31 protein-coding genes and 1 other RNA gene (2 of these 32 only partly in view) are annotated in these 57671 nt (G+C 32.8%); 4 read left to right on the forward strand and 28 right to left on the reverse strand.

Annotated features, from left to right (window positions below; genetic code table 11):
- The 12 genes from CM54_RS04095 to CM54_RS12320 form a co-directional block, all read right to left on the reverse strand.
- Window positions 1–655, reverse strand: partial view of a S41 family peptidase gene (locus CM54_RS04095; RefSeq protein WP_037549115.1) — the beginning only. 824 nt of this gene lie to the left of the window's left edge; only the first 655 of its 1479 coding nucleotides appear in the window; it begins with the start codon at window positions 653–655; the stop codon falls past the left edge of the window.
- 358 nt (window positions 656–1013) lie between these two features.
- Complete coding sequence (locus CM54_RS04100) at window positions 1014–1238, reverse strand: YozE family protein (protein ID WP_037549118.1); 225 nt, start codon at window positions 1236–1238, stop codon at window positions 1014–1016.
- The gene (locus CM54_RS04105; protein WP_037549121.1) at window positions 1238–1738 is read right to left on the reverse strand and encodes a PTS sugar transporter subunit IIA; all 501 of its coding nucleotides are present in this window, start codon (window positions 1736–1738) and stop codon (window positions 1238–1240) included. The genes CM54_RS04100 and CM54_RS04105 overlap by 1 nt, the downstream gene beginning before the upstream one ends.
- A 12-nt stretch (window positions 1739–1750) precedes the next feature.
- Complete coding sequence (gene msrB, locus CM54_RS04110; protein ID WP_002433862.1) at window positions 1751–2179, reverse strand: peptide-methionine (R)-S-oxide reductase MsrB; 429 nt, start codon at window positions 2177–2179, stop codon at window positions 1751–1753.
- Window positions 2172–2699, reverse strand: a complete 528-nt coding sequence (msrA, locus tag CM54_RS04115) for a peptide-methionine (S)-S-oxide reductase MsrA (RefSeq protein WP_023350271.1) — start codon at window positions 2697–2699, stop codon at window positions 2172–2174. The genes msrB and msrA overlap by 8 nt, the downstream gene beginning before the upstream one ends.
- A gap of 105 nt (window positions 2700–2804) precedes the next feature.
- Complete coding sequence (fakB2, locus tag CM54_RS04120) at window positions 2805–3644, reverse strand: fatty acid kinase binding subunit FakB2 (protein ID WP_037549124.1); 840 nt, start codon at window positions 3642–3644, stop codon at window positions 2805–2807.
- A gap of 10 nt (window positions 3645–3654) precedes the next feature.
- The gene (locus CM54_RS04125) at window positions 3655–4140 is read right to left on the reverse strand and encodes a dihydrofolate reductase (RefSeq protein WP_037549127.1); all 486 of its coding nucleotides are present in this window, start codon (window positions 4138–4140) and stop codon (window positions 3655–3657) included.
- 67 nt (window positions 4141–4207) lie between these two features.
- On the reverse strand, window positions 4208–5164 hold the full coding sequence (locus CM54_RS04130) for a thymidylate synthase (RefSeq protein WP_037549130.1): 957 nt from the start codon (window positions 5162–5164) through the stop codon (window positions 4208–4210).
- 187 nt (window positions 5165–5351) lie between these two features.
- Window positions 5352–5789: a bacilliredoxin BrxA gene (brxA, locus tag CM54_RS04135; RefSeq protein ID WP_037549133.1), complete on the reverse strand. Its 438-nt coding sequence runs from the start codon at window positions 5787–5789 to the stop codon at window positions 5352–5354.
- A 52-nt stretch (window positions 5790–5841) separates the two neighbouring features.
- Complete coding sequence (locus tag CM54_RS04140) at window positions 5842–6954, reverse strand: conserved virulence factor C family protein (RefSeq protein ID WP_037549142.1); 1113 nt, start codon at window positions 6952–6954, stop codon at window positions 5842–5844.
- A gap of 33 nt (window positions 6955–6987) precedes the next feature.
- A complete protein-coding gene (locus tag CM54_RS04145) occupies window positions 6988–7242 on the reverse strand; it encodes a NifU N-terminal domain-containing protein (protein WP_002433917.1) in 255 nt (84 codons plus the stop codon).
- A gap of 12 nt (window positions 7243–7254) precedes the next feature.
- Window positions 7255–7449, reverse strand: a complete 195-nt coding sequence (locus CM54_RS12320) for a zinc-finger domain-containing protein (RefSeq protein WP_023350266.1) — start codon at window positions 7447–7449, stop codon at window positions 7255–7257.
- 273 nt (window positions 7450–7722) lie between these two features.
- Between CM54_RS12320 and CM54_RS04150 the strand changes: the two genes are divergently transcribed.
- Together CM54_RS04150 and CM54_RS04155 are read left to right on the forward strand one after the other, a co-directional pair.
- The gene (locus tag CM54_RS04150; RefSeq protein WP_037549145.1) at window positions 7723–8427 is read left to right on the forward strand and encodes a queuosine precursor transporter; all 705 of its coding nucleotides are present in this window, start codon (window positions 7723–7725) and stop codon (window positions 8425–8427) included.
- 236 nt (window positions 8428–8663) lie between these two features.
- Window positions 8664–9056, forward strand: a complete 393-nt coding sequence (locus CM54_RS04155; protein WP_037549148.1) for a ribonuclease HI family protein — start codon at window positions 8664–8666, stop codon at window positions 9054–9056.
- Between the two features lie 63 nt (window positions 9057–9119).
- Here the strand turns inward: CM54_RS04155 and ebh are convergent, their stop codons facing one another.
- From ebh to CM54_RS04195, 9 genes are all read right to left on the reverse strand, one after another.
- Window positions 9120–38534: a hyperosmolarity resistance protein Ebh gene (gene ebh, locus CM54_RS04160; protein WP_037549151.1), complete on the reverse strand. Its 29415-nt coding sequence runs from the start codon at window positions 38532–38534 to the stop codon at window positions 9120–9122.
- Window positions 38535–38909: 375 nt separating this feature from the next.
- A complete protein-coding gene (locus tag CM54_RS04165; protein WP_037549154.1) occupies window positions 38910–39788 on the reverse strand; it encodes a 5'-3' exonuclease in 879 nt (292 codons plus the stop codon).
- Window positions 39789–39808: 20 nt separating this feature from the next.
- Window positions 39809–43249, reverse strand: coding sequence for a dynamin family protein (locus tag CM54_RS04170; protein ID WP_037549156.1), 3441 nt, complete (start codon window positions 43247–43249; stop codon window positions 39809–39811).
- Window positions 43250–43459: 210 nt separating this feature from the next.
- Entirely contained in the window at window positions 43460–44098 is a 639-nt protein-coding gene (locus CM54_RS04175) for an SDR family oxidoreductase (protein WP_002453265.1), read from the reverse strand.
- A 157-nt stretch (window positions 44099–44255) separates the two neighbouring features.
- A complete protein-coding gene (locus CM54_RS04180) occupies window positions 44256–45392 on the reverse strand; it encodes a THUMP domain-containing class I SAM-dependent RNA methyltransferase (RefSeq protein WP_037549159.1) in 1137 nt (378 codons plus the stop codon).
- A 190-nt stretch (window positions 45393–45582) separates the two neighbouring features.
- Window positions 45583–45966, reverse strand: an RNA gene (rnpB, locus tag CM54_RS12325) — RNase P RNA component class B.
- 53 nt (window positions 45967–46019) lie between these two features.
- The gene (gene gpsB, locus CM54_RS04185) at window positions 46020–46358 is read right to left on the reverse strand and encodes a cell division regulator GpsB (RefSeq protein ID WP_023350258.1); all 339 of its coding nucleotides are present in this window, start codon (window positions 46356–46358) and stop codon (window positions 46020–46022) included.
- A 12-nt stretch (window positions 46359–46370) separates the two neighbouring features.
- Window positions 46371–46937 (reverse strand): DUF1273 domain-containing protein, encoded by a 567-nt coding sequence (locus CM54_RS04190; RefSeq protein ID WP_037549160.1) that lies wholly within the window; start codon window positions 46935–46937, stop codon window positions 46371–46373.
- Window positions 46938–46948: 11 nt separating this feature from the next.
- Window positions 46949–47281, reverse strand: a complete 333-nt coding sequence (locus CM54_RS04195) for a DUF1798 family protein (RefSeq protein ID WP_023350256.1) — start codon at window positions 47279–47281, stop codon at window positions 46949–46951.
- Between the two features lie 369 nt (window positions 47282–47650).
- Here CM54_RS04195 and recU point away from each other — a divergent pair, with 369 nt between their 5' ends.
- Both recU and CM54_RS04205 read left to right on the forward strand, forming a co-directional pair.
- Complete coding sequence (gene recU, locus CM54_RS04200; protein ID WP_002433974.1) at window positions 47651–48277, forward strand: Holliday junction resolvase RecU; 627 nt, start codon at window positions 47651–47653, stop codon at window positions 48275–48277.
- Window positions 48274–50511, forward strand: coding sequence for a transglycosylase domain-containing protein (locus CM54_RS04205; RefSeq protein ID WP_037549162.1), 2238 nt, complete (start codon window positions 48274–48276; stop codon window positions 50509–50511). The genes recU and CM54_RS04205 overlap by 4 nt, the downstream gene beginning before the upstream one ends.
- Before the next feature lie 142 nt (window positions 50512–50653).
- Here the strand turns inward: CM54_RS04205 and CM54_RS04210 are convergent, their stop codons facing one another.
- The 7 genes from CM54_RS04210 to CM54_RS04240 all read right to left on the reverse strand — a co-directional run.
- Entirely contained in the window at window positions 50654–50983 is a 330-nt protein-coding gene (locus CM54_RS04210; protein ID WP_037549163.1) for a YpoC family protein, read from the reverse strand.
- Between the two features lie 6 nt (window positions 50984–50989).
- The gene (nth, locus tag CM54_RS04215; protein ID WP_002433690.1) at window positions 50990–51649 is read right to left on the reverse strand and encodes an endonuclease III; all 660 of its coding nucleotides are present in this window, start codon (window positions 51647–51649) and stop codon (window positions 50990–50992) included.
- Window positions 51639–52331 (reverse strand): DnaD domain-containing protein, encoded by a 693-nt coding sequence (locus CM54_RS04220; protein ID WP_002433943.1) that lies wholly within the window; start codon window positions 52329–52331, stop codon window positions 51639–51641. Before CM54_RS04220 ends, nth begins: the two co-directional genes overlap by 11 nt.
- 96 nt (window positions 52332–52427) lie before the next feature.
- On the reverse strand, window positions 52428–53720 hold the full coding sequence (gene asnS, locus CM54_RS04225; protein ID WP_002433789.1) for an asparagine--tRNA ligase: 1293 nt from the start codon (window positions 53718–53720) through the stop codon (window positions 52428–52430).
- A gap of 125 nt (window positions 53721–53845) precedes the next feature.
- Window positions 53846–56548: a helicase C-terminal domain-containing protein gene (locus tag CM54_RS04230; protein WP_037549164.1), complete on the reverse strand. Its 2703-nt coding sequence runs from the start codon at window positions 56546–56548 to the stop codon at window positions 53846–53848.
- Between the two features lie 27 nt (window positions 56549–56575).
- Window positions 56576–57547: a biotin--[acetyl-CoA-carboxylase] ligase gene (locus CM54_RS04235; RefSeq protein WP_037549166.1), complete on the reverse strand. Its 972-nt coding sequence runs from the start codon at window positions 57545–57547 to the stop codon at window positions 56576–56578.
- On the reverse strand, window positions 57534–57671 hold the end of the coding sequence (locus CM54_RS04240) for a CCA tRNA nucleotidyltransferase (RefSeq protein WP_037549168.1). It continues 1065 nt past the right edge of the window; 138 of the gene's 1203 nt are visible here — the last part of the coding sequence; its start codon lies off the right edge, out of view; the stop codon is at window positions 57534–57536. The genes CM54_RS04235 and CM54_RS04240 overlap by 14 nt, the downstream gene beginning before the upstream one ends.

The raw sequence follows: 57671 nt of genomic DNA on the forward strand, positions 1-57671 counted from the left end.
TCTTAACATGAATCGTATCACGTTTAATCTTAATGTCTTTTTCTTGAGAACCTCGTTTGATAGTTAAAGTTACTTTAGTACCTTTTTTACCTCTGACTAGTTTTACGACTTGGTCTAATGGTTTGCCTTCAACAGATTTACCATTAACTTTCGTTACGACATCTTTCGGTTGTATTCCTGCTTTTTCAGCTGGTGAGTCTTTCATTGGACTGGTAATACTAATTTGATCATTTTTCTTCTGCATTTCTGCGCCAATACCAACGAAATCTCCTGACACACCTTCATTGAATTGTTTAGTTTCCTCAGAAGTCATATATTCTGAATATGGATCCATTAATTCTTTAACCATTCCATCAATTGCTGATTGTGTTAATTTATCTGAATCTTGCTTTTTATAATAATCTTTATTTAGCGTCTTATATACATATTCTATCTTTTTTAAATCTGCACGTTGATCTTTATTGAGTCCGCTCATCTTATGACTAATCAATATCGTCGCGGCCACAGTGATTCCTGCTGTTATTAAAATAACTCCAAGAAGAATCAACAGAAACTGCCAAATTTTAAATCTTACTTGTTTGTTTTTATTTTGAGAATTTGATTGACTTTCGTCGTCTTGTTGTTGTGCATCATTACGTTCTGAATCATTACTCACTTTATCACATCCCTTGTACTTGCTAAATTTATATTAATCATTATGTATATGCTCTTAGTTCTCCCTTTTTTATGAAAATGAAGTTAGAAAATATATAAAATAGACAACTTCTCCAACTGTGAAGCAAATTAAGCGAGGACTACTCTTCATTATTATATAACTATGTTTCATATACATGAGTCGTAAGATGTATCTTAAATTAATTTGAAAAATTGAGAATCATGCTAACATATGTAAATGATGGCTTTAATTTATATACAAAATCAAACAAAAATGTGGGAGTGAAATAGTATTCAACTTTAATCGTTTGAACACAAAGTTCACTCCCTTTTTTTATTAGTAAAAACTTTGTTTAATTTTAAAATTTTAACCATTCAGTATACTCTTCGTATAAATCATCAAAGACATACATGGGTACAGTAAACTCACTTTGAGTTTCAATGTACTCTGAAAGGATGTTGAAGTCATCTTCATGTTTAGGAAATGCAAGGTCATCAAAGATTTGCTCAGCTAATTCCCCTTTATCGTCTTTACGACCACGAACAGTCATAACAAATTGATAGAATGAGTAATTTTTAACCATTAGCTTACAGTCACATCAATAACTTGAGTCTCGCCTTTAACAACTGCTTCTACATCTTCTAAATGAATAGACTCAGTTTGGTCAGAATTTGTGATAATAATTGGTGAAATGACTGATTTAGCATTATTTTTAATATATTCTAAATCAAAACGAATAAGTGGGTCGCCTACCTTCACAGTGTCACCACTTTCGACTAATACTTCAAAGCCTTCACCATCAAGTTGAACAGTATCTAGACCAATGTGTACGAGTAGTTCTAATCCATTGTCTGCTTTAAGTCCGACAGCGTGCTTAGTTGGGAAGACATTGTCGACCTTGCCTTCGATTGGTGCAACGACTTCACCTTCTGTAGGATTTATACCAAAACCCTCACCCATCATTTTTTGTGCAAATACAGGGTCAGGAATATCTTCAATTTTCACATATTCACCTGTTAACGGTGCGTATATTTTAATATCTTTATAGATTTCTTTGCCTTTTCCGAATAATTTTTTAAACATTGTTGTTCACTCCTATTTTTCAAAGTGTGGAATTAAATCACCATATCCAAGTTCTTCTAACTTTTCATATGGAATAAATTGAATAGCTGCTGAATTAATACAATAGCGTAGACCACCGGTTTCCTTCGGACCGTCATTGAATACATGTCCTAAATGACTATTAGCATCTTCAGAACGTACTTCAGTTCTTATCATACCAAAAGATTTATCAACGAGTTCAATGATTTCATCATCATTTAATGCTTTGGAGAAACTTGGCCAACCACAGTTAGATTCAAATTTTTCCTCTGATGTGAATAAAGGTTTACCAGATAATTTATCAACATAAATACCCTTATCAAAATGATTCCAATATTCATTTTGGAATGGTGGTTCTGTGCCATTTTCTTGAGTGACAAGATATTCCATTTCATTCAATTCATCTTTATTTTTCTTAATCATTTTGAGACCCCCAATGTGATTCTATAAATGCTTTTCTGCCAGATCCACGTTGGTATTGCTCATAATGCAATGGATTTTTCTCATAATAGTCTTGGTGATAATCTTCAGCAGGGTAGAAGTTTTTATAAGGTTTGATTGGTGTGATGACAGGTTTATTAAATATACCTTGCTCTTCAATTTGTTGTTTTTTCAATTCAGCTGCCTTTTTCTGATTATCATCATGATAAAAGATTACTGGCTGATAACTTTCACCTCTATCGAAGAACTGACCACCATCATCTGTGGGGTCGAATGTTTTAAAGTAAACATCTAATATATTTTCGAAGGAAGTAATTTCAGGATCGTATTCAATTTGTACAGCTTCAACGTGACCAGTTTGATTCGTACAGACTTGTTCATAAGTGGGATTCTCAACGTGACCACCACTATATCCTGAAACGACAGATTTTATTCCTGGGTAAGAAGTAAATGGTTTTACCATACACCAGAAACAACCTCCTGCAAGCGTTGCATATGCCATAGTAGTACCTCCTTAAGTTGTCTCTTTTTTAATAATTTACGCTAAACACCATGTAATTTAAAGTATTTTACTCAACATTAAATAGCTAGAGTTTATCCTAAAGAATTAATCTCTAAGTACAACTAGACCAATAGCACCTTGACCTGTGTGAGTTGAAATAACTGGAGTTGTGACGTTGACATCAAATTGATCAAAATGAAAAGCATCGCTAAATGACTTTTTGAGTTTATCAACAAATTCAATCACATTCGCATGAGCAACACCTATTGATTTAACATTATGATTTTCAATAAATTCAGTTATTTCTTTCTTTAAATATTGAATGCTAGATTTTTGAGTTCTAGCATTATGAACAAGTTCTAATTTTCCCTCATTTAATGTACCTATGGGTTTAATCTTCATAATATTCCCTATTAAACCTTTAGTTTTACTAATACGTCCGCCCTTAATAAGTTGATTCAATTGCCCTATGACTACGAAAAGTTGAATATTATCGCGTAGTTTGTCGACACTTTCAACAATGTCAGTTGTAGGTGTTCCCTTTGCAACTAAATCAACGATGTGCTCAATTTGATAACCTAAGCCATATGAGATTGATTTAGAATCGATAACAGTAATTTTATCGCCTACCATTTGACTAGCTTGAACGGCAGTATTATAAGTACCACTCAGACCTGAAGATAGATGTATGCTAATAATCTCTACATCTTCTTTAATTAACTCTTCATATTTTTCTATAAATTTACCGATGGGCGGTTGACTCGTTTTGACGTCTGCATCTGCCTCGATATATTCAATATATTCTTTAGAAGAAATGTCTTCTTGATCAGTATAAGAATTACCATCAATAGTGATACTTAAAGGAATAACGTGAATATCATGTTTCTTTAAGTATTCATGTGATAAATCAGAGGTGGAATCCGTGACGATAACTTGTTTAGTCATAAATAGCCTCCTATTGGTCATTTCTGCGCACTAAATGTAAAAATGTATGCGGAATAGTATTTTTTTCGTCTAATTGTCCTTCAACAGAACTCTCAACTTCCCAATCTTCAAATGTATAAGGAGGGAAGAATGTATCTCCTTGGAACTTACCGTCGACAACAGTGATATACATGTCATCAACTTTATCTATCATTTCTTCGAAAAGTGTTTGTCCACCAAAAATAAATACTTGTCCAGGAATATCATTAATTTCTTCAATAGAATGAATGACATCGACACCTTCGTGTTTAAATGAAGGATTATTTGTTAATACAACATTTCGTCTATTTGGTAAAGGTTTCCCAATAGATTCGAAAGTTTTTCTACCCATTACCAATGTGTGACCAGTTGATAATTGTTTAACGTGTTTTAAATCATTTGGAAGGTCCCAAGGTAATTGATTTTGATATCCGATAACTCTTTGTTTATCATGTGCGACGAGGATGGATAAAGTCATCGTCTTCCCCCTTTCTTATGGTAAATATGATTAGATTTCTATATTTTTATTTATAAAGTAAGTCAATCTATACCGCTATAGGTGCTTTGATAGCAGGGTGTGATTCATAATCCACAATTTCTAAATCTTCATAGTTGATATCGAAAATGGATTTGTCTGAATTTATCTGTAAAGTCGGTGCTTTGTAACTCTCACGAGAAAGTTGAGTTTCAATAGCTGACATATGGTTTGAATAAATATGTGCATCTCCGAAGGTATGAACAAATTCACCTACTTCAAGTTCACATTCTTTTGCGATGAGATGAGTAAGTAAGGCGTAGCTCGCAATATTGAAAGGTACACCTAAGAAAATGTCAGCACTACGTTGATAAAGTTGGCAACTTAACTTACCATCTTGAACGTAAAATTGGAACATAGTGTGACATGGTGGTAGCGCCATGGTCTCAATCTCTGTAGGATTCCACGCAGACACAATATGACGGCGAGAATTAGGATTTGTTTTAATTTGCTCAATTACTGTTTTTAGCTGATCGAAGTGATTACCATCTTTATCTTCCCAGTCTCTCCACTGTTTACCGTAAACATTACCTAAATCACCATATTGGCGAGCGAATTCATCATCATTTAGAATACGTTCTTTAAATTTTTTCATCTCTTCTTTATATTGCTCATTAAATTTTGGATCTTCTTGAGAACGATGTCCAAAGTTAGTCATGTCAGGTCCTTGATAGTCTTCAGAATTAACGTAATTTTCGAAGGCCCACTCGTTCCATATATTATTATTATATTTAAGTAAATATTGTATGTTTGTATCACCTTTAATAAACCACAACAATTCTGTAGCTACTAATTTAAATGAAACTTTTTTAGTTGTTAATAAAGGGAACCCCTTTGATAAATCAAATCTTAATTGATGACCAAACTTAGAAATTGTACCAGTATGAGTACGATCATCACGTTGATTACCTATTTCTAATACCTCTTCGCATAAGCTATGATACGCTTTGTCGAATGGATTATACATATGTACAGCTCCTTTAAGTAAATCACTTTATTTTAGTTATTATTAATAAATTATATTACTGAATATTATACTAGAAATCATTAACTGTTGATAGGGAGAGCTATTTAAGATGACAAATTTCTTTTTTTGGATAAAAAAACCGAGTTACATTGTGAAATGCTGTAACTCGGGTAGTACAATTAAAAAATTATTGGCAATGGTCATCAAAAGCATCTTTTAAATCCATTGCGATATCGTTAATATCTCTGCCTTCAATATGTTCACGAGGGATAAAGTGAACTAAGTTTTGCCCTTTAAACAAGGCATATGAAGGACTAGAAGGCACTTGTTGGATGTATTCACGCATTGTTTGTGTTGCTTCTTTATCCTGACCTGCAAAAACAGTTACTTTATTTGTGGGTTTCACTTCGTTTTGTTCAGCAACCGCTACAGCAGCTGGTCTAGCTAATCCTGCTGCACAACCACATGTTGAATTAATAACAACGAATGTTGTTTCATCATCTTTTAAGTCATTCATGTAATCCTTCACATCGTCACTAGTTTCTAAACTTTTGAAACCATTTTCAGTAAGTTCAGAACGCATTTGTTGCGCTAATTCTCTCATATAAGACTCATAGCCGTTCATATTAACACTCCTTGATACTTCTTTTGTCATTTATTATTAAACATTAAATAAGTTATCTTTTCCGATTAGCAATTTGTTTCCAAACTGAACCTAAAGCCTCATCTCCATTTTCTATTCTGGAGATAGCCATTTCTATTTGAAGTTTGACTTCATACGCTGAATCATCTGCATGTGCTTTTAGTGATGCCAATTGTTCCTCATTACCCTCATCAAAAATAAACATCGCTGCACGCCATCTTACGATTTTTTGAGGGTCATCAAGTGCTTTTTCCATTTCTGGTAAAGCTTCTTTGAAACCTAAGTCACTAAGGCAATCGCCAGCAGTTCTTCTTACAGCTGGACTTTTGTCGTGAAGACCTTGATAAATATAAGGTAAAATCTTAGGATCTTCAATCATCCCTAGTAGCACAACAGCTTCACGTCTTAGAGGGATTTTCTCTTCATTAAGTGCTGTTTCTAACAACGGGATATCATCAAATGTAGGTGTTGGAAATGCCTTAAGCATTCTGAGACGTGCTTTCCAATCTTGTGCTGAATCATACTCATCCAATGTGACATGTTGATAATGTTGTTCTGGAACTATAATATCAGTTTCAAGTGCTTCTTTAACTAGCGAATCAAGGCGTTCTTCGGGATAAAGTGCGATAACTTCTTCATAAACGCTCTCCATTACTTCTTCCATATTACCATATCGAATGCCGAAATTTTCCCATTTTCTCAAGAATACTACATTATCATTTTCTTTTTGGGCTTCTAGCATTTTATCGATATAAATTTCTGGTAATTGTTTACGTTGTTCATCTTTATTTGTTGTAATCTTAAGTTGATAAGGTATCCCTTTAAACATTAGAACTTCCGCACGAACTTCACCATAATGTTCGTCTGGTTGAGGTTCTTGATTATAGCTTGATTCATTATTAAGTGTTGAAGTGATTTGAGGTAAGACGTCTTCCCAATTGGCCTTTGGTTGTTTGTCTATTGCTAGGAAATCCATCACATAAAAGATGGATTTTACGCCTTCAAGTTTGAGAAGATCGTTAATAAATTGTGGTTGATTTTCTCTTACTTCAGTATAAGTATTGGATTGATTATCTTCTCTTTTTTCAGATAATACAATTTTCATTGTATTAGGACTAGGAGTAGGTTCTACACGAACAATCTCCATTTTTTAGCCCCCCTTTTAAATAAAACGTTTATATTAATGATTAAAAGCTGCTTGAATTTGTGGTAATAAATCATCCCAGTTTGCGTCATCTTCTTTGTCAACTGAGATGAAGTCCATCACATAAAAAATAGATTTGACGCCATCGATATCGAATAATCGATTAATAAATTCTGGTTGCCCTTCTTTAGCAGAAGTATAAGTTGTTGAAGAATTATCTTGACGTGGTTCACTTAAAGAAATTTTCATAGTGTTGTGATTTGGTGTTTCTGAAATTGCTACGATTTCCATATTGGTGTCCTCCTATTGTAGCTCGTTCCCTATTTGTTTGATTTGTTTACCTACTGAACACTCATTAATGCAAAAATGATGCGCTTGTGTTTTTCCTTGCGTTTTTCTGTTGTGCGCTTTTAGTGGGCATTGGTAACAATAAGTGTTCATGAGCTCGTCGATTTTATTAATCGCTTTTTGTTCTGAATAAGTGAGTATAGCCTCCACTTCCTTTAGCTATATACTTTTTTAATGTTACATCTCTTATTTCACATGTTTGTATTATAGCATTGTTAGGGAGGTATTTTGAAATAATCAATTTATATTTAATTATTGGAAGTTTGTTGCAAATGATACTGAGAAAGAATGTTGATTGAGTGGTATGTATTATGTAAATTTTAGTAACGCTATTGCATATTTTTGTTTTTTAAAGTAAACTAATTAGGTTGTTTTTTCGCGGTTTCTAAACACCCGCTTTAACAAAATTTAGGAGGATGTAAGATGTTTAATGAGATTTTTGGTGTAGCTTCGTTTATAGTTACATTTATTTTAATGGTTCTCATGTATCGCTTTTTTGGGAAGCATGGTTTAATTGCATGGGTAGCAATGGGAACAATTATAGCTAATATTCAAGTCATAAAGACAGTTCATATATTTGGCATTTCGGCGACATTAGGGAATGTTATGTTCGCCTCTATCTATCTTGCTACTGACATATTGAATGATATTTACGGCAGAAAAGTAGCAAAACGTGCCGTTTGGTTAGGTTTTTCTTCAACATTAGTAATGATTATTGTAATGCAAATGTCTTTACACTTTATACCTGCACCTGAAGATACTGCTCAAGGTGCGCTTAAAACAATCTTTGATTTAGTGCCTAGAATTGCTTTAGGTTCAATCGTTGCATATATTATCGGGCAACATGTAGATGTGTTTATCTTTTCAGTGATTAAAAAGATTTTTAGCTCAGATAAAACGTTCATTATACGTGCTTATGGTAGTACGATTTTAAGTTCAATTATAGATACAGCATTATTTGTTATCATTGCATTCGCAGGTACTTTACCTAATATGGCTGTGTTCGAAATATTTATAACAACTTACCTACTAAAACTTATTTCAACTATATTCAATGTGCCTTTCGGTTACATTGCTAAATCTTTCTATCGCAAAGGTAAGATTCAAAAACTTGATGAAGGCTATTAATTCTTAGTCGACCTATTAAAGGACTAAGTTAATTGAGACTGTCGATAAAGTCTAAGGACTTTGTTGACAGTTTTTTATGTGCGCGTTTTTTCAGGATCTTGTCTCAATATACAGGTATAAAACAAGTCTTTAAAGGTAATTATTTTCAAGAAAAAGTCAGGAAAGAAATGATTTGACCTGTCTATTTATAAATTTGCTACAATATAGTCAAACTTACAAACGAAGGTGTATATGAGATGGCAAAAATATACTTTGATGCGGCAACTAAAGGTAATCCGGGTAGAAGTGCATGTGCAGTTGTAATTAAAGAAGAATCTGAACGTCACGTGTTTACTCATGATTTAGGAGAGTTAGATAATCATAGTGCGGAATGGGCAGCAATGATTTATGCGTTAGAACATGCAAGAGAGCTGAATGTTAGAAACGCCCTACTTCATACTGATTCAAAATTAATTGAAGATAGTGTTAATAGTGGTCGTGTAAAAAATGCTAAATTTAAACCTTATTATGATAATATGGAAATTCTCGAACAAAGTTTTGATTTAATGTTTGTTAAATGGGTTCCTAGAGATCAAAATAAAGAAGCAAACCAGCATGCGCAACAAGCTTTATATAAATTGATTAAATAAAAAAAGAACAGGCTATAGGATTTCCTATAACCTGTTCTTACTTTAGAAGCGGTTATTTATTTTTTACTTTTTTGAGCGCTTTTTGTTTTTAGTAGTACCCTTTTTTGACTTAGTGTTTGAAGAAGGACGTTGAGTTTTATTTGTTTTTGCTTTTTTCGAAGAACATGTCTCTCTTCCTATCTGTTTGTTCTCCTCTTTTTCTCTTTTATTTTTCACTACAGGAATTGCTTTTTTATTGTCTTCTTCAATAACAGTTTCTTCTTTATCTTTTTTTCGTTTAGCTATAATCAATGGTTCTACTTTTTTAGAATCGGAAATATGAAGATCCTTCTTATCATTCAGTTTTTCTTCTTCCTCTTCTTTTTTACGTCTTTTAGCAAGCGCTAGCCAGAATCCTGAAAGTAAACCAGTTAGTGTGATGAAGCCTACTGCTTTGCCAAAGTCATCGATAACTCGATTGATGAAATTATTATCATGATGTTTAACATGTTTAGGATCATCTTCTTTGTGTTTATTCTTACCTGATTTAATACCTGAGTGACTTAATACTTCTTTGTAAGATTCTGTTTGACCTATATGACTTTTTACATCATTTTCTCTTAGACGGACGTCTTGTTTATAAGCGTTGTTAGCAGCGCGTTGTTGATTGGAAATTGAATCAAATGAACCTTCTAAACCTACTTCCATGATTCTACGAATACCATTCAGTAACGCGTCTTGGACTTCTTTGATTGTTTTAGCACGATGAATTGCATTCATAGTATCTAATTCTATTTGTCTAATACGATTGATTGCTAATTGTCTTTGGTATTGACTTGCTGACATATCATTAATAATTTGTTGAGTTCTATTATTAACAACGTTATTGAGTCTACGTTCAGCTTTATGTTTTTCACCGAGTAAATGAGCTTGTGCAATGATGTGATCGCGTTGCGCTTTGAAATCTTTGAGAATGCGTTTGAGTTCGTCTAGATCTTTTGCATTTTTAATCATGTTATTAACTTTAGATTCAAGATCTTTTAGTTGATGATTGAATTGAGCTTGTTCTTCAGGTGATAAATCAGAAATATGTTTAATTTCTTGTACACCTTCTTGTGTAAGTTTATTAACTTCAGCTTTATTAGCTTCTTTAGCTTTGTCCAATGTAAATTGTCTAGGATCAAAATGATTAATATCATTTAAATCTTTATTTTGATTATTTTCAACATCTTTTACATTAGTTGAATTGTTAATTTTATCAATAGCTTGATCTTTAAGTTTTTGAACTTCAGCTTTAGCTTGTTCTTTTTGCTGTTCGGTTAAAATTTTATCTTTATCAATTTCATCTAACTTTTGTTTAGTAGCTTGATCAATTTGTTGTGATGCTTCATCTTTTGCAACTTGAAGTTCTTTTTCAATAACATCTACAGGGACATCGACAATAACTGATGTATCGTTCGCAAGAGTCACTTCAACTTTCGCAGTTAGGTTATCTGCAACTTTACCTGTGTTAGGTAATGAAATGATTCTAACTTTAAGACCATCAGCTAAAGTCATGGCACTTTCAATTTCACTAAGTGTAATCGTAGCACCTCTATGCACGATGACTTTTCCTGTAACTAACGCATCTTGTAAGCTTAAATCAGGACGATGAAGTATTGATGGCTGTTGATCAGTATCCCATATTACAATTTTCGCAATGTGGTTAAGACTATCATCTTTAACTTTGTTAATTTGATCTACAGAATTAGAGTTCTCTATTTGTTTAATAGCCTCTTTTTCCGCTTTATTGATTTCAGCAAGTGCGTTTGCTTTTTGCTGGTCAGTCAAATCAGGATTGTTATTGATTGCATCTCGCTTACGTTGTGCTAAATCTTTAATTGATTGTTTAGCTTGTTCTTTTGCAGATATGATATCTTGAGTACCTTTCATTAATTGATCTGCTTTAGCTTTTTCATCTGCAACAGCTTGTTTATTAGTAGCACGATCAATCTCGTTTTTAATGTTCTCGATTGCATGATTTAAATCATCTTTGAGTTTCTCTTTTTCTTGATTAGATAAATTAGGGTTTTGATCAATATTATTCAATAAACCTTTTAATTTTTGATCGATATCATTATTAGCATCAATTTTAGCTTTTGGTAATTCATCAGCATGCGTATGTTTAATAGCTGTTGTTCCTTCATTTTCAGCGTTATAAACGCCTGTATTAGAACTTGCATGATCAATATCAGCATTAGCATGTTTAGCTGCATTCTCTACAGATTTAATAGCTTGTGCTTTTGATTCATCTGTAGCATTAGCATGATTGATTTCATCAAGTTGATGTTTAAGTGCATCGTCAATAGCTTTATGTGCAGCTTGTTGAGCATTTTTAAGGCGTTGTTCACCATTAAGTGCGTCTTTAGCATCTTTAATCGCTTGAGTCATACCTTCAATAACAGTGATATCTAAGTTGTCGCCATCTTTTTTGTTTAAAACATTATTAGCTATATTTATCGCATTATCAAATTGTAATTTTAAATCTTCGTCTGCATTTTGATAATTAATACTATCTTTAGTAGATTGGTTTAATTGTGCAACGGTATCTCTAAGGTCTTTCATTGCATCATTTAGACTTGAAGCATTATCTACTATGTTTGTTATATCTTTAATATTATCAGATTTATTAATCTCATTTGTTAAATAATTGTTTTGAGCATTATTAAGAGTATCAAGTTGTTTTATAAATTGTTTAGATTTCTCTTTAGCTTCGGCAAGACGTTGTTCACCATTTAATGCATCTTTAGTGCTATCAATTGCTTGAGATAATCCTTGAATATCTCTTTCGTTGAGGTTGGCGCCTTTAGTTTTACTTAATGCTTCTCTAGCGTCTTTAATTGCTTTATTAAATTGACGTTTTAAATCATAGTCGGCATTAATGTAATTGATGCTTGATTTAACAGGATTAACTGTTTCTTTTAATTTGGCTTTTAATTCTGACATAGAATTATTTAAATCTGATGCAGTAGAAACGATTTGCGATAAATCTTTTAGATTATCAGTATCATTTGCTTGTTTAATTGAGTCTACACGTTGAGCATTATTTAAATCTTTTAATTGATTAATAAATATCTCAGCTTTAAATTTAGCTTTAGCAAGACGTTGATCACCATTTAATGCTTCTTTAGTATCTTTAATAGACTGAATTAAGCCTTGAACTTCTTCAATTGAAGCAGGTTTACCTGTAGCTTTAGACAATGTATTTCTTGCTTGTTGAAGCGCTTGATCAAATTGATTTTGTAAATCCTCGTCTGCATTGATGTAGTTAACACTCGCATGAACAGGTGTTGCATTACTTATTAAAGCATTGTGTAAATCTTCCATAGCTTGATTTAATTCAGTAACTTTCGAGATTGATTCAGCTAGTGAATTAAGATCTTCTGAATTAGTGATACTATTTTCAGCAACTTTACGTTGAGCATTATTTAAATTTGATAATGTTTGAACGTATTCTTGTGCTTTAGCTTTCGCTTTAGCAAGACGTTCTTCCCCGTTGAGAGCATCTTTCGTATCTATAATTGCTTGTTTTAAACCGTCTACTTGATTTTCGTCTAAGTCTTTACCTGTTGATTTGGCTAGGGCTTTTCTAGCGTTATTTAATGCTTCATCAAATTGATTTTTAAGATCGTTATCAGCATTAATATAATTTGAGCTCGCTTGAACAGGTGCAGCATTATTGATTAAGCTATCTTTTAATGCTTTCATAGCGTTGTCTAAGTTCATAGATTTGTTAATTAGACGAGATAATTTAGTTAATGAATCTGTACTTGCTACATCTTTGAGTGCATGAGTTAATTGAGCTTTATTAATGTGATTTAAACCTTCTATAAATTTATCTGCTTTCAGTTTTGCAGCTTTCAAACGTTCAATACCATTTAAAGCGTCTTTAGTTTCTGAAATTGCATCTATAAGTGCGTCAACAGCTTCGAAATCTAGGTTTTGACCTTTAGTTTTATTAAGAACATTTCTAGCATTGTTAATCGCTTGTTTAAAGTTATCTCTTAATTGTGTATCTGCATTAATATAGTTGATGCTCGCCTTAGTTGGTGCATAGTTATCGATAATTGATTGAGCTAACTCGTGCATGATGTCATTTAAGTTTGTTCCATCATCAACGATGTGATTAATTTCAATCAAATCATGAGATTGATTGATCTTATCTACTAAAGCGGTTCTTTGAGCATCATTAATTTTATCTAATGAATTAATGTAAGCTAAAGCTTTAGGTCTAGCCTCCACTAATCTAGCGATACCATTTAAGTCATTTTTAGCGTGGCTAATTTGATGAATTGCTTCTTCTATTTCTTGTTGTGTTGCATTTGTTTTAATTACGTTTTGAGCGTGCTCTAAAGCATCATCATATGCTGTGATTCTATCATCATCTGCTTGACGATAATTATCTCCATGCTCAACAGAATCAGCATCATCGATAAATTGTTTTAATTGTCCCATTGCTTTATTTAGAGCTTGGGCATTTGCTTTAGCAGTTGCTATTTCATCAAGTTTAGTAGCATGTTGAACGTTATCTTTGGCTGTTTGTTGTTGACTCGCATTTAAATATTTAAGTTGATCGATAGTATTATTTGCGTCAGTTTTAGCTTCTTGCACACGTTGATCACCATTAAGGTTTTCAGAAGCTTGATTAAGTTGATTTAGAACTTGCTCTACTTGTTCTTTATTAGCATCTGTACCATTAGTTTTATTAATTATAGCTTCTGCATTATTAAGTGATTGATTAAGTGTTTCTTTTCTATCATCTGAAGACTCAGTATAGTTAGGTGACGCTTTATCTATAATCACTTGTTGGGTTTTATCCTTAAGAGCTTTCATGTCGTTATCAAGATCTTTAGCTTGTTGGAGCAATTGTTTTACTTCTGTTCTTAAAGGCGCATTTTTAATCGCTTTAACAATTGATTGTTTTTGTGCGTCATTAAGGTTTTTCATATCATCAATGTCATATTGTGCTTTAGCTTTATCGTAGGCTAATTTTTCAGCGCCAAGTAGATTGTTCTCAGCAGCCAATACTCTATTTTTTATAATATCAACTTTATTAGGTTCTAATGTTGGATTAGTAGTTTGATTAATCAAATCTTTAGCTTCTGTTACTTTTTGATCATACTGGTCTTGGAATTTAGAATCCTCGTTTAAGTACTTACTACTATTTTTCACATTATTACTTTCAGCTACGACATTTTCTAAAGATTTCATTGCTTGATCAAGTGCTTGCGCGTTATTTAAGTTTTCTGCTACTTCACTACGAGTTTTAGAATTAGTATTTTTGTTGATGATTTGTTCGCGTTGTGCTGTATTAAGATGAGTTAAACCATTAATTGTGTTTGCAGCATCTTGTTTTGCTTGGGCAAGTTTTTGATCACCGTGTAGGTTGCTTTGAGCAGCTTCAAGTCCATGCGTTAAGTTATTTATTACAGTTGGATCCATTTCAGGGTTATCCTGTCTATAAATAACTTTTTCTATGTTTTGAAGTGCTTGTTTATAAGCATCTTGTTCAGGTTGATCTTCATTAATAAATTGGCTACTATTCAAGACATTTGTACTTTGATCGAAGACATTGTTAAGTGCATTCATAGCTTTATTTAATGCTTGCGCTTTATCTAGAGCTTGAGTCACTTCAGCTCTTGTATCTGCGCCATAGATTTGTTTAGCAATGTCGCCACTTTGAGGTGAAGTTAAACTTGATAATTTACGTAATTGTTTAGCAGCTTCGTCTTTGGCAATGTTAAGTTTATTTAAGCCATGAAGGTTATTTTTCGCATTTCGAACATTATCAATGGCACTTTGGATGTCGCTAACAGACATTGTTGGTTGAGTCGTTTGATGCAATATATTCTCTACGTTTGTGACAGCATTATCATACGCCTGTTGTTCGGCAGGGTCTTCATTAATATAATCACTAGAATTTTTAACTTGATCTTTATCTTTGATACTATTTTCCAAAGCTTTCATCATGTTATTTAAAACATCTGCTTGTCCTATGATTTGTTGAACCTCAGCTCTAGTTGGTGCATTGTCAATTTGTTCATTAAATGCTTGTTGTTGAGCTGTGTTTAAATGATTCAATGTAGAAATAGTTTGATGAGCAGTTTGTTTATCTCCGTTTAGTAATTTTACACCATTTAAGGCATCTTTAGCCTGATTAACTTGTTGAGTCAACTGTTCAATTGTGTCTTTATTTAATGTTGGATTGTGCTCATTGATAACACTTTCTGCATCAGTTACTGCATGATTATAAGCTTGTTGTTTATCTTCGTTTTCATTGATGTATCTACTTTCTTGTCTTACAGTCGCTTGATCTTGAATACTGTTTCTTAGTTTACCCATTGCATCATTAAGTTCTTGTGCAATATGCATTTGCTGAGTAACGTTATCTCTGGTTGTAGCTTTATTAATAAGTGCTTTTTCAGCAATTTTCTGAGGAGTGTTTAAATTACTTAAGCTATCGATAACGTTATTGGCATTTTCTTTAGCTACTTGTAATTTATGTTCTCCCTCAAGAGCAGTAACTTTTTGTTTTATTTTATTAATCGTATTTTCGATTTCGTCATTTGACATAGTAGGTTGTGTCGTTTGATCAATGATTGCTTGGCCCTGTGCAATAGCATCGTTATACGCTTGTTGCGCTGTACTATCTTCATTAACATAATTGCTAGTTTTTCTTACGCTATCTTGTTGTCCCACAATGTCTTTAAGTTTTTGCATTTCGGAATCTAAAGCTCTAGCTTTGTTGTAGACATTATTAACATCAGAAACTCTAGTTGCTTGTTGTATTTCATGTGTTAAAGCTTCTTTTTGAGCTTGGTTAAGATTATCTAAATGATTTACTGCATATGTTTGTGTGCGTTTATCATCATTAAGTACACGTTCGCCGTGAAGGTTATTCTTAGTTGTTTGAACATTTGAAGTATCACGCTCTATTACTAAAGGATCCATAGTTGGATTAGAAGTTTGATTAATAATTTGTTGAGCATGATCTACAGCATTGTCATAAGCATTTTGAATACTTGGTACTTCATTGATGTAATTGCTTGTTTGTTTAATATCATTAGCATCAGCAATACTGTCTCTTAATTTTTTCATTGCTGTATCTAATGGTTTAGCTTTATTAACTGTAGCAACGATGTCTGGTCGTGTTTGGGCTTGTTGAATTTCATGATTTAGCTCGTCTTTTTGAGCTTGGTTCAAGCTCTTCATTTGATTAATACGTTCAGTTGCTTGTTGTTTATCTTGTTCTAATTTTTGTTCTCCATGAAGATCATTTTTAGCAGCGTCTAGTTTTTGAGTAACTTCATTAATATTTTCTGGAGACATATTAGGGTTATCTTGTTGATCTACAATTTGTTTAGCTTGGTTTACATAGTTATCATAGTTTCCTTTTTGAGCTGTATCTTCATTAATGTAATTACTAGTTTGTTTTACAGTTTCATTGCCAGCTAATGCGTCTTCTAATTTTTTCATCGCATCGTTAAGTTGGTTGGCTAATTTAGCTACACTTTGAACACCAGGTCTCGTAGTTGCATCACGAATTTCTTCCTCAAGTTCTTGTCTTTGCGCATGGTTTAAATGCGTTAAATGATCTAAAGTATCTTTTGCATTTGTCTTATCAGTCGCAAGTTTTTGATCTCCATGTAAATTGTCTTTAGCTTGAGTAACTTCATTTACAATATTTTGAACATCACTATTGGATAATGTAGGGTCAGGATTGTCGTTGATAATGTTCTTAGCTTTTGTTACCGCTTGATTATAAGCAGCTTGTTGTTCAGGGTCTTCATTAATATATTTGCTACTATGAAGAACTTGTTCATTATCAGCAATTGAATCTCTCAGTGCTTTCATTGTGTTGTTAAGTTGTTTTGCATTTTCCAATACTTGAGCAACTTGAGTTTTAGTCGGTGCATTGAAAATGTCATCAACTAGCTTGCCATGTTGACCGTTAGTCAAATTGTTAAAGTTGTTTAATTGTGATGAGGCCTCTTTTTGGGCTTCAAGCAATTTATCGCTACCATGTAAATTATTAAGTGCTTGATTAACATTTGCTAAAGCTTTATCTATTTCTCCTTTGTCCATAGTAGGAGGTTGAGCATTGATTAAATCTTTAGCAGCTTGAATTGCTTTATCGTAGGCATTTTTTTGAGTAGGATCTTCATTAATATAATCACTACTTTGTTTAACGTTACTAGCGTTGTTGATAGCTTGTTGCAATTGTTTCATTGAGTCATTTAATTGATTAGCGTCATTAATGATGTTATTCACTTGTGCTTTAGTTGACGCTTGATTAATCAATTCACGTTCTTTATTCTTTTGAGCCTCTGTTAGTCCATCTAATTTATCAATAGCTTGATTACCAGTTGTTTTAGCTTCAGTTAACTTAGCTTCCCCATTTAAGTTGTTTTGAGCATTAATGATAGTCTGAGTCGTTTTATTAATTACATCTTTGTTAAGCTCTGGTGGTTGTGACGTTGTAATAATTTGAGTACCTTGGTTGATGGCAGAATCATAGTTAACTTGATTAGTGTGATCAGCATTAATGTATTTACTTTCTGTTTTGACTTGATTTTCTTTATCTACTTCAGCTCTAAGAGATTTCATGGCTTCATTAAGTTCTTTTGCTTTTTGAAGTGCCTCTTGAACACCAGATATAGTTTGAGATTGATTAACTAATGTTTTTTCTGCTAATACTTGTCCAGGATTAAGTGATTCTAATCGATCAATTTGACTATTAGCTTGATCTTTCGATTCTTGTAGTTTTTGTTCACCATGTAAAGCTTCACTTGCACTTTGTAATTGATTTAATGCTTGCTCAATTGTAGTTTTATCTAAAGTTTTATCAGGTACTGCATTAATGATATTCTTCGCTTTTTGTAAAGCATCATTATAAGCATTTTGAGAGGCTGGGTCTTCATTAATATAGTTACTTGATTGTTTAATGCTATTCTCTAGATGAACTTCGTTCTCTAACTGATGCATCGCTTCATTTAATGCTTTAGCGTTATTTAAATCACTTTGAACTTCTGTTCTTGAAGGTGCACTATTAATTTCTTTGTGCTCTGCTTGTCTTTGAGGGTCATTCAAGTTTCTTAATTGATCTATTTCGTTATTAGCATCTTGTTGAGCTTTTTGTAATTTTTGTTCTCCATGAAGATCGCCTTTTGCTAGTTCTATATTTTGAATAGCATTACTAATATCATTTTTACTTAATACATCAGTAGTATTTCCACTGATGATGTCTTGTCCGCTTTGAATAGCTTTATCATATATTCTTTGAATTTCAGGGTCTTCATTCAAATAATTGCTTTGCTTATGAACGCTAGGTTGTTGTTCAACTAATGATTTGAGTTTGCCCATTTCGCTATTAAGTTCATTTGCTTGGTTAACAATTTCTGCTACTTTTTGTTTAGTTGTAGCTTGATTAATTAAATTATTTAGAGCTTGTTTTTGTTTATCATTTAAGTTCGGTAAATGATTTATAGTTTCATTAGATTCATTTTGGCTTTGAGTTAATTTATCTGCACCATGTAATGCATCTTTAGTTTCTTTTACTTTTTGAGCAGCAGCATTAATTTCTCTTGGATCCATCGTTGGATCATTTTGTTGATTTAACAAATGTTCAGCATTACTCAAAGCATTATCATAAGCTATTTTCTTATCTGGATCTTCGTTAATGTAGTTACTAGAGTTAAGCGTATCGTTTTTGTCGGCAATACTTTGTTTCAATTCTTTCATTGCTTGATTTAAAACTTTAGCTTGTTCTAATTGATGTTCCACAGCTGTTCTAGTTTCAGATGCTTGAATATCCTGAACTTCTTTGGCAGTTTGAGCACGATTTAAGTTATTCAAACCATAAACATCATTTATTGCGTTGTTTTTGGCTTGTTGTAATTTTTGTTCTCCATGTAATCCATGTTCAGCGCTATTAATTTGTTGAATAACATTACTAATGTCACTTCCATTCATTGTTGGATCGTTATGTGCATCAATAATTGCTTGTCCTTTTTTAATAGCATTATCATAAGCTTCTTTTTGAGGTGTATCCTCGTTGATATAGTCACTAGTTTGTCTAATATTAGAAGCTTTTGCGACAGCTGCTTTTAATTCTTCCATTTCATTATTAAGGAATTTAGCTTCTTTTAATTTTTTACTTATCTCAGTTCTATGTGTTAACTGATCTATAGCTTTATCTAAGGCGTGTTTTTGAGAATCAGTTAAACCTGTTAAGTTTCCAATTTCTTGTTTAGCATTATTTTTATCGTCTTGAAGTTTTTGAGCTCCATTTAAAGCATGTTTTGCGTTCTCTAATGCTTGAGTAGCTTGATTAACACTTTGAGGATCCATAGTCGCATTAGTTTCAGTAATAATATTGTTGATATTATTAACAGCATCATCATAAGCGTGTTGTTGAGTAGAATCTGCATTTGTATAATCACTACTTTGTCGTACTTGATCTTGATCCTTAATACTAACTCTCATAGCCTTCATAGCGTTATTAAGCTCTTTAGCTTTTTGTAATTCTTGAGATAATCCATCTAATGTCGTTGCATTGTTTAAATTATCTTCAAGTTTTTTACGTTGCGGTTGATTAAGGCTATTTAATGTACCAAGTTCTTTGAGTGCCTCTTTTTGAGCAGCGTCAAATCTTGATTGACCATTTAATGCGTTTTGAGCATCATCAATTTTATTAATCAATTTTTGAAGTTTAAGATGATCTAATGTATCAGGATGATTATCTATTAATTCTTTAGCTTCTTTAATAGCATTATCATAAGCCTGTTTAGTAGCATCGTCAGCATTAACATAATTACCTGATTGGTGTACTATGCTTTGTTTTGCAATTTGATCTTTAATGTCTGACATATCACTATTTAATTGTTTAGCAATATCTAGTTGTTTTTTAACTTCGGCTCTAGTATCAGCGTTATCAATTAATGGTTTAAAGTGAGCTTTTTGTTCATTAGTTAAATCATTTAAATGATTTAATTGATCATTTGCTTCTTGTTTAGCTTGTTCTAATTTTTGCTCGCCGTGTAAATGATTAACAGCATTCTGGATGTTGTGTAGCGCATCATCAATTTTATTTTTATCTAATGTTGGATTAGAAGTTTGATTGATAATATCTTTAGCAGCGTTTATAGCGTTGTTATATGCTTTTTGTTGTTCTGTATCTTCATTCTCAAACTTACTACTAGATGTAATTGCTGGATCTTGATTAACTTGATCTTCAAGTTGTTTCATGGCATTATCCAGTGCTTTCGCTTCTTTAAGTTTTTCTGCTACTTGCTCTCTAGTTGTAGCGCCATCGATAGCTTGTTTTAAAGCATCTTTTTGTGGTTGATTAAGATGCGTCATATGATTAATTGAATTATTAGAAGTGTCTTTTTCATTTTGTAGACGTTGCTCACCATGTAAATTATCTGTTGCTGTTTTAATATTATTTAATGCTTTAATGATATCTTGTGGATTGATATTTGGATTATTAGTATTTTTGATAATGTCTTCAGCATGTTTAATCGCGTCGTCATATGCTTGTTTTTGAGCAGAATCTTCATTGAAATAGTTACTACTTGAATGAACGCTATCCTTAAGGGCAACTTGATTTTTAAGTTGTTCCATTGAGTTGTTAAGTTGCTTAGCTTGTTCAAGTTCTTGTTTGATATCATCTCTACTATCAGAATGGTTAATTAATTCTTTAAGTTTCTCACGTTGGGCATCTGTTAAGTTAGTCAAATTATTTAGCTCTTTTGAAGCAGTAGTTTTATCTTGATTTAATTTTTCTACTCCATGAAGGGCTTGTTCAGCATTTTGTACAGCCTGAGTAGCTTGTTCTATAGTGCCTTTATTGAGTTCTGGATTTTGAGTCGCATTAATAATATCTTCAGCACGTTGAACAGCTTGATTATAATTTGCTTTTACAGTTGGATCTTCATTTAAATATTTGCTTTCGGATTTAACTTGATCTTGGTTAGCGATACTTTGTCTTAAAGCTCCCATAGCACGATCTAAATCTTGAGCAGTTTGCAAGATTTGTTGAACTTGCTCAAGTGTAGGTGATTGATTAACTAATTGTTTCTCAGCAGTTTTTTGAGCGTTATTTAAATTAGTTAAGTTAGTTATGGTTTGATTCGCAGTATTTTGAGCTTCTTCTAATCTATGATCACCATCTAATGCAACTTTGGTATTATTTACTGTTTGTGTTGCTCTTGAAACATCGTCTTTATTAATAGTTGGTTGATTTGTACCATTAATGATGTCTTTAGCATGCTGAACAGCTTGATCATATGCTTGTTTTTTTGTTGGTTCAGCATTAATGTAGTTACCATTTGAAATAATTGTGGCATTATCTTTAATACTCTCTTTTAAAGTACCCATTAAACCATTTAATTCTTGAGCTGCTGTTACATCTTGATTTACATTCGTACGTGTATCTTGACTATCTATTATTGAATCTTCCATGTGTTTCTGAGCATCATTGAGATTTGGTAATTGAGAGATAGCTTGTTTAGCACGATCTTTATCTTGTTGTAACTTAGTATCACCATGCAAATTCGACTCAGCTCGTGTAACGGCGTTAGTTAAATTATTAATAGCGTTTGTATCTAATGTTGCTTGAGTTTCATCGATAACCTGTTGTGCATTGGTAACAGCGTTATCATATGCTTGTTGTTCAGATTGATCTTCGTTTATATACTTACTACTATTTTTAATCTCTGCTTTATCTTTTATGCTTTCTCTTAAACCATGCATAGCAGTATTTAAAGTTTTTGAAGATTCAAGTAATTGATTAACCTCTGTACGAGTTGTTGCAGCTTTAACTTTTGCAATTTCCGCAGTTTTTTGTGGGTCATTAAGACTCGTTAAACCACTTATCTCAGTTTCTGCTGATTGTTGCTCTTTTTTGAGTTTTTGAATACCGTGTAAAGCATTTTCCGTATTACTAACAGTGTGAGTTAATTGTTCTATTTCTGCTTTATCTAAGACTGGATGAGTATTGTTATTAATAGTACTTTCAGCATTATTAACTGCATTATTATAATCACGTTGTTGAGTTGGATCTTCATTGATATAATTACTACCTTGTTTGACTTGGTTTGTATTTTGAATGCTATCTCTTAAAGCTTTCATCGCAGTATTTAATCCATTAGCTTGAGTTAATAGTTCTTGAACTTTAGGTCGAGTTTCTGCATTAGAAATGAGTTTATTTATTTCGCGTTTTTGACCATCGTTAAGACTAGTTAAACCATTTACATCCTGAGTTGCAGATTGTTTAGCTGAAGCTAATTGACTTACACCATCGAGTGCTTGTTGAGTTTGTTGAACACGTGTTAACGCTTGTTGAATTTTATCTTTATTTAATTCAACTTGAGGTGCGGCGTTAATGATGTTTTCAGCATTTTGTAGAGCTTGGTCGTAGGCGGAGATCTTTGTAGGATCAGCATTGATATAAGCACTACTATGTCTTACTTCATCTTTATTGTTAATACCATCTCTTAAGGCTTTCATTGCATCATTTAACGCTTTAGCAGATGCTAAATCTTGTGCAACGTCAGTTCTTGTTGTTGCTTGATTTACTTGATTCTTTTCAGCACTTATTTGTTGAGGATTTAAGCTCGTTAATCCCTCTATCTCCCTATTAGCATTTTGTTGATCAGTGTGTAATTTATTTTCACCATCTAATGCATTTTTAGTTGTGTTGATTTGGTTAGTTGCTTGTTCAATTTCACTTTTATTCATTACTGGATCGTGTGTTTTATTAATAATGTTTTGTCCAGCTCGAATAGCTGCATCGTAATTATTTTTAGGTTGTTGATCTTCATTGAAATAGTTACTTTGTTGATGAACTTGATTTTGTTGATTAACAGCATCTCTTAACAATTTCATAGCATTATTTAATTCTTTATCAGTAGTTAATTGTTGGTTAACATCTGGAATTGTGGTTTGTGCTTGAATATTTTGGATTGCTTTTTGACGTTGTGCATCGTTTAATCCTGAGAGTTTATTAATTTCACTAATAGCATTATTTTTAGCATTGTCAAGAAGACGTGCTCCATGTAATGCATTTTGAGCATTAGTTAAGTTTTGAACTTTTTGTTCAATTACTGTTTTATCTAAAGTAGGCTTACTACTTTCATTAATGATTGATTGTGCTTGTTGAAGCGCTTGATCGTATGCGCTTTTATGTTCAGGAGTCTCATTAATATAATCACTACTTTGTTTTACTCTAGTACTTTCGGCAACTTTATCTCTCAACTGTTTCATTGAGTTATTCAAAGCTTTAGCTTCGTTAAGTTGATTTGCAACGTCAGTTCTAGTAGTTGAACTATTTACAAGAGCCTCTTCTCCAGTTTTTTGAGGATCATTTAAATAACCTAATTGATTGATAGTTTGATTAGCTTCATTTTTAGCTTGTTGTAATTTATTAGCACCATGTAAAGCATTTTTAGCGTTATTGATTTGATTAATAGCTTGGTCAATTGTTGTTTTATTCATAATTGGATTTTGTTGACCGCTAATAATGTCTTCGCCATTATCAATTGCATTATTATAAGCATTTTGTTGAGCTGTATCTTCATTAATATAGTCACTTGAATGGTGAACTTGATCCTTAGCGTTGACCAAATTACGCAAAGTTTTCATAGATTGATCTAATGCTTGAGCTTCACTTAAAGTGCTAGAAACTTGGTCTCTAGTTTTAGCTGAACTTATAGTGTTATTTTCATTGGATTTTTGGGCATTAGTTAAACCATTGAGATTGTTAATTGTTGCTTGAGCATCTTGTTTAGCTTTAGCTAATTTAGTTTCTCCATTTAAGTTATTAATCGCTGAATTAATTTGATTAATAGCTTGTTGAATTGAATTTTTATCTAATTCAGGGTGCTGAGTTTTATCTTTAATTGCTTCAGCATTCGCTATGGCAGAAGTATAAGCGTTTTGTTGAGCTGTATCTTCATTTATATACTTACTACTACTTAAAACATTATTCTTATCATTTATAAGATTATTAAGTTGTTCCATCACTTTATTAAGTTCTTTAGCTTTACTTAATTGTGATGCAACTTCTGGTCTTGTTTGAACTCCATTAATCAATTCTTTTTCTTTAGTTCTCTGAGCATTTGTAAGTTGATTTAATGAATTTATCGTATTATCCGCATCTTCTTTAGCTTTACGAAGCTGAGCTTCACCATCTAAGGCATTTTTGGTAGTTATAATAGCTTGTGCTTTTTGATTAATAATATTTGGATCTAAAGTCGCTTGTTTTTCATCAATAATACCTTTAGCTGTATTAATAGCATCTGTATAAGCTTGTTGTTTATCTGGTTCAGCATTAATGTAATTACTTTGAGTCGGTACATTAGCGTTATCAGTAATGTTTTGTCTTAGCGTATGCATTGCATTGTTAATAGTTTTAGCTTTTTCCAACTCTGATGATATCTTAGTTCGTGTATTAGAGCTATCTATTACGCCTTTAATAGCCTCTTTTTGAGGTGTGTTTAAATTAGATAATTTATTTAAAGAATTATTTGCACTAGTTTTATCAGCTTCTAATTTTTGTTCACCATGAAGTTCTGATTTCTTAGTATTAATATTATTTATTGCTTGTATAACAGTATTGTTATTTAATATTGGATCAGAAGTTTTATCAATGATAGTTTGTCCCTCAGTAATAGCGTTGTTATAGGCAGTTTTCTGAGGTTGATCTTCATTAATATAGTTACTTGTTGATTGAACTTGACTTTGATCATTAACTAATGATTTTAAAGAGCCCATTGAACTATCTAAAGTTTTAGCATCATCAAGTTGTGTTTGAACTTCTGTGCGAGTGTTTTTGTTATTGATTAATGCTTTTTCAGCTGATTTTTGTGCTGGTGTTAAGTGAGTTAAATTATCTATTTCAGTGTCTGCATTATGTTGTGCTTCTTGTAATTTTTGTTGACCATGTAAATTATTTTGAGCTGTAGTCACAGCTTGAGCTTTTTCATTTACAGTGTTTACGCTCATAACAGGATTGCTTGATGCATTTATTAATGTCTGAGCATTTGTTACAGCTTGGTTATATGCTTCTTTAGGTTCATTATCTTCGTTGATATAATTACTACTTGCTTTAATATGATTAACATTATTTACGCTCTCGCGTAACGATTTCATAGCATTATTCAAGTTAGCGTAGTCTTGTAATTGGCTAGTAATATTTGATCTAGTAGTAGCATGCTCAACATTCTCTTTAGCTTTAGCACGTTGTGCATCATTCAAATATGTTAAACCATCAATTGCATTCTTAGCATTAGTTTTAGCTTCAGCTAGTTTATTATTACCGTTCAAATCATTTTTAGTTGAGTTAACTTTTTCAGTAATTTTACTTATCTCACTAGGGTTTAGTTGAGCATTAATTTTATTGGATTCATTAATGATTTGTTTAGCTTGATTAACTGCACTATTATAAGCGTCTTGTTTATCTTTATCCGCATTTATATAGTTGCCTTGTTGAATTTCACTATCGTTGTCTGCGACACTTTGTTTTAATCCAGTCATTGCTGTATTAACGGCATTTGCATTGCCTTTAATTTGATTAACTGATGTTATGTTATCTGAATGATTAATTTGATCAGTTAAAGCTTGGCGTTGAGCATTATTCAAATCATGTAAATCACTTAGATGATTAATAGCTTGTTCTTTAGCTTCAGCTAATCTTTGTTGACCGTCTAACGCGTCTTTAGTTTGTTGTACCATTTGAGCTTTTTGATTTACTACATCACTACTCATTGTTGGGTTATGAGTTTGATTTAAAATCTCATTAGCTGAATTAACAGCGTCATCATAAGCTAGACGTTTATCATTTGATGCATCGATATAATTTTCAGTTTGTTTAACATTTTGATAATTAGAAATGCTGTCAGCTAAAGTTTTCATAGCTTGATTTAATATGTCAGCGTTATTTTGAATAGCTTTTAAGTCACGATAATTACCAGCGCTATTAATTTGTTGAATAAAGTCCTCTTTTTGTGGTGAGTTAAGATTTCCTTCACCATTGATATGTGTAATAAATGGCTGTCTATCTAAAACTAATTGGGATCTTGCGTTATCTAAAGCCTGTTGAATTTTACTTGTCTCACGTGCGGCTGCTCTAATCTCTGCTACTGTAGGGCTTCCGCTTAATATACCTTTATCTTTATTTAATTCTTGTTTAGCGGCTTCTAATTTTTCATTATAGTTTTGTAAAGATTGTGTAGTCATGCCCTCTGTATCAGTTTGCTGAGTGATGCTATTTTCAAGTGCTTGCTTAGCTATTTCGAGTGGATCTTTGTCAGGTATTAAAGAATCGCGAGCGTGATTTAGATTCTTAATGACTTGATTAGCATCTGCCACTGCTTGGTTGACTTGTTCTACTGTTAGAGTATCTGGGTGTCTTGTTAATTTATTGATTTTTGTTTTTTCACTAAGTGCTTCACTCAACGAATCATTAAAATCTTCAACTGAGTCGGATGTCATACCGTCAGTGTTAGTACCTGCGTCAATTGCTGTTTGAATATTTTTCATAGCTGTTTTTAAAGGTTGTATATCAACTTTGAGCGCTTGTTTAGCTTGAGTTAATTCATTATTAATTCGCTCTGCGGTCGCTTTATTAGTATTAATAGCTTCAACATTAGGGTTGTTAGCAAGTACGTTATTAATAGTATTGATTTCATCTTTAGCCGCTTGCAGTTTTTGATTGTAGACTTGAACAGACTGCTTTGTCATACCCACAGTACTAGGGGCAGAATCGATATTGTTTTGTAATTGTTGTTTTGCTGATTCTAGAGGTTCTTTATTAACAGTTAAACCATTTATCGCTGATGATAAATTATCAAGTTTTTGGTTTACTTTTTCTATTTCTGTTGAAATCTCTTGATCAGTAGCATTACCATTATTAATTAAAGCTTGAGCTAAATTTGACTCAGTTTGAGCTTCTTGTTTGGCATGTTGATAAGCATTTACAGACTGTTGCGTCATACCTTCCGTATGAATAATTTCATTTATTTTATCTTCAAGTTGAGTTCTCGCTACTTTCAGTGCTTCATTATTTGCTAAAGGTTGAAGTTTATTAATCGCTTCAGTTAATTGTTGGTTAACTTGATTTACTTCTTGTAAAGCTTGATCCACTTCATTTACAGTGCGAATAGCCTTTTGAATTACTGTATTTGCATTATTTTTAGCAGCAGTAATTTGAGATTGTAATGCTTGCATCGCTTTATTATAAGATTCAATACTATTTGGTTTTTTATTGTTAGTATCACCTGTTCTATTCAATCCATTCAATGCATTTTGTAATTTACTTGTATCAGCAGTTAAATGTTGCTTAGCATCATTAAGTGCTTGCAATGCTTGATTAACTTTAGATTTTTCATCCGCAATTTGTTGAGCAGTAGCATCGCCATTATCAATTATTGAGTTTGCTAGGTTGATGGCACTTTGTGCATCAGCTTTTTTAGCATTGTAATTTGTAATTGTTTGAGGAGTCATACCATGTGTTGGATCAGGTTGATTTAAAGCTGCTTGTAATTGATTTTTAGCAGTAACTAATTCGTTATTGTTAGCCTTGTTTTCTAATAAATGAATTGCACTGTCTAACTTGGGTTGAACAGCTTTAATGTTGTTTAATGCGTTATTAACTTGCGAAACGGTTGGGTTACTGTTATCTAAAATTTGTTTAGCTTCATTTTGAGCTGCATTAATCTGATTTTGAATCTTAGCTTTAGCGTCTTGATACTTTTTAATGCTTGCAGGCGTTTTACCCTCAGTACTAACTTGTTCAGTTAATGTATTGTAAGCGGTTTGAAGTTCTGACTTATCAGCTCTCAAATCATTTTTAGCACTATTCAATGCTTGTAAAGCTTGTTCAACTTTATCCTTTTCAGCTGAAATTTGTTGAGCAGTAGCATCACCGTTAGTAATTACTTGCTCAGCTGTTTGAAGTTCAGCTTGTGCCGCTTGTTTTTTGGCATTGTAATTTTGAACAGATTGTTGAGTCATTCCAGTAGTTGAAGGAGTTGAATCAAGAGCTTGTTGTAATCGTTGTTTAGCGTTAACTAGTTCGCTATTGTCTGCTTTTTGATGTAATAAGTTGACTGCTTTAGTAACTTCAGGTTGAATAGCTTGGATTTTTCTAAGAGCTTCCTTGACAGTATTAACTGTAGGGTTATCATTCTGAAGTACTGAATTAGCTTCACTTTTAGCATTGTTTATTTGTGAATTAATTTGTGCTATCGCTTTATTATATTCTTTAATACTAGCTGGTGTTTTATCAGAAGTATTAACAGGTTTTGTTAATTCATTATAAGCAGCTTGTAATTGAGATTTATCAGCTCTCAAATCATTTTTGGCTTTATTTAAAGCTGTAGTAGCCTCTTCAACTTTTGTTTTTTCATTAGAAATTTCACTGGCTGATGCATCGCCGTTTGCAATTACTTGATCAGCTTTTTGAAGTTCAGTTTGTGCCGCTTGTTTTTTGGCATTGTAATTAGCTATTGACTGCTCAGTCATACCTTCTGTTGAAGGGACTTGGTTTATAGCGTTTTCTAGTAGTTGTTTTGCATTTACAAGTGCAGAATTATTTTCTTTAGGTTGCAATAAAGCTTCAGCTTGATTTACTTTTGTTTGGACTGCATTAACCTTATTAAGTGCATTTCTAACTTGTTCAACTGAAGGATTATTATTATTAATTACACTATTTGCCTCAGCTTTAGCACTGTCTAGTTCATTTTTAAAGCTATTTAATTCTCGTTCATATCTTTCAACTGACGATGGTTTTTTATCTGTTAAGTTAACTGATTGATTTAAATGATTATAAGCATTTTCTAATTGAGTTTTATCTGCTCTTAAATTATTTTTAGCTTCTGTATACTCTCTTTCGGCTTGGTTAACTCTATTTTTAGCTTCAGTAATTTGTTGAGCAGTAGCATCCCCATTATTAATAACATTAGTGGCATTTTGAATCGCTTGTTCAGCTGCTTGATGTTTATTAATGAAGTTTTGAGTACTTTGTGCTGTCATACCATCAGTTGATACAGTTGTTTGTAATGTTCGTTGTAGTTGATTTTTAGCAGAAACTAATTCACTATTATCTGCTTTATTTTCTAGCAAGTTATTGGCACTAGTTATTTTAGGTTGAACAGCTTTAATTTTATTTAAAGCATCATTAACTTGCGAAACTGTTGGGTTACTGCTATCTAATACTTGTTTTGCCTCATTTTTAGCAGAATCAATTTGTGATCGAATTTTAGCAATAGCATCATTGTATTTATGAATACTAGCTGGTGTTTTACCCTCTGTGCTAATATGTTCAGTTAATTTGTTGTAAGCAGTTTGCAATTGAGATTTATCGGCTCTTAAACCATCTTTTGCATTATTTAAAGCTTGTAACGCTTGATCGACTTTAGTTTTTTCTGCAGCAATTTGTTGAGCACTAGCATTACCATCATCTATTACATGTTGAGCATTATTGAGTTCTGAACGAGCTGCTGCTTGTTTAGCGTTATAAATGTCTACAGTTTGTTGAGTCATTCCTGTAGTTGAAGGAACTTGATTTACGGCATTTTGTAATTGCTGTTTAGCTTGAACTAATGCAGTATTGTTTTCTTTATTTTGTAATAAAGCTTTTGCTTCATTAACTTTAGTTTGCATTTCTCTAACTTTACTTAATGCGTTTCTTACATCTGCTACGCTTGGGTTACTAGCTTTGAGAACATTATCTGCCTGTGCTTTTACATTATTATATTCATTTTTAAACTGATTAAATTTATTATTATAAGCTTCTATTGAAGCAGGTTTTTTATTATTAGTATCTGCCGGTTGAATTAATTGATTATAAGCGCTTTGTAATTCTTCTTTATTAGCTCTCAAACCACTTTTAGCGTCGTTTAGAGCTTGTAAAGCCTGCTCGACTTTAGTTTTTTCTGCAGTAATTTGTTGAGCAGTAGCATCGCCATTATTAATTACATTCTGAGCTTCTTGTATTTCGTTTTGAGCAGCTTGTTGTTTTGCTCTATATACATTAATACTTTCTTGAGTCATTCCTGTAGTAGAAGGAACTTGATTTACGGCATTTTGCAATTGTTGTTTAGCATTTACAAGTGCAGAATTATTCTCTTTATTTTGTAATAAAGCTTCAGCTTGATTAACTTTTGTTTGAACAGCATTAACTTTATCCAAAGCGTTTTTAACTTGTGAGACTGTAGGATTGTTATTGTTAAGTACACCACTAGCTTCAGATTTTGCAGCGTTTAATTCATTTTTAAAACCTTCTAAGGCTTGTTTATATCTTGTAACAGAAGACGGTGTTTTATCTGTTAAGTTTACTTGTTGATTTAAGTGATTATAAGCTGTTTCTAATTGAGTTTTATCTGCTCTTAAATTATTTTTAGCTTCTGTATACTCTCTTTCGGCTTGGTCAACTCTATTTTTAGCTTCAGTAATTTGTTGTGCAGTTGCATCCCCATTATTAATTACATTAGCAGCATTTTGGATCGCTTGTTCAGCTGCTTGACGTTTAGCATTATAATTTTGAGCACTTTGTTGAGTCATTCCATTCGTAGAGGCAGCTGGTTGTAAAACTTGTTGTAAATGATCTTGAGCTCTTACTAATTGACTATTATCAGCTCTATTTTGTAGTAAACTTTTAGCTTCATTAATCTTTGCTTGTGCTGCTTTAACTTGGCTCAAAGCGTTATTTACTTGTTGAGGTGTTGCAAATTCTGTATTAATAACTTTATCAGCTTCATTTTTAGCTTGATTAATTTGAGCTTGAGCTCGAGCCATAGCTTGGTCAAAGTTTCTAATACTAGCCGGTGTTTTATTTTCTTTACTGATAGTATCATCTAAGTGATTACGAGCATTAATTAATTCAGTTTTATTAACTTTTGTTCTAATAGTTTCTGTGATCTCTTGCGTACTACCATCATTATAGTTAATGGTTACAGGTATTTGAGTTGTACTTCCTCCTGCAAGGTGAGTGGGAAGTGTTGCACCCCTTTTAATTACTGCATTACGTTTATTGGCTACTTGAACAGCATTATTCACATCCTCATTACTTACATTTTGACCTTGTTCTTTAATGATTTCATTAATAACTACGGTGTGAAGTGGAGGTGCAGCTACTGTGTTAGTACTGCTGCTCTCAGTGTTTCCGCTTCCTGCTCTAGAGATAATTGTTACTTGTGATTCAGGTTTAATGCTATTAGCATTGAAAATAATTATTCCGTTGCTTTGATTGAAGGAAACATAGCTAGGTTTGTTAGTAATTGACCAAGTGCCATTATTATTATGAGTAACTGTAAATGATTTAGATAACTCATGGCTATTTTCTAATTTTTCTGTATAAGTAACTTCTACTTTAGCAGTTGAATTATTAGAATGAGCTCTATTATCTGGTGTTATTTCAAATGTACCGTTTTCCCATACTTTAGCACTTGCTTGCTCTGGCTGAGGAGCTTTTACAGTGAATAACCCGCTCTCTGCTATTGGACTAATAGTTTCCCCAGATCCTTCAGTAGCTAATGCTTGAAGTGTGTCTCCTGTCGCGATAGCAGGTCTATTTATTAATATTGAACTACCATTATCGCTAGCCAATACTCCTCTTACATTTGGCTCACCATTTTGAACAATCCATCGACCTTCATTATTTTTAATAAATGTTGTTAGTTTGTGGCCGTTTTTATTAATTACAATCTTATCTGCAATCGATTGAGTGTGAGAAGTTGTGCCTTCAATTGGTACTTCTCTCACTGCACCTGGAGTTATGGTAACTTCTCCTGAATTAGATTCAGTGATAATTGCATTGTTAGGCTGAGCACTCGTTACTATGAATGTACCAGGTTGTGATTCTTGCCAAGGGTAACCATTAGCATCTAATACATCGTAAGTACCTGTCTTTACAAACGTTTGACTAGTATAAGCTAAACTTTGCCATTGTGAAGTATTTGAACCTGTAGTTTTAGGGTTCCAGTAATATAAAAAGCCGTTTGTAGGTAAGTCGTCTCCATTTTCTAAATGTACATATTTTTTAACCCAAGTACCTCCAGGGAAGGTTTGGCCGATTTGAATTTTATATACTGAATTAGCAAAGTCAAATTTATACACCCATACTTTTACTGGTACTTCTACTGGTGTGTCAATACCTGGATAATGAATTAAAGCAGTTAAGTTTTGTATACCTGCAACATTTTTGTCTGGTTGGCGATTATCCTTCCAAGATGTTGTTGCTCCATATCTATTATTACCTTCAAAAGTTATATAGTTGTTTACATCAGTTCCTCGACTTAAATCAATGCCAAATTTATCTCTATTTGGTGTAACAGCAGATACTGTTGGATAAACCATTACTGGAATATTAACTGTTCGTGTACCTTGATGATTAGGTAAAGTGACATTTATAACTTTTTCTGATTCTCCGATAGTATTTTTCCAAGTGTCAGGACTGTCGACCCAAGAGAACTGTGAACCTGATGGAGCATTACTTATAAAGTTATTAAAGTTATTAAAATTGAAATTAGAACCTTTTACAAATTTAATACCACCATTTTTAGCATGCATACCTTCTGTAACATTAACAGGATTACTAGCATCAGAGGTAACAGTAATATTCTCAGTCACATTATTTACACCATTACTAGTGACTTTTGCGTAAGTTAAATTATTTTCAGTAATTGAGACTTTTGCTGTTATATTACCTGTAGGTAATATGCCTTGAATAGTTACAGTAGCCACACCATTAGAATCTACTGTTTGCGTTGTATTTTGAATAATTGAACCATTAGATTGGTATAGAGATACATTAGCATTATTTGGTACGTTTCTAACTAAAATTTGCTGATGAGTTAATCCGCCTCTATAAATAACGCTATTACTATCTATGACTGGTTTGTTAGGTTTAACTTCGTAAAGTACATTCACATTTTCTCTTTCGCCATTAGGATAAATGACTGTTGCAACTCGAGTAAATGCCCCAGGAGTTCTTGAACTTGGTGTTCCTAGGTTGTCTCCCCATTCAAAGTTCATACCTTGTGTCCATGAATGATTGAATGGTTGCACATATGAACCAGCATAATCAGCATTATCTGGACGAAAAACAAATTGTCCATTTATTGTTGTTTCAAAAATCCTTTTAGGTTGAGATTTGACTATTTTATAGGAAGTACTTTTACGTATTGGCGTAGATTCTCCGTCAAATAAAATATCTGCTTCTAAATTTTGTTCGACGCCAATTTGATTACTATTAATATTTGGACCTCTATTATTAACCCAAGTTACTCTAGCTTCTATAGGACTACCATTTTTTAGTTTAAAGAAGTCTTTAGGGTTAGCACCTTTTCCTTCAGGGAAATTTTGGCCCTGTACAGTGTATCTAGGTTCTGAAAATATTTCCGGTATGATTTGTTTAACTAATACATTTATTTGAGAAGTCGTATTATCTGCATAAGTAATTGTAACTGTAACACTTGAATTATTATTTGTATTTGTGACGTTACTGACTTCTTTAGAACGAATTTCATTTTTTGGAGCTGTGACATAAGTTCTATTAGGTTCATTGTTAGTAATTGTTAATGAATTAATTACAGTATTCTTTTCAGTTTGAGTTAAAGTGGTACCATTTCGTATACTACTAATTCTAATAGGGTTCTGAATTGTTGAACTACTAGTAACATGATATTTATCTTTTAAAGGTTTAATAAGCACATTAAATGATTGTTCTGTCTGATTATTACTTTTATCAGTGGCAATAACTTTTACTGCCTTAGTAGTTTGACTCGTTACATTAGGAGCTGTGCCTGTTATTTCTGTATTGCTGTTATTTTTTGACACTGCGATATCGCTAGTTTGCGGAATTGAGACTGATTGTACTCCATAATTATCTGTTACAGTCATATTATTTCTAAATGTTTCACCAGAAAAAACGACGTGGTTATTATAATTACCAAAGCTTATTACAGGTTTGACGTTATCACTTGGCACGAAATAAACATCTATTACATTATTAGTGACCTCCATGAGATTAGCAGAGTCATCTGTTGAATCTGTAATGTTATCAATATATTGTTTAGCTCCATATGGCGTTAGGACAAGTTGAGCTTTGTATATAACACCCATAACTCCATTGTTAGACCCATTAGCTTTAATAACTTTGTCGACATTGAATGCTTGAGCACCATTAGCAGCAGGTACTTCCCCACTTGAAACTTGAGAGTTTCTTTCATTATAAATGCGATTAGAGTGACTTACTTCAGCATTTTCAATTCCAGTACTAGCCTGAACTAAATCTAATACCTGTATTACTTGCCCATCTTTAGTGTAAAAACGTAAGTTATCTAAAGTATTGAGTTTAGTTGAGAAACCAGTGGTTTTATATTTAGGTGTCCCTCCAGCAATTGCTAAAGCCTTATCGTCACCTGATATGTCGTTTCTCAATGAAGGTATGCTTGTGCGAGCAGTTAATAAAGGCAATATTTGATTTAAAGTAATTGATGATCCTTTAGTTACATCGTATCTATAAATAATCGATTTATGATCTGGAGACCATGATAAACCTCCATCTGTATCACGGTGAGCTATTTTATCATTCGACCATGAGATAGTATAATCATCTCGAATATTTGTCCAACGTAAAAAGTTCATATCACCTGGATGTGATGTAAAAGTTTTATTATATTTATCTTTTCGAACTACAACATTTACAGTACTTGCACCACCACTAGTTGGGTTATTTACAGTAATATCACTAAGTTGGATGTCTAATCTTCGATTGGCTTCAACAAAAGCTTGTTTAACCTTGTTAACCTCTTCATCACTTAGTGTTGATGGATTTAATCGATAAACTCGTAAATTACCAGATGGCGCTATAACATCCACAGCTTTAACACGCAATGTAAGTGTTGTTGCATTTTGATTATATGCATTGACCGCTGTAATACTATAACTATGCGTTTCATTTCCAAAGTGAGATATCTGATCGCCTGTTGGTAATGTGTCATTAGGGTACATAACTGTAAATGTCGTATTTGTTGGAATATCTTGACCATTACTCAATGAGAAGTACTTTCTTAAATCTCGTCCTATTTCATATCTTGAGCCTTTAGGTACGAATATTGTTGCAATTTTAGGGTCAGTGACATCTGTATCAGCATATATGTCTTTACGAATTGGATCATATGTGTAGATGTTACCAGCATTCACTGTCCCTTGAGACCCATCTTTATAATTCACAAGAATGTTACCGTTATCTTGAGGAACTAAAGCATTTGAGCTTGCTAAGTAAGTCGATTTGTTAGTATTTAGTCTTTGTACTTTATCTTTACCTTGATTTTTTTCTTGTGTAGTAAAATTAGTAGGATTTACTACAAGAATTCTATTACCAGCAGACAAAGGAGTAAGTGGATAGTCAGTCGCTAAGCTCCCAACATTTACATTGATAGTTTTAGTTTGTTGGTTATTATCATTATCAGTAGCTGTTAATCTAAGAGAAATAACACTATTTAGAGCTTGACTACGACTGATAGTACCTGAAACTGTTAAAGTACCAGTTTCGTTATTAGAATTTTTAACAAAGGTCTGAGTCCATCCAGATGGTAATCCTTCTACACGTACTTGATTAAGTCCAGAACCTCCGTGATTTTCAGTTACAGGTATAGAGAATGAGACATGATTATCTCTATAATATTTTGCGTTTAATCCTACAGGTTCTCCAAATGTCGGAGGCGTGCTATCACTTGATAAAGTAATGATATTACTAAAGTTAGATTGAACATTCTCGTTAAAATAAGTGATAGCTTTTAATTCAGCAGCTCTTGGAAGACCTTGTATATAATCGCTAGCTGTAAAAGTAACCGTTCCAGTAGGCGTAGCATCTGCACTTGCTATCACTGTATAGTTCTCAGGTTTAGTATAAGGATCTGAGAAAGGATCAGTTGAACCGTTTTGTCCTCCAACAACAAGTAAAACTTTAGCATTAGTTTCGTGTGGCACATTTGTAACTATAATTTCTGGTTTTTGACCTGCTTTGCCTCTAAGTTGCATTTCAGTTGTTTCAATTATTGGAGGATTAGGTTTAGCACGTACTTCGAATTGTTCTTCTCTATCTCCTAATCTTACTGTAATAAAATAATCTCCAGGTGCTAATGTACCAACTAAAGAGAAGTTTTTCTCGTTGGCGTTATTAGTTTGACCTTTAGATTCTTCTAATCTCAATGTATTTGGGTAGCCATATACCGACCAAGTATTATCTCTAATAGGTTCATTACTCGTTAGTTGAACACGTATATCTTGTTGTTTAGGCGAATTATTATGCATATCTCCAGCCATAATTTCATATACTGGATGACCAGCTTTTTTAGATTCTGAATAACTTTCAATACTTTGTCCTTCATTGTTATGCCAATAAGAAATCTTTTGTTTAAGAGCTGGTTTAACATACAAATTTACTGGAACTAGAGTTTCTGGGTTATGGTGACGATCTCGCGCGTTAAATCCAATCATTAGCTTAATTGGATTTCCTGTGCGAGCAGCTTCCTCCAGATTATTCTTTGAGAATGTACTCTCGATTTCAACTGGATTTAATTCATCTGCACCGAAAATGCGGACTTGGTCGTAAGCATCATTATATCGCATAAAGCCAAAGATAGATCTACTTATATGTTTTACATAACTTAAAGGATCGTCGGCATAATCAATAGTATGATCTCCATCAGAGTCCAATATAGCTCGATCGGTATTTTTACCTATAGATGGATCATATACATACTTAGTATTACCTAAATGCATAGTACGATTTTTAACTTCTACGAAAGATTGAATACGATTTTGATATTCTTTCATCGGTTCAACATATAATTGGTTGTAATTAAATAATTGTCTAAATTCTAGTGCACGACCACCTGCTGCATAATAAAGACGTTCTGTTGGAAGACCACTAGTTTTAAAGGAAATTCTATAACTTACATCTCCTTTACCAATAAAGCTATATATTGAATCTAAACCTTGTCCTAGTTCAGGTCTCTCACCATTTAAAAAAGCAAAGTTTTCGTCACCATAATAACGCGCTGTAGATGATGCACCATTTCGATTGAAATAAGAATTACGATCATATTCGTTGCTACCTCGAGCAAAATCCCAAAAGTTATTTATTTGAACGGTAGGCGTATTATAAAATGGATAACCATGAGCGGAACCATGTCTAAAATATCTAGCTACAGCGGGATCAATGCCTTCAGCAGTTTGCCAAAATTTAGGTAAAGGTGCGCCTGAACCTGAGCCCACACCACCATATGCTGAGCTTGTTCCATTTTTGTTTATGATAGAAAATGTCACTTGACCTACCGGTGTTTGATCACGTGGGATTCCAAACCAATAAATCATATTCTCATGATTTGAGTGTCCTTTGTTAAATAATATATCCCACTCGTAACCATCTTTAACCCTTTTAGTAGTTATATAAGCGATACCTTTTACATCTGATGCATGTAATGTGTTATAGGGTGTTGATGGTAATTGATAAGGAGCCCCTTTATTAGAAGCGTGTAAAAATGTTCCTATTGGATATCCGGAACCATCATCATCACTTGATACATAATATTCAGTCCATGCATCTAAATAAGCTGAATTAGATTTACTACTAGCCCGATCTTTATTAACGCTTCTAGTAGAACGGTTGTTTTTATTTATTTTAGTTGTACGCATTGGCAGCGTACGAGCTAATTCAATCGCTTGTTCTAATTGTTGGTACATCAAATCAAGCTGTTTTGATTCAGAATTTTCACTATTACCAAGAAAATCATTAATTTTGTCAAAAGTAGCTTTAACTTTATTATATTCAATTGTATTAGCTTTATCAGTATCTATCATTCTGTAATCATGGTATGACGCATCATATAAAGCTTGTAGTCTAGTCTTATCTAAAGGCGGTTGAACAAGTTTTGGTTTGTTAGTATCTTCAACTTTTTTATTATTTGAATCTTCTTTAGTAGATTGTTTATTGATAATTGATTTTTCTTTTAAATTATCTTTTTGTTTTTCTTTATCATCTGTTAAAGATTTTACAGCGTGTGTTTTTATCTTAAGACTGTTTTTATCATTAGGATAGTTAGATGGTGAGTTCTTAGTATTTTCTCCCGTGCTCTCTTTAATTTCATCACTATTACTATTAGATGTTTGTACATTTGATAAAAGTTCAGTCTCGTTTTCAGGTACTGTATAGACATCATTTTTATTTTGGTCAATTTTAGAGTTAGTTTGTTGTTTTGCAGTGGAGTCTTCTTCATCTTCATTTAGTGCAGTTTTTTTAACTATTGTAGCAGGTTGATCTGATTCATTTGCTTGAGCTTGACCTGTATTAAAACCTATAAATACCAGGGTTGCGATTACAGTCGAAAATGTTCCAATGGCATATTTTCTGATACTAAATTTCTGTAATTTATCTCGATTATTCAAAGCTATTGTTCACTCCTATTCTAGATGTTATGTCTTTGTTGTTTGATGTGATTTAATATATCGTGTGCTTAAAATTGACCATAATGACGATATTTAAAATGAAAAGAATACCATTCAAAATGAGTTTAATAAAATTTAGAGCTAATGTCGTTTTATCAAAATCATAATTTGAATGCGGCATGCTCACTTATCTATCACAATAGAGTTTCGAACAATATTTTATTTGTTCTAAACAATAATATCACTTTATATAAAGAAAGTGAAATTAATTCACAATATTTATATAAAATAAATTTTATGTTGCGTAGATGATGGGTATAAAATAAACCAAATGGCTTTACGAATTAATTTCGATAAGTCCATTTGGTTTAATGGTTAAAAGTTGCTTGCTAGATATTTTCCTGAAACATACAACTCATGTTCGTTACAAATTGAAAGTATTTCATTTAGTTCATGTGCGTATGCCATTTCATTAAAGATCTGTTCTGATTCAAGTGGCACTTGAGTGTGAATTTCAGCTAATGATTTTGATAAATGTAAATTGTTAATGTTATCGTTAATTTTCTTTTGCTGCGCTGGTGTCAATGTAGATATATTTCGGATTACGTTTTCAACGCTATGATGATTTTGAATTAATTTGATAGCTGTTTTCTCGCCGATACCTTTTACTCCAGGATAACCATCTGCCGTATCTCCCATAAATGCTTTAACATCTATTAATTGTTTGGGTTCTAATCCGTATTCATCTTTAAATCGATCTAGAGTATAGCGATTATAAATAGTAAATCCTTTTTTAGTAAGCCAAACTTCTACATTCTCGTTTATACATTGGAGAATATCTCTATCTCCTGTAATGATAAAAACTTCATTGTTATCAGAATAAGTTTGAGCGAGGCTCCCAATCACATCATCAGCTTCATAATTAGTTACACCAATATTTACAAATCCAAATTGTTGTGAGATTTCTTTAACGTAATCAAATTGTGGTATAAGTTCTGCTGGTGGTTCTGGCCGATTTTGTTTATACCCTTCAAACATTTCGTTACGAAATGTTTGTTGCCCCATATCCCAACATACTGCAACATGTGTAGGATTAATTTCTTTAATTGCACTGAAGATATGTCTTACAAAGCCTTGAACGCCATTTGTAGGAATACCTTTAGAGTTATACATAAATTGATTGTGTAGACTCGTTGCATAAAAATGTCTAAATAGTAGAGCCATTCCGTCCACGAGTAATACTCTATTTGTCATGATAGCGTCCTTCTTTCTTCTTAAATGATTTCATCAAGTTGTTTAGATTTAGTTTCCAGCTGTTGGATGAGCGTATCATCTAATTTGAATGATAGTAATTCATCAATTTGTTCTTGAATTTGTTGCTCTAGTTGTTTGAATTGCGTCTCAGCTTGACGTGACATCTGCTGCACATAGTCGTTCAGTTCTTGTTTTAATTCACTCAAACCATCTTGTAACAATTCTAATGTTACATTTGCAATTTGTTCTTGGATATCACGTTGTGAATTAGGATTTAGTATTTTACGTTTTGTTAATTGCTTCGGTAAGGCTGCAATCATATCATTTAAATCTATTTTTAAAAATGGTGTTTCCTTTACATCAGGTTCTACATCAAATTGAGCTTTAACTAGTACGTGTATGTGATTTAACTTCTTGATAATTGGTGCAATTTGCTCTTCTAATTGTGAATTAAAATACTTTTTGATTCTTTCAGTAATTAATGATTGTTCTAAATATAATCGTTGATGAATTTGATCAAGATAAGTTTTAGTAGAAATCTTTTTCTCTTCATTAAAATCACTATTTTGAGTCATTTGACTGTTATAAACTGATTTCACTTCGTCTAATAATTGAAGATTGAGTCTATTGTTTAAATGATAGATTTGTTCATCAACTTCGTTATTAGTATGTTGCGATGTAGTATTGATCAATTGGCTATTAAGTCTATCTTGGTCTTTAATGTTTAATAATTTTTCTTGTCTAGCTTGTATTTGTTCCTTATTATTATGGAACTCTTCAATCATTTCTTTATAGGAATCATTCATTTGTTGAATTTGATGAACCATCTGTTGTTCTAAAATGGTTTTAGATTCGACATCAGCAAATCGCTGAATGCTATCGTGCAATTGATCTATACCTTGATCGCCCTCTTTTAAGCTTTTACGACTTGAAACGCTGAATATCTCAGAATGAAGGTTAACTTGTCCAAGTGCATCTGCAACATAATCACGCACTGCGTTGAGGTCGTCTTCGTTTTCAGCTAAATCTACTGCATTAATAACCATCTTGAATGCTTGATTCTCATTTAATTGATTCATCGCTTTCATGTGCTCGATAAACGCTTTATCGTTATCCGTGAATGAATGGTTAAAATAACTTACGTATAAGATTAAATCTGAAGAAGTAAGAATCTGCTCAGTTTCATTAGTGTGTCGTTGATTATTAGAGTGAAGACCTAATGAATCGACGATAATTTTACCTTTTAACCATTCAAGTGGAAGGTTGAGATGCACGGTCTTAACGAATGTAGCGTATTCATCTTCTGCGCTCCATTTTTTAACGTCTTCTTGAGAGACGGTATGGACTTCTCCCTCGTTTAACATGTCTAGATACATATCATAATGTTTCTCAATGGCATCAATAAATGCGAGTTGATTCTTTTCAAGTTGTGTCTTAAGTTTCTTCAAATCACTGTTAATAAATGATTCTAATGAATCATATGACGCATTGTAATATTCAAGAACGTTGTTGACCTCATCTAATAATTGCTCAGATGATTTTAAGGTAATTTGGCTTTCTTCGCCGTATGATAATTCAGTTGTCGCTGCTGTTGTAGGATTTGGTGAACTTACTAAATATTGACCGCCTAATAAAGCATTGATTAAACTACTTTTTCCTGCACTGAAAGTTCCGAATACACCAATTTTAGTGATTTGATTATTGAGGCGATGCATTGTGTCTTTGATGTCCTTTTTCGTACGATCAAATAGAGGGACATCTTCGACTACTTGAAGTGCATTCTGAATATCAACTTGATTTGCTGTTTCTACTTCATCTTGGTTGACCTGTTCATGTTTGTGGTGGTAAGCCGTTGAATTTTCCTCTTTAAGTTCGAAATTTGCTTCAGTTCTTCCGATTAATTTATCCAGTGAATCATCTAAATGGATGTAATAATGTTGATAATTATGAGTAGTTAACGATTCTCTTAAATTTTTCAACTCAATGAATTTTTCATATTCCTGTTTATCCTCATTATCTTCTGTTGTTAACTCGCTTGCTTGAGCGTGATTCACAGCATCTTTGAAGATAGGGTTTGATTCATGTTCAATATGTTTATTTAAAGCTTTCACTACTTCATCTGAGAATGTAAGAACATACGTATTGCTAATACTTGTCTGAGGTTGATATAAATCAGAAATTAATGATGGCTTTATAAGGTAATCTTGGTTTAGGATTTGATTATTAACTTCACTGTCATTTATAAAGCGTGTTAAGAATGACATGTCTTCTCGAAGTGGCTGACGTATTTGTTGGTTCACTTTATCTTGTAACGCGTCAGTAGCTTGATTCAGTCGTTGTTCCTGTTCTTCTTCTTTTTTCTTTTTCTTATTGAAAAGCCCGCCTACTTTAAAGTCTTCAGATTTACTTTCAAGATAAGATCTTAACTGTTCTCGCATATCATGTGTCATGATATAAGCGTTATCTAAAATATCTTTACGTTTCTGCTTTAAATAATTGAGTAATTTATCAGAGTCGTTTAATAGTTGAGCTTCTTCGCTTACTTCTTGATTTTGTTGAAACTTCATGTAAGCTTGCTCAAAGTCTTCCTCTTCGATATCAAGTGTATCGAGGATGTCTTGGATTTCATTTTGGATATAAGCAAGTTGTGCTTCAGTAATAAAATCGATAGTACGATTCACGTAATCTTCGACAGATTCTCGGTGATTATCCATTTGAACGAGGTAATCAGATAATTCATTAATTTGGTTCTCTGGATGCTCAAATTTAGATACATAATAAGTATCTGTTAATTCAATATCCCAATCTTTAATTGATTTCTCTACGCGTGATTTAAATGTATCAAATGATATTTCGTCCTCATTATGTTTATCGATTTGATTAATGACAAACACGATAGGAATACCTACTTCATTAATACGTCGCATGAATTTAAAGTTTAATGCAGATTGTACGTGATTATAATCTACAGTATAGAAGAGAATGTTGCTCGTATACATAAATTGTTCAGTACTAGACTGGTGTGTGGCAACATTTGAGTCTACGCCAGGTGTATCTTGTAGTGTGAAACCGTTGTTGAATTTATTTGATGGGAAGTTAATTTCTACTGATTCAACATCCACATTTTGACGATTCATTTGTTTCACATCATCATAAGTTTTTAATTTAGTGTATTGTTGGTGAGGTAAATTCGCGATGATTCCTGGTTCTTCAGCGACTGACACGACTGCAGTATTACTTGTTGTAGGTACTGGTGAGCTAGGTAAAATATTTTGTTCAAGTAATAGATTAATTAACGTTGATTTCCCAGCTGAAAAGTTACCTACGAAAGAAGCGGTAAATTGATTGAGATATACTTTTTTTATAACTTGGTTAATAGTGTTAACTAAGGCATAGTTGTTCGATTTCTCAACTTCCTTTTTCAACTTATATAAAATATCTAATTGTTCAGTGTTATCCATGTGTTTTGAATCCCCTTTAGCTCCCTCGATATGTAATAGAGGTTTTTACTCTGATTATTATCAAAAGTGTAAGAAATTTATGTATATCAACTTCAAAAAAATTAAAAAAATTAGGTTAGTCTAGAAGACAAACCCTAATTTTCAAAAGTTATGATATTTTAAATTTTATCACATAGACAAAGTAAAACCTATGTTAAAATGGCATATTTATTAATCAAACCATGCAGGTTTATCGCCTTCTGTTCCAGGTTTATTAACACCAATATTTTCTTTAGAATGTAGCTCTGGATTTTTAGCGATTTGAACAGCTAATGAAGCAACACTTTTACGTGAAACTTCTGTACCTTTGAATGTCTCATCTTTAGTAGTAACTTCAAAAACATTTTCATTTTTATCAGTTAACCAACCTGGACGGATGATAGTATAATCTAAATTTGAATTTTCAATAATGTCAGATGCTTTGCGATATAGATTTAATTTATCTCCAAATTGTTCTTTATTCCATTCGTTAAATTGTTCAGGTAATTCATTATAGATACCAGGTGCTGCCACAAATATTAAACGTTTAACATTCTTATTAGCCATAGCTTCAACAATTGTCTTAGCTTGTCTATCAAGTGATCCAGATAAACTTGCAAAGACTACATCAACTTCATCTAATGCTTTCTCAAGATCTTCTAAGTTTTTTGCATCGCCTTCATATACTGTTACACGGTTAGAAGCATAGTCAGGGATACGGTGCGCATTTCTTAAGAATAAATCTACATTAAAACTAGAGTTTTCAAGGAAAATTTTAGTTGCTTCGATAGACACTCTACCGTTAGCTCCGATGATTAATACTGTTTTCATATTTATAATCCCCTTTCTAAACATCTTCAATATTTTATTTTTTAGTATTTTTAAAATTAAAACACTCCTATTCAACTGTACTATAGTCGAGATAAGAGTGCGAATGAATTGAATATTTAGGTTGCTACTATTACACGGAAATAATAAAAAGTAAACCTTAATTTTTAAAATCGGGTTTTTTACCCCAATATTGATAATACGTACATTCGATATAACCATTGAATAATTTACGACGTTTAGTTGCTTTACGGTTAACTAAATACTCAAATTCCTTATTACTAGTTAAAATATATGTTGATAAATAAGGATGTTGCTTCATTAGTGAACCAATATAGCGATACATTTCTTCTACTTCTTCGCGATCACCTATACGTTCACCATATGGCGGATTTCCTACTAATGCTACTGGTCCTTCTGAATCAATAGTTAAAGTATTAACGTCTTTAACATTAAATTGAATAATATCGCCCAGTCCAACTTCTTCAGCATTACGTTTAGCAATTTCTACCATTTCAGGGTCAATATCAGATGCGTAAACTTCAATTTCTTTATCATAATCTGCCATTCTATCTGCTTCATCACGCAATTCATCATAAATATTTGGAGGCATGATATTCCATTCTTCAGATACGAAATCTCTATTAAATCCAGGGGCAATGTTTTGTGCAATTAAACATGCTTCAATCGCAATCGTACCAGAACCACAGAATGGATCAATTAGTGGAGAATCACCTTTCCAATTTGCTAAACGAATTAAACTAGCAGCTAATGTTTCCTTGATTGGTGCTTCCCCTTGTGCTAGACGATAACCACGTTTGTTTAATCCTGAACCTGATGTATCAATAGTTAATAAAACATTATCTTTGTGTATTGCAACTTCTACAGGATATTTGGCACCAGTCTCATTTAACCAACCTTTTTCATCGTATGCCTTTTTAAGTCTCTCGACGATGGCTTTTTTAGTAATTGCTTGGCAATCAGGTACACTGTGCAATGTAGATTTTACGCTTCGACCTTGAACGGGGAAATTACCTTCTTTATCAATAATTGTTTCCCAAGGTAGAGCTTTCGTTTGTTCGAATAAATCATCAAATGTTTTAGCATCAAAGCGCCCCATTACTATCTTAATGCGGTCAGCTGTACGTAACCATAAGTTGCATTTAACGATGGCTGCTTCATCACCTTCAAAGAAGATGCGCCCATTTTCAACCTGTGTTTCATAACCAAGTTCTTGTATTTCTTTAGCCACGACTGCTTCCAGTCCCATTGGACAGACTGCTAATAATTGAAACATTTCATTGCTCCTTTATTTGTATTGTGTTTATTTTATCAAATTCATCATCTTTTTTTAATATAAGGATAAACTCATTTTTATTTTTTGAAAATGATTAAACAAATAGCTTTCATGAGAGCATTTGCGCCCATAAATATAAACAATAAAAAAGCTCTCCATATATAAGGGAGAGCTAAACTAGTCGTAATATTTCTGTAAGCCATGTTCTGTACCGTTGTACTCATCACGTGTACTAGTTACACTGGTACGTCGGTGGTAACCATCTGTCTACATACTTTCACGCTCGTGTGAAAGTCGTCTCGTTTATACGTTGAATTCCGCTAAACAAGTGCTCCTACCAAATTTGGATTGCTCACTCGAGGGGTTTACCGCGTTCCACCTTTTATATTTCTATAAAAGCTACGTCACTGTGGCACTTTCAAACTATTCTAACCATATCATGTGACTTAGGTTATTTCGTTGCCGTCAAATTAATGCCTTGATTTATTGTTTCATCAAGCACGAACACTACAATCATCTCAGACTGTGTGAGCATGGACTTTCCTCTATATTGCTATAGCGATTACCCGAAATATCACTTTTGCGATTATAACACAATTTCATGTGAATAAGTAACAAAAATTTTTATTACTTACCGAAAACTGCTTTTTCTAAATTAGAAATACGTTTTAAAATATCTACATTGTTTGATGAGTTGTTGCCATTATTAGAAGAAAAGTTTTTATTTTCCTGTGGTCTTGTTGTAGCAACGCGAAGTCTTAACTCTTCAAGTTCTTTTTTTAATTTATTATTTTCTTCTGATAGCTTAACAACTTCATTATTCATGTCCGCCATTTTTTGATAATCTGTAATAATATCGTCTAAAAAAGCGTCTACTTCTTCTCTTCTATAGCCACGAGCCATAGTTTTTTCGAAATCTTTCTCATAAATATCTTTTGCTGATAATTTTAATGAAACATCTGACATCTTTTATCCACCTCATTCGAAACTTTGATCTTGAGACCACTGCAAGTCGTTGATGAAGTCAGTGAGTTCATCAAACGTCACAATATCACAAGTATAGTTTGTTTTATCCATAAATTCAACTAACATAGTCTTGAAGAATTTAGGGCTTGCCTCTTGTTCTTCATCATAAATTAGAATGGTATATTCGGTATGATCTAGCATGAATTGATCTGCTTGTTTAAACTGAAAAGGCCCTTGATAATCAGTATGATGAATACTCTCCGTAAAATCTGCTTGTTGAGCGATTGAAGCGTATTTAGCTTGGTTCTGTTCATTCCAACGTTGCGTATGACCTAAGAAAGGTGTTATAATCCCTAACTTTAATTCTGGATAATCTTTCTTTAAGTCTAAAACAACCTCAGCTGTCCATAACTCAATACCCATTTGACCTTGAATCAGCACCCATTCTAGACCTTCATCTAATAATTGTTCTAATTTATGAGATATAAACTTCTTTAAATATGAAACTTCTGGTGCATCATCTTTGAATATATTTAATTCAAAAGATTTGTATCCAGTAACATATACAGTTTTAACCATATTCTCCCTCATTAAACATGATACGTTAAAATATTTTTTAAATCATACTGTACGCTTTTTATTTTTTCTGTGAAAAGCTTTCTACTCGTACGTTTAAAATGACATTCTACAGATAGCGATTGAATGTTTGATATAAGTAAATTAAATTTTAATGGTGTCATATACGGCGTATTAATGATTTGATGATAATAATTGTTTAATTCATTAAGTTTTGAATCAATCGAATGTGCATAAGGTTTTACTACCTTATAAAAGTCATAATCAACTTCTGAAGATTTTACTCTTTCAAAACGATGATTCATTTCATCAATATCCGAGATAAGTTGTTCTATTAGTTTTCGCATTAGGATGCCTCCTACAAAGTTAATTTAACACAATAAGAAAGCTTAAGTCATGCAAAGTATCATTCTTTCATTGATTAGACATGATTGGATTTACAAAGATTTTGTTATCGGCGAATTTGTTTTGAAAGATTTATGTTACTTTTATCATTTAAGTCTCGTTTAAATAACTATAATTTTAATAAATAATAAATTATAGATTACGTTTATCTTTCATTTATGAAAGAAATCGTGACAGAATAGGCTAATCACGTTAAAATAATGAATGATGTATGTTTGTTAAATAACATATACATTCAAATACTAGAGTTTGATTGAGTTTTTTCATTTACATATCTAAAGTTTTCTCATCAAACTTGTGTGGTGAATATTATGAATTATCCTAATGGTAAGCCATACTCAAAAAATAAGTCTTCGGACGGACGAAAGCCTTCACCCTTTTCAAGTAACATTGAATATGGTGGACGCGGAATGTCGCTTGAAAAAGATATAGAACAATCCAATACGTTCTATTTAAAAAGTGGCATAGCAGTCATTCACAAGAAGCCTACTCCCGTTCAGATAGTCAATGTTCACTATCCTAAACGTAGTAAGGCTGTGATTAATGAAGCTTATTTTCGTACACCTTCAACTACCGATTATAACGGCGTTTATAATGGGTATTATATCGATTTCGAGGCAAAGGAAACGAAGAATAAAACTTCTTTTCCCCTTAATAATATACATGCACATCAAGTTGAACATATGAAAAATACATATCTTCAAAAGGGAATTGTTTTTCTTATGATACGTTTCAAAACACTTGATGAAGTCTATATATTGCCATATTCTAAGTTTGAATTTTTCTGGGAAAGATATACTCAAGAAATCAAAAAATCGATTACAGTTGAAGAAATTCGGAAAAATGGTTACCATATTCCTTATCAATATCAACCAAGATTGAATTACCTCAAGGCAGTTGATAAGTTGATATTAGATGAAAGTGAGGACCGCGTATGACGGAAAATAAAGGGTCTTCCCAACCTAAAAAAAATAATAGTAAAAATGGTGGGAAGTCCGACGAACAAAAGAATAGGAATGTTAAGAGAACGATTATCAAGATAATCGGCTTTATGATTATCGCCTTTTTCGTTCTGTTGTTACTTGGTATCTTGTTGTTTGCTTACTATGCATGGAAAGCGCCAGCATTTACTGAGTCGAAACTAGAAGACCCAATTCCGGCTAAGATTTATGATAAGAATGGGGATCTAGTTAAAACGTTAGATAACGGTCAACGTCATGAACACGTCAACATTAAAGACGTACCAAAACACATGAAATATGCCGTTTTAGCAACAGAGGATAATCGATTCTATCATCACGGTGCGCTAGACTATAAGCGCTTATTTGGTGCTATTGGGAAGAACTTAACTGGTGGATTTGGTGCTCAGGGTGCGTCAACTTTAACACAACAAGTTGTTAAAGATTCATTCTTAACACAACAAAAATCTATCGGTCGTAAAGCTCAAGAAGCTTACCTTTCATACCGTCTTGAACAAGAATATAGTAAAGATGAAATATTCCAAGTTTACTTGAATAAAATTTACTATTCTGATGGTGTTACTGGTGTCAAAGCTGCAGCTAAATATTACTTCAACAAGGACTTGAAGGACTTAAACTTAGCTGAAGAAGCTTATCTTGCAGGTTTACCACAGGTTCCTAACTTATATAACATCTACAATAACCCTAAAGAAGCGAATAGCCGTAAAGACACAGTGCTCTATTTAATGCATAAACATCACAGAATTACTGATAAAGAATATGCTGATGCTAAGAAACTTGATCTAAAAGCGAACTTAGTAGAACGCTCTAAGAAAGATCGTCAAGTGAACGCTAATAATAATGATTCAGAGTATGATTCTTACGTTAACTTCGTTGAATCAGAATTAATGAATAATAAATACTTCAAAGACAAGAACTTAGGCAACGTCCTACAAAGTGGTATTAAAATTTACACTAACATGGACAAAGACGTTCAGAAAACGCTTCAAGATCGTGTTAATAATGGTGGTTCTAACTACTATAAAAATGATGACCAACAAGTTGGTGCTACGATCTTAGATAGTAAAACTGGTGGTCTTGTAGCTATTTCAGGCGGACGTGACTACAAAAATGTCGTAGAACGTAACCAAGCTACAGATGCTCACCCTACTGGTTCATCATTAAAACCATTCTTAGCTTATGGTCCAGCTATTGAAAATATGCAATGGGCTACTAACCACGCAATCCAAGACGAATCTTCATATTGGGTTGATGGTTCAGAATTCAAAAACTATGACACTAAAAGTCATGGTAAAGTTTCTGCTTATGATGCTTTACGTCAAAGTTTCAATATTCCTGCTCTTAAAACTTGGCAACAAGTTAAGAAACAAGCAGGTAACGATGCGCCTAAGAAATTCGCTTCTAAAGTTGGCTTAGATTACAACAGTAAAATAGGTCCATCTGAAGTACTTGGTGGTTCATCTTCTGAATTCTCACCTACTCAATTAGCTTCAGCATTTGCTGCAATTGCTAATGGTGGAACTTATAACAATGCTCACTCTATTCAAAAAGTAGTCACTAATGATGGTGACACTATTGAATATGATCATACTAGTCACAAAGCGATGAAAGATTATACAGCTTATATGTTAGCTGAAATCTTGAAAGGCACATTCAAAGCATACGGTTCAGCTTATGGAAACGGTGTTTCAGGAGTTAATATGGGTGCTAAAACTGGTACTGGTACTTATGGTTCTGAAATTTATCAAAAATATAACTTACCAGACAGTGCAGCCAAAGACGTATGGATTAACGGATTCAGCCCTCAATATTCAATGTCAATTTGGATGGGCTTCAATAAAGTTAAACAATACGGTACTAACTCATTTGTAGGACATACTGAGCAAGAATATCCACAACATTTATTCGAAGATGTAATGTCTGATATCTCTTCTAAAGATGGTGAAGACTTCAAGAAACCTAATGATGTTAATGGTAGTGATGCGGATAACTTATCTGTTAAAGGTCACCCAGACAACGACACTACTAACCGTAGTGTTCACGGAGATAGTGATTCGTCATCAGGCAATAGCTCATCTTCAAACTCAGGTAATAGTTCTAGCAATAACAGTAGCTCTTCTCAAAGTAGCTCTGGTAACGCACTAACTCGTTTATTTAACTTAAATGCTATATTTGATAACAAAGCATCATAATTGATATAGCAAAGGTCCCAATTTCATGTTTTGAAATTGGGACTCTTTTTATATATTAAAAGAGTCAAATTGCATTGTTTGGAGGAACATCTTCCCTTTCATAACAATACAATTTGACTCTTAAATTTTTAAATAGGCTTACTTAACGATTGCGCTTCTTCCTTATTTGATAAGAGGCATTCATTTTAATTAACTCACTTTTTAACGTTTTCATTTGTCTATATCCCATAAAATGATATTTTCTAGCAATCATATAATGATACCGTTCATCAAAATTCATAGGTACTACAGGATACTCATTTAAGTGATCAAAATTGATTTCACTGATTTCATTAATTTGTTTAAAGTAATTAAGTATCATCTCAAAATAATCATCAATAATAGGTTTAGCCTCTTGAGATTTTAACTTCTTCTTACTCGCTAACTTATCGAGTAGTGTTTCTAATTGTTCGAAATCATCTTTCTTAATCACTATAAATCACGCTTCCTTCAAACTAGCTTTATAACGTTTCTGACCTTCTCTACAATCATCTAATAAAGGACATATATCACATTTAGGTTTTCTAGCTAAACAATGATATCTTCCAAAGAAAATAAGTTGATGATGACTTCTATTCCATCTTTCACGTGGGATGATATCACAAAGACGATCCTCAACTTGTCTAACATTGTCTTTCCATCGATTAATACCTAAACGTTTAGAAACTCTTTCAACATGCGTGTCCACAGCTAAAGAAGGTTCTCCAAATGCTACACTCATCACCACATTTGCAGTTTTTCGTCCGACACCTGCTAAACTTTCTAATTCTTTGTGAGTCTCTGGTATACGTCCATCAAATTGATCGAGTAATGAACGACATAATTTTTTTATATTTTTCGCTTTATTACGATATAGTCCTATTGAACGTATATCATTTTGAAGCTCTTCATCGCTAACATTAAGGTAATCTTCCGGTGTTTTATACTTTTCAAAGAGTGAACGTGTCACACGGTTGACTAAATTATCCGTACATTGAGCTGACAGTAATACAGCAATAGTGAGTTCGAATGCATTATCATGCTTTAATTCACACTCTGCGTCTGGAAACATATTCGCAATGACATCTATCATTTCTAATGCTTTCTTTTTACTTATCATCTGGTTTCTCTCCATTTAACCAATCAAATTTGGGAACTTGTTTAACTACATGTTTCATTTTAGGTTGCTTCTGATTAAATTGTTCTCTTATTTTTTTGGAGTCATCTACTGTTTTAACATTGTTCTTCTTCCAATTTAACAGTATGCGATCTATATATTTAAAACTTAATTTGTTTTGACTCAGTGCTTCGTCTAATGCTGCTTGAATGACGGATAGATCATGTTGATCCACATCTATCCATTGGTTTAATGTTTCTATTTCGTAGGGTGAAAGTGGTCTCCCAAAGGATTGTTCCATCAATTGAAATAGCTGTTTAAATTGCTCTTTACTATCTTGCTCTTGGTTATTTAAATTTTGTTTCTTTAGTATTAGGCTTAATTTCTCATAAAAAGGGTCTAAATTCATATACTCAGTGAATTTACCTTCTTCGTCTTTACTCACATTTAATTCTAATAATTCGTGTTGTATTAAATTTTGAATGACGGCAGTGATTTCACGAGGTTGCATATGAGACCCTTTTTGAAGCAATTCTATAGAGGGCTGCTTATTAGATGTTTCTGATGCGTAAATCAATTTAATCAGAATCACTAAATCTTGTTCATCTATACCTAATTCCGCATAATGATCTAATAATTCTCTTCGAATTACGACAGGACGTGTTTTAAGTTGAAACAAATCCAAGTGTTTTCCCCTCCTATTTAAAATGAACGCCCAGCCGTATCAATTGACTGGACGTTTTGGCATCATTTTGAAAATGAAGTTCTTATTTCACCTCTATTATGGGTATAAACGATTTAATAAACGTGGGAATGGTGAAGTTTCACGCACGTGTTCTACTCCTGAAATCCACGCAACTGTTCTTTCTAAACCAAGACCAAAACCACTATGTGGTACACTGCCATAACGACGAAGATCTAAATAATAACTATAACTTTCTTCATCTAATTCATGTTCTTTAATACGTTGTTCTAATAAATCTAAATCATTAATACGTTCAGAACCGCCAATGATTTCGCCATAGCCTTCTGGAGCAATTAAATCAGCACATAATACTGTATCTTCATTGTCAGGATTAGGTTGCATATAGAACGGCTTAATTTGAGTTGGGTAATTAGTTATAAACACTGGTAAATCATAATGATTAGCGATTGCAGTTTCATGAGGTGCTCCGAAATCTTCGCCCCACTCAATATCATCAAAGCCTTGTTCTTTTAAGAATTCAATCGCATCATCATATGAAATTCTTGGGAATGGTGTTGCTACTTTTTCTAACTTAGTCGTATCACGGTCAAGGGCTTTAAGTTCTAATTCACAATTTTTAAGTACTGATTGTACAACGTGAGTGACATATTGTTCTTGTACCTCTAAACTCTCAGCATGATTTGTAAATGCCATTTCTGGTTCAATCATCCAAAATTCAATTAAATGGCGACGTGTTTTAGATTTTTCAGCACGGAACGTTGGACCGAAAGAAAATACGCGACCATGTGCCATAGCTGCAGCTTCCATATATAATTGGCCACTTTGAGATAAGAATGCATCTTGGTCGAAGTATTTAGTATGGAATAACTCACTTGTACCTTCAGGTGCACTTGCAGTTAAAATTGGTGGATCAATTTTAGTAAAGCCATTGTCGTTAAAGAATTCATATGTTGCACGAATAATTTCATTTCTAATTTTCATCACGGCATGTTGTTTCTTAGAACGTAACCATAAATGACGGTGATCCATTAAGAATTCAGTACCGTGATTCTTAGGTGTGATTGGGTAATCATGCGCTTCATGAATGACTTCAATTGATTTTACTTGCATTTCATAGCCTAAATCAGAACGATTATCTTCAGTGATTGTTCCTGTTACATATAATGAAGATTCTTGAGTAATCTCTTTAGCTAATTGGAAGGTCTCTTCATCAACTTCTGATTTCACTACAACCCCTTGCATAAATCCAGTACCATCACGTAATTGTAAGAACGCGATTTTACCGCTAGAACGTTTATTTGTTAACCAAGCACCAATAGTTACTTCTTGGTTTAGATGTTGTTTCGCTTGTTTAATCGTAGTCTTCATAACCAAACTCCTATTTTTCTATTCTTTTAATACTTATTTATTTTAACAAAATCTTCTATTAACTTCTACATGTTGACTTCTGTGATTGCTTTCTTGAAAATGACTTCGCTACGTCAAATTAAACTCTATTTTCCTTTTTTAATTGATTTCTGAATGTGCCCTAGTAATTTATTGAATTGTTGAATATCCCCTTTTTTCTGGCGATAATTTTCCAAGGTTTGAGCAAAGAAATTCTTAAAATTACTATTGACTAAGCGATCATCGAACGACACTATAAGCCCTTTATCATCCTCATTACGTATTAATCGACCTAAACCTTGTCTAAAGCGAGTGACAGCGTCTGGAAGGACGTAATCTTTGAATGTTGACGTAAATTCAGTGTCCATAAGCCAATATTTCGTATTGTGTTTATTCATAAATGGTAGCTTAGCTATCATGACACACTTAATACCATCAGCTTGAAAGTCGAAGCCTTCAAAGAATGTTGATGTACCTAACAAGATAGATTTTTCAAAGTTATTAAATTGTTGAACAATTTTATAATTTTGATTCTGTTGTTGAGTGAGTATCACGTAGTCCTCAAATGGTGGTAATTCGTTTAACATATCTTGAACCATATGCATCATCTTGTAACTTGTAAATAAGACGAGACATTTTGATTGAGTCATAGTGACATATTCGACAAGATAATCCACAATTGATGCCACATAGTCTTCAATATTCTTATAATTATAAGAAGCTACATCAGTAGGAATAAAAACGCTCGTATTTTTAGAGGCTTTCATCGATGTCGATACTTCAAATGTATTAAATTCGGTATGATTGTTAAACCAATTCTTAAAGTTATCAAATGAATGATTGAAAGTTAACGTACCGGAAATAAAAGTGAGCGAATCAAATTTATCAAGAACTTGAGTTGTCAAAATATCTTTTACTGCAAAGTCTTTAACAAGCAAACGAATTGTAGACTTTTGAGTTAGATTTTTGATTGAAATATAACTTGTATGATTATCTTTTAAACTTTGCTCTATTTGTTTAAATCTATCGTTGAGATAAAGTAACTGTTTACGAATCGATTTAATTGTTTTATGGCTAATGCCATTAAAAATTTCCAACGTTTTATTTAGTTTATCAATGATAGCGTGTAAATCTTTTAATATATTATCAGTCTCAAATTGGTAAACATAATGATACTTATGAACTTCATCGTCATAGACTTCAGATGACTGAATAATTTCATAAATCGTTGTAAATAAACGCTCATTCAAGTCATGGATGTCATTGATGTTTGATTTAAGTCCGAATACATCAATAGGTGCTATATCTAATTTCTCAAGAATACGTTGTTGTTCTAATTTGTCTATAGCTTTGAGTAGTTTTTCATTTTCGTTTCTACCGATTAAGCCTAATTGATATTTAATATCAGAATAGTTCAATTCATTAGTGACTTGATTTAGGGCATAATCTGGTAATCGGTGTGCTTCATCAATGATACAATCGTCGAATAATTGATATATTGAATTTTCTGCATCCGAATGAATTAAATGTGCGTGATTCGTAATACCGATTTGAATATTTTGAGCGTTACGTTTTATAAAATTGTAGTAATGGATGTCATGACGTACAGGAACGTAAGTTTCAATCTTTTGATCGAAATACATTTTCTGTCCGCCTTTTAAGTTTAATTCTTGGATATCACCTGTAGTTGTTTCTGTAATCCAAATTAATAATTGCATTTTTAGAATGCTAACTTCATAGTTATTAGTATCATCTTTTAAGATTTGACTAATCAAACCAAGTGAAATGTAATCATTTTTACTTTTGATTAGAGATGCGTTGATTTTAAATTTTAATGCCTCGTTTAATGCGGGAATATCTTTTTCAAGTAACTGACTCTGCAGTATTTTAGTATTTGTAGATATCATCACGTGTCGCCCAGTCTCAATATTGTACATGAGTGCTGCAAGTAAATATGCAAGGGACTTACCACTTCCTAGAGGCGCTTCAATCATTGCTTTATCACTATGCATCAGTTGATCAAGAATAATTTCTGAAAGATAAAGTTGTTGAGGACGATAAGTCATATTTAGAGCTTTCGTAGCTTTTTTATAAAGCGTTTTAAGAGAACCTTCAAACTTTGTTTGTGGACCTTTTAAATCTACTTGTTTACGATATATGATTTGTTCGAATTGGCCAAATTGGTCATCCAAGGGTTTCGATTGATTTGTTCTTACCATTTCGAAAAGGATATTGTATAAATCATATTTAAGATTTTTACTTAAATAATAAAGTTGCTTTTGCGTATCTAAAGGTAAACTTTCAAACTTTTTGAAGGCCTTAATCATTAACTTTGCAGTCGTTGTAGCATCTTCATCGGCACGATGTGCTTTGTCTAAGGGTATATCATGTGCTTGAGCGAGCTCGCTTAACTGGTAACTTTTATCTGTTGGGAACGCGATTTTAAACAATTCAAGTGTATCCATCACTTTCTTAGGTTTGAATTGAATGTCACAGTTATTGAAAGCATTTTTAATGAAATTAAGATCAAAAGAAATATTATGTGCCACGAAAATGCAATCTTTAATTTGGTCGTAAATATCCTCAGCAACTTCATTGAAATAAGGTGCTTGAGCGAGCATATCCTCTTCAATAGATGTCAAAGCTTGAATAAATGGAGGAATTTCTAAATCAGTGCGAATCATTGAATGATAAGTATCAATAATTTTATGATTGCGTACGAAAGTAATGCCTATTTGAATAATTTCATCATAATCTAGTTGATTACCAGTTGTTTCTAAATCAACAACTGCATAGGTTGCAATTCCCATAACGCCCTCTCTCCTTGTCTTCAGTGTTTATAAATCTATATCTGCACTCATTAGTCGATGTAAATTCCCTTCATCATCTTTCACAAGTAAGAAACCATCTTGGTCGATATCAAATGCCTCACCTATAAATTGGTGACCATTCTCGGTAAATCTTAATTGACGATTCCACATATTTGTTGCTGCAATATATTCTTCTCGAATCGTCTCAAATGGTTGCTCTAAGAATTGTTTATAACGTTTATTAATCTCATAGAGTAGTATTTTTAGAAAATCATAACGATTTATTTTATCATCAGCATGCAACCTCATACTTGTTGCAATGTGACGTATTTCATCATTAAAGTCGTCCTCAACATGATTCATATTAATACCTATACCACATATAATCGCTTCTATAGCATCATAATTAGCTACCATTTCAGTTAAAAAACCACAAATTTTCTTTTTCCCAATGTAAATATCATTAGGCCATTTAATTGCTACACGATCATTAGAGAATTGTTGAATGGCATCCCTAATTCCCAATGCGATAAATAAATTAAATTTAGGAATCATTGCAAATGGAACATTTGGTCTTAATACTAGAGACATCCACAGACCTTTACCCTTAGATGAACTCCAATTGCGATTAAAGCGTCCTCGTCCTTCTGTTTGTTCATCACTTAAAATTAAAAATGATGATTTGTTGCCTACTAATGCTTTTTTAGCTTTAGTTTGTGTTGAATCAACTGAGTTATAAACTTCTATCTGATCAATTGAATCAAAATCTTTTACGATGGGTTGAACAATGCCACTGTACCATTGATCGGGGAGTGCATTGAGCTGATGACCTTTATGATTGACGGATTCGATGTCACAACCATCGTTTTTTAATTGATAGATAATTTTTTTAACGCCTGCTCGTGATATATTAAGTTGATCAGCTATAAATTGCCCTGAGATGTAATTTGGTTGATTCTCATATAACATTCTTACTACGTCTTGACTATACTTTGACATTCGCATCCACCCATTCTAGTATTTCAACTTTAGTATTCTTAATTTGTTGTGTGATAATTGCCACTTCTATTTGTCTTAACACATCTTTTAACCACGGTCCTGATTTCGTATTAAGGTGTTGGAT

The organism is Staphylococcus sp. TE8 (assembly GCF_000692055.1).
In the GTDB taxonomy this organism is placed as follows: domain Bacteria; phylum Bacillota; class Bacilli; order Staphylococcales; family Staphylococcaceae; genus Staphylococcus; species Staphylococcus capitis.

Bases quoted from the DNA above. Each gene is read 5' to 3' on its own strand.
- CM54_RS04175 (WP_002453265.1), bottom strand. From the start codon at position 44,098: ATGAAAACAGTATTAATCATCGGAGCTAACGGTAGAGTGTCTATCGAA.
- CM54_RS04190 (WP_037549160.1), bottom strand. From the start codon at position 46,937: ATGGTTAAAACTGTATATGTTACTGGATACAAATCTTTTGAATTAAAT.
- gpsB (WP_023350258.1), bottom strand. From the start codon at position 46,358: ATGTCAGATGTTTCATTAAAATTATCAGCAAAAGATATTTATGAGAAA.
- CM54_RS04130 (WP_037549130.1), bottom strand. From the start codon at position 5,164: ATGTATAATCCATTCGACAAAGCGTATCATAGCTTATGCGAAGAGGTA.
- CM54_RS04105 (WP_037549121.1), bottom strand. From the start codon at position 1,738: ATGTTTAAAAAATTATTCGGAAAAGGCAAAGAAATCTATAAAGATATT.
- msrB (WP_002433862.1), bottom strand. From the start codon at position 2,179: ATGATTAAGAAAAATAAAGATGAATTGAATGAAATGGAATATCTTGTC.
- fakB2 (WP_037549124.1), bottom strand. From the start codon at position 3,644: ATGACTAAACAAGTTATCGTCACGGATTCCACCTCTGATTTATCACAT.
- CM54_RS04235 (WP_037549166.1), bottom strand. From the start codon at position 57,547: ATGTCAAAGTATAGTCAAGACGTAGTAAGAATGTTATATGAGAATCAA.
- CM54_RS04180 (WP_037549159.1), bottom strand. From the start codon at position 45,392: ATGTTTCAATTATTAGCAGTCTGTCCAATGGGACTGGAAGCAGTCGTG.
- CM54_RS04195 (WP_023350256.1), bottom strand. From the start codon at position 47,281: ATGCGAAAACTAATAGAACAACTTATCTCGGATATTGATGAAATGAAT.
- nth (WP_002433690.1), bottom strand. From the start codon at position 51,649: ATGATAAGTAAAAAGAAAGCATTAGAAATGATAGATGTCATTGCGAAT.
- brxA (WP_037549133.1), bottom strand. From the start codon at position 5,789: ATGAACGGCTATGAGTCTTATATGAGAGAATTAGCGCAACAAATGCGT.
- CM54_RS04100 (WP_037549118.1), bottom strand. From the start codon at position 1,238: ATGGTTAAAAATTACTCATTCTATCAATTTGTTATGACTGTTCGTGGT.
- CM54_RS04165 (WP_037549154.1), bottom strand. From the start codon at position 39,788: ATGACAAATAGAGTATTACTCGTGGACGGAATGGCTCTACTATTTAGA.
- CM54_RS04145 (WP_002433917.1), bottom strand. From the start codon at position 7,242: ATGGAAATCGTAGCAATTTCAGAAACACCAAATCACAACACTATGAAA.
- CM54_RS04155 (WP_037549148.1), top strand. From the start codon at position 8,664: ATGGCAAAAATATACTTTGATGCGGCAACTAAAGGTAATCCGGGTAGA.
- CM54_RS04170 (WP_037549156.1), bottom strand. From the start codon at position 43,249: ATGGATAACACTGAACAATTAGATATTTTATATAAGTTGAAAAAGGAA.
- CM54_RS04230 (WP_037549164.1), bottom strand. From the start codon at position 56,548: ATGGGAATTGCAACCTATGCAGTTGTTGATTTAGAAACAACTGGTAAT.
- CM54_RS04125 (WP_037549127.1), bottom strand. From the start codon at position 4,140: ATGACTTTATCCATCCTCGTCGCACATGATAAACAAAGAGTTATCGGA.
- CM54_RS04150 (WP_037549145.1), top strand. From the start codon at position 7,723: ATGTTTAATGAGATTTTTGGTGTAGCTTCGTTTATAGTTACATTTATT.
- asnS (WP_002433789.1), bottom strand. From the start codon at position 53,720: ATGAAGACTACGATTAAACAAGCGAAACAACATCTAAACCAAGAAGTA.
- CM54_RS04140 (WP_037549142.1), bottom strand. From the start codon at position 6,954: ATGGAGATTGTTCGTGTAGAACCTACTCCTAGTCCTAATACAATGAAA.
- CM54_RS04205 (WP_037549162.1), top strand. From the start codon at position 48,274: ATGACGGAAAATAAAGGGTCTTCCCAACCTAAAAAAAATAATAGTAAA.
- msrA (WP_023350271.1), bottom strand. From the start codon at position 2,699: ATGGCATATGCAACGCTTGCAGGAGGTTGTTTCTGGTGTATGGTAAAA.
- recU (WP_002433974.1), top strand. From the start codon at position 47,651: ATGAATTATCCTAATGGTAAGCCATACTCAAAAAATAAGTCTTCGGAC.